Here is a 57,671-nt window from a genome sequence, read left to right on the forward strand (position 1 = left end):
GCATATGATGGAAATATCATTAAAGCTCTTATTTTTGAAACTTAACAAGCAATTATCTATAATTATTTAACAATACCGAATGTTCTACGAATTGTACAAAAATATGTCTTCCACCAAAGACAGAAGTGATGTACTGATATTTATCCATGGGTATCTGTATGATTTTAATGATGAATTAAAGGCTATTCTTGATCTTAAGAAGATATTCATTGATAATCCAGCATCGCCTGTAGAACATATTTTGTTCGTAAGCTGGCCAGCCTCAGTAAGTATGATTCCTTTAAGTTATTTTGACGATAAAGCTTCCAGTATTAATTCCGGGACATCTCTGATGAGAATATTTTATTTCTATACCCAGTTTTTAAAAGATATTTTTTCCAACCGGGATCTTAAACCCTGCAATCAGAGAATTCATATCATGGCTCATTCTTTGGGAAACAGAGTGCTTCAAAGCATGCTTTACAGTCTTAAAAGAGAGAATATACTGCGCGTAATTGACCAGGTTTTATTGTTGAATGCAGATGTAAGCTATAAAGTATTTGAAGATTCCGAAGATTCATACAATAAATTGCCATTATTAGCCAACCGGATTTCCATTTATCTGAACAGGCAGGATCTCATTCTGGGAGCTTCTCAGTTTACGAAAAATATCCTCACCCCAAGACTTGGTAAAAATGGTCCAAGTGATATTGACCAATTCAAAGATATTGTGTCTATTATCGACTGTACATTTGTAAAGGATGATCTGCTTAACAGCCTAAAATATGAAGTGGGAAATCATTGGGGATACCTTTCCAGCTCGCAGGTACAAAATGATATCTTCCAGAATCTGAACGGAATAGACAGAAACCTAATCTCCAACAGATCAAAAGATAACGAAAATATTTTCACAATTATTTCTTAACAAATAATTAAAATAATCCTTAAAAAATAACTATACGTTAAAATTAATTCACTTTTATAGTATGGCATAAAGATTGCCAATTCAATCTATAGGGAATTACAATTTTTTATTATGGAACAGATTAAAAAAAGGTTTTCTTATATTTTAAACTATATAAAGAAGGCCATCTTCGTAAAAGATGTGATTTAACTGAGTCAATAACCTTAAACAAAAAACTATCCGACCCAACAACTACTTTATCCTTTAAACAGAGCCGACCTATAATTTATTATTCCTACAAGTCAAATGCAGGAATGTATTTTCGTGTTTTCCTATCTGACTTAATTTTTGATAAGTCTCATACATTTGTATCTACTATCAGTCATGCATATATTATCAAATAATTAAATCTGGATCATAGTAATAAAACTTCAGATTGCTCTATTATAGAAACAAAATAAGACCCGATTTTATTTCGGGTCTTTTCATTAATATTTAATTTTTAATCTCGTTTTCTGTTACCATAAAAGATTCTAATTTCAATAATTTAAATGCAATAAAAATCTTTTATATTTTAAATTATATATTTCTCTTATAATGGCTCAGGTTTGCTTATGATAATTTTAGTTTCTACACTAGCGATAGATGCTGCCTCACCTGCTTCAGATGTTAAATTTCCATGTGTTAAGCCATAATTACTAACTCCACTATTATTTACTCCGGAAGCAGGAAGCCCCCAGAAATAGTGATCATCCACTTTAGTATAATAATTTGTCCAGGCACTTCCCATAACTGACATAGGAACAGAATATTTTACTGTTGATTTTGTTATTTTCGTTATGATAGCAACCTTTACTTTTGAATGTGCCGGAACTGGAACTGGAATTGCATCTTCGATCGTTTTTTCTGTTGACGTCTCAGTACCATCAGTAGTTTCTCCGCCTACTGTTACTTCTGTTGATACCTCACCTTTATAAAAGCCAGTAGGAATTCCAATTGAAAGCTTTGCTCCTACCTTAAGAGATCCGCTCACCTTACGCTGCCAGGTGGTTTTATATCCTTGCTTATATGTATATTTTTTGGTAAGAGTTGTCTCCTTATCACCATTGTTTATTACCTCAGTCACATACGCTTCATCAGGCATTTGAAAATCTTCACTTACTACTTCTACTGAAGGTTTCCCTAAAAGAACATGGGCGTCACCCGTTTCCTGGTTAGAAACATCACCCACCTTAAGTTCTGAATTAAAATTAACTCCATCCGGACGTATATCCCTAAAAATGAATTTCTCTAAAATGGCTTTAGGGTTATTGACATCGTAACCTAATTGACTTAGGTGTTGAGCAGTTAATTTAAACTTTTGTTCTCCAGAAGTTGTTCCATTCTTAGAATAAACATCTGCATTTTTTGCCGAAAAAGAAGATTTAATATCTTTAACAACTGTCCAACCGGCTTTTAACAAATCTGCTTCACTAATTTTAGAACTTTGTAGCCCTGATTCAATATCCCCTGATGCTGAAATTGGTTTTGTGTCATCGATATTGTCATTTCCTGTACAAGACGAGACAAAAAATACAATGAGAAATCCCGCGCTAATTGTTTTAAGGGTATTTCTAAACTTGATTTTGTTTTTCATTTTAATATTCTTTTTAATTTGTCCAGTAAATTTAAATTGTCTCACCACAAAATGCAACTTTGTTGCAAAATTCTAATCCAATTCTAATCGAATTTTAATGTGCTTCTAATATTTTTTTAATATTAGGCACATAGGAATGAATAATTGCTGTTCTGGACATTAAAAAAGAAGAAATTAATACCAACAACAAGTGTTGTGGTAATTCAGAAAATAAAGTAAAATGGAAAAAGCTGGAAGAATGCAAAATGTGATACCACTACCTCCGTACAAGAGACTAAAGTATTATAAAGTCAGTTTAAAAGAGCTATACTCTCTGCATCAGATCGTCAGAAAACTATTTCTATTATTCCACAATGTAATATAAAATTTTCACAATTAAGTTAAATATTACAAAATAACTCCCTACATGTTGTATAATTGAAAAAAGTTTTCGACATTTACTTATCAATCAAATAAAATTAATAACATGAAAAATCTAAAAAAAATCAACAGAGGAGAATTAAAAACGATCAAAGGAGGAAGACCACCTCTTGGATGTAATAGCTGGAACCCGGTTGCTATGTGCTGCAGATCATGGGGACCAGACTACTGTGGCCAGACTACATGTCCGGATTCGCCACCACCATTATGCTAATTAACTTTTAAACATTATTTTTTGAACCAAAGCAGCTCATTTCTGAGTTCTAAATCAGATTCAAAATTATTGACAAATAAAGCTCCAGTGCCCAAACCTTGAGGCATTGGATTTTTTTTGGTAAATGTATACTGAGCAATAGCATTCAAACCGATATTACTTTCCAGCGCTGACGTAATCCACCAGTCAATATTTTGATTTTCAGCCAGGGAAATCCATTCATCCGAACCGGAAAAACCTCCTACTAATGCAGGCTTTAAAATGATATATTGAGGCTTAACTACTTCTAAAAGCTGCTTCTTTTTTGTAGAATCAATAATTCCGATCAGTTCTTCATCCAAAGCAATCGGAGTTGGTGTTTTGGCACATAATTCTGCCATATCATTCCAGTTTCCGGCTTTAATGGGTTGTTCAATAGAATGAATATTAAGATCCGCAAGCTGCTGCAACACAATAACTGCTTCATCTTTATTAAAACCTCCATTAGCATCTACACGAAGTTCCAGCTGATCTTTGGAAAATTTTTCCCTTAATTTTTGAAGAATAATATGTTCGGATTTCCAATCAACTCCGATTTTTAATTTAATACAGTGAAATCCTTTTTCCAGCTTCTCCTGAATCTGTTCTTCCATATACCCTGCATCGCCCATCCATATCAGACCGTTGATGGTAATAGCAGATTTCCCTTCGGTAAATTCACTTGGAAAATAAAGATTATCACCATATTTCAAATTCTGAACAGCTTGTTCATACCCAAACCAAATTGACGGAAATTCTTTCAGTTCTTCTTTCAAAAAAGCAACATCCTGATTGATATTTTCACAAAGCCATTTTAATTTGTTTTCATAATCAGGTCTGTCATCAAAACTGAGTCCTCTGAAAATGGCACATTCCCCTATTCCTTTTTTTCCGTTTTCTGAAATAGTAAGAATATAGGTTTCTTTATCAAGCAAAACGCCGCGAGATGTTCCACTCGGGCGTTTAAATTGTAATAAATATTGTAAATATTTTGCTTCCATTATTTTACGCTGTCGATACGCATAAATTCTTCCGCTTTTTCTACCATTTCAATACTTCCACAGAAGAAAGGAATTCTCTGGTGAAGTTCTGTAGGTTCTATTTCAAGAATTCTTCTGAATCCATCGGTTGCTTTTGCTCCTGCCTGTTCTGCAAGGAATGCCATAGGATTACATTCGTATAAGAGTCTTAATTTACCATTCGGAGCCTGTGAGTAAGAAGGATAGATATAAATCCCACCTTTCAGCATATTTCTGTGGAAGTCTGCTACCAGAGAACCGATATATCTTGAGGTGTAAGGACGGTCTCCTTCTTCCATCTGGCAATATTTAAGATAATTTTTTACTCCCTGAGGGAATTTGATATAATTTCCTTCGTTGATAGAATAGATTTTACCTGTTTTTGGGAAAGTCATATTCGGGTGGGAAAGATAATACGTCCCTAAAGATGGATCTAATGTAAATCCATTTACGCCATTTCCTGTAGTATACACAATCATGGTAGAAGAACCGTAAATTACATATCCTGCTGCAATCTGATTGATTCCTTTCTGCAAAAAGTCTTCCAACTGTACCGGAGTTCCAGGTTCAGTAACTCTTCTGTATATTGAGAAAATAGTTCCTACGGAAACATTAACATCAATATTGGAAGATCCGTCCAAAGGATCGATAAGTACTACGTATTTGCTTAAATGACCATTTTCACCGCATTTAATATCGATAAAATCATCATTTTCTTCAGAAGCAATACCACAAACAACCTCTCTTTGAGACAAAGCCGTAATAAAAATTTCATTAGCGATAACGTCTAATTTCTGCTGCTCTTCTCCCTGAACGTTTTGGTTTCCTGCAGCGCCTGTAATATCTACAATTCCGGCTTTATTTACTTCTCTGTTTACCACTTTCGAAGCCAATCTTATTGCACTTAGAAGACGAGAAAATTCACCTGTAGAATACTGAAAATCGTCCTGCTTATCTATAAGAAATTCTCCTAAAGTCTGTAATGGTTGATTTGACATATTTTTCTTTTTACGTTTTGCCCAAATTTCGGAAAATTTATCGCATTAAGAAAATTTAATTAAAAAAGAGGTTAATTACTGTATTTCAACACGATACAAGCATAACATGGCATAATACCAAGTCTTTGCTGAAAATTATGCCTCCGAATTTGTTACATCAGACTGATGAAAAATCCAGATTATTTCAATATTTGTTGATTTTAAGGAAATCTTAATTCTATCTCTTCGCTGGGCTATTTCATATCTCGTTGTAAATTTATAATTTTGACGTCCGTAAAAAACTCATGTAATTTTTTATCTAACAATTTTATTTTTAACAATTTAATGAAAATTTTCAAGTTTGGAGGAGCATCAGTAAAAGATGCTGAAAGTGTGAAAAACGTGTCTATGGTTCTAAAAAGCCAGGGATTTGCCAAATGCTTGCTGGTAATTTCAGCAACGGGCAAGACGACGAATGAGTTGGAAAAAGTTGTAGAACTTTATTTCAAAAAGGATAACTATCAAACTGAGATTGAAAAGATAAAACGAAAACACATTGAGATTGCGGAAGGACTTTTTCCTGAAAATCATGCGGTTTTTTCTGAAATCAATCTATTTTTTGATGACATTGATTCTTTTTTAAGAAGAAACAAGTCTCCCAACTACAACTTTGTTTATGATCAGGTGGTAAGCTGCGGAGAAATGATTTCTACTAAAATTTTGAGTGAATATCTGAATGAAATTCAATTTACAAATCAATGGCTAGATGCCAGAGATTATGTAAAAACAGATAATTCATACAGAGAAGGTGCTGTAGACTGGGCAAGAACGGAAGAATTCATCTCCAATCTTAATCCTGAAATCTGCTACGTAACTCAGGGATTCATAGGTTCTGACGACAATAATTTTACGGTAACATTAGGAAGAGAGGGTTCTGACTACTCTGCTGCTATTTTTGCTTACTGTTTAAATGCTGAAGCAATGACAATCTGGAAAGATGTACCGGGAGTAATGACCGGAGATCCAAGAAAATTCAACGACGTATCTCTTCTTTCCAATATTTCTTATGAAGAAGCGATTGAAATGGCGTATTACGGAGCTAGCGTTATTCACCCAAAAACATTGCAGCCGCTACAACAAAAAAATATTCCTTTTTATGTAAAATCTTTCGTGGATCCTACTAAAGAAGGAACAAAAGTAGGTGCTTCCGACAAAAACCAACAGGAAGAATCTTATATTTTAAAAGAAAATCAGGATCTTTTGAAAATCTCAACAAGAGACTTCTCTTTTATTGCAGAAGATCATATGAGCTTAATTTTCGGATTTTTATCTAAATATAAGATCAAAGTTTCACTAATGCAGAATTCTGCGATCTCCCTGGCACTGTGCCTTGAGGATAAGTTTAATCATATTGATGAGCTCAACGAAGAGCTTCAAAAAATTTTTAAAACCGAAGCGATTAAAAATGTATCTTTATTCACAGTAAGAAATGCGAAGATGGATCACATTGATAAATTTTACCATGAAAAGAATGTATTGTTAGAACAAATTTCTAAGAATACGCTTCAAATGGTAACACAATAATATTAATTGCGACTAAACACACATGAGTTTAATTTCGAAAAACGATCTGATCAAAGCTTCCGGCTTAAGTAAACTTGGGTTCCTCAAGAACCCGGTAGCATCTGCTGTCATGAGCATTGCTAAAATAAATGAAGTAAATAGACTATACGACAAACTAAAAGATAAGGAAGGCAAAGACTTTTTCGACTCATTTGTGAGAGAAAGAAACCTAAGCTATGTAGCTTTTGAAGAGGATCTGGCAAAGATTCCGAAAACGGGACCGTTTATTCTGGTTTCCAACCACCCGCTGGGTGCTATTGACGGAATTCTGATGTGCAAGGTCTTATCAGAGGTTCGTCCGGATTTCAAGGTGATGGGAAATTTCCTTTTGGAAAAAATCAAGCCTATGGAACCGTACGTAATCGCTGTAAATCCTTTTGAAAACAGAAAAGAAGCTTACAGTAGCTCTTCAGGAATGCGTGAAACACTCAAGCATTTGCAAAACGGAGGCTGTGTAGGTATTTTCCCGGCAGGAGAAGTTTCTAACAAGAACAATCCTTATGGAGAAATTTTAGATAAAGAATGGGAAAAAACGGCACTTAAGCTTATCAGAATGGCTAAAGTGCCGGTAGTTCCTATGTATTTTCATGCAAAGAACAGCCGACTTTTTTATCAGGTGGCTAAGCTTCATCCGAATTTACAGACATTGATGCTTCCCGCAGAAATGATGAATGACAGAGAAAAGCCTATCAGAATCAGAATCGGGCGTCCTATTACTGTAAAGGCAATGGATGAAATGGAGACCATTGAGGAATTGGGAGAGTTTCTGAAACGTAAGGTCTATATGATGAAATCTTACTATGAAAAGAGAAAATCTCTTGCTCAAAGCATCAATCTTCAAAACCTGTCTGTAAAATTTCCTTTACTTAAAGAAGAAAATATTGTTCAGAATATCATTGACGAGACTCCTGTGGAAGACATCATTAAAGATGTTGACAAACTGAGAGGAACTGATAAAATGCTGTTCAGCAACGGAAATTATGAAATCTACTTCACGACTTACGAAGAAATCCCTTCTATTATGAGGGAAATCGGGCGCCAGAGAGAACTTACGTTCCGTGCGGTAGGTGAAGGAAGTAATCTTCCGTTTGACCTTGATGAATATGATAAGCATTACCACCACCTGTTCCTTTGGGATAACGGTGAGAAAAAACTGGCGGGTGCCTACAGAATGGCATTAGGTAGAGAAGTAATGAAGAAATATGGCATTAAAGGTTTCTATACAAGCTCTTTATTTGAGTTTGAGCAGGACATTCATCCATTCTTCAAAAAGGTGATTGAAATGGGTCGTGCCTATATCTGCCAGGAATATCAGCAGAAACCGCTTCCACTCTTCCTTTTATGGAGGGGAATTGTGCATGTATGCCTGAGAAATCCTGATCACAAATTCCTGATGGGTGGTGTGAGTATTTCCAATAAATTCTCGGAATTCTCAAAATCACTGATGATCGAGTTTATGCGTTCCAATTATTTTGATTCCGCGGTAGCTCAATATATCACTCCAAGAAATGAATACAAGGTAAAGCTTCGCGACAGAGATAAAAATATTTTCTTTGAGGAAATGGAATCTGACCTTAACAAGCTGGACAAAATTATTGATGACCTTGAACCTGAATTGAGACTTCCTGTTCTGATCAAAAAATACATCAAGCAAAACGCTAAAGTAATCGCTTTCAACGTGGATCCAAACTTCAATGATGCGATTGACGGGTTGATGTATATCCGAATCAGTGATCTTCCGGAAAACACGATTAAACCGGTATTGGAAGAGATGAGCGAACAGATCAGAAAAGAACAGGAAAATAATCCGGCTGATAATCAGTAAGTTTTTAAGTTTATTCAAAAAAAGTACGATGAATACTTGCTTTGTATACTAAATCTTACTACTTTTGCATCACTTTAAAACAACGAAGTAAGTCAAACAAAAATATAATGGTTTCTTAGCTCAGTTGGTAGAGCAATGGATTGAAAATCCATGTGTCCCTGGTTCGATTCCTGGAGAAACCACTTTAAAACCTCTAATTCATTTTAGAGGTTTTTTTGTTTTTTATATTCTAGCTCTTTTGCCACATTTTATTCTTTCCGGAAACATTAAAAATTAATATAATTCATTTTAATGAGTATTATTGTTTAAAACACAAAAAAAATTAATCAAAACGATGGGAATTATTTTTTTATTTGACAAGTAAGACTTAATTTAGTAGGACAAACCTAATTACAAATCCTATTATGAAAATTAAATTATTAACCGATACTTTTTTGGGTATCGCCACCCTACTCGTTTTTCAATCATGTGCAGAAAATACTTTGATATCAGAGGATACTGCTGCAACACAAAAAGACGCTTCTGCTTTAAGGAAAGCATCGTCTTTCAGCGTACCAGTTGCTGGAAATTCTTTTTTAACAGTAAAACCTTCTGGTGCCAGTGAAGTTATCACTTCCTCTAACTTAGGTAACTGGACGAATTCCAATACTGTAATCAGTACTTATTTCAGAGTGAGTAATACGGGAACGCTAAACATTGGATTAAAAGCGTCTGTTCCTTCAGGCACAAGTGTTGTAAAAGTAACCATAGGCAGTACTTCCAAAAATGTTACCTTAACAGGGTCTACTTCTAAAGATTATACCGTTGGAGATTTTACTATTTCTACTCCGGGTTATGTAAAAGTTGATCTTCAGGGAGTTTCAAAAACAGGAGGATATTTTGCGGATGTTACCAATGTTACTTTCAGCGGAGCAGCTTCTACAGGAACCAATGTTTACAGTAATGATCCTTCCTACTATTATTGGGCACGCAGAGGGCCTTCCTGCCACCTTAATTATGTAATTCCAACGACCAGCAATGTGAGCTATTATTACAATGAAGTAACAGTACCTGTGGGAGAAGATAAGATTGGCTCTTATTTTATGGCCAATGGCTTCAGTGCAGGATATTTTGGAATGCAGGTCAACTCTGCTACAGAAAGAAGAATTCTATTCTCTGTATGGAGCCCATTTGAAACCGATGATCCGAATAATATTCCTCCTGATCATAAAATTATTCTGAACCGAGCCGGTACCGGAGTAACAATTGGAGAATTCGGCAACGAGGGATCTGGTGGACAAAGTTATTACAAGTATAACTGGGTCGCAGGGCAAACCTATAAATTCTTATTAAAAGGCGAACCTGACGGCACTGGAAAAACAGATTTCACAGCCTGGTTTTTATCTCCGGATGCTACAACGTGGAAACTGATAGCCAGCTGGAAACGACCTCAAACCAGCACTTATCTTAAAAGCTTCTATAGCTTTGTTGAAAATTTCAATCCTGAAAATGGATATCAGGGTAGAAAAGCGGAATTCAAAAATCAATGGGTAAGAACTTCAGATGGCAACTGGTTTGCTGTTTCAGGAGCAAAGTTCAGTGTAGATAATACTTATAATGCACAGCAAAGAATAGATGCAATGGGCGGAACAAATGGTAATGCTTTCTTTTTGCAAAACGGAGGATTCTTTAATACGGTTGTTGCTCCCGGCACACAGTTTACTGTGACAGCACCTACACAGGCTCCGAATATTAATTTTTCGACGCTTCCTTAAAATGATCACCTAAAATAATTAAGCCAGCGACTTTATAAGAGCTGGCTTTTTTAATTTGTCTTAACTTCTTCTTTGAACTGGAATCATTTAATTTTAAATCTCTAAAAAATTAAAAAAATTAATTACACCAAATCATTGATGAACAAAGCGTTGAAACCAAAAACAGGCTATATCAATAGATTTATTCAAAAAAATAAAGATAAAAACTTGCGTGGTATTATAAAATGTTATACTTTTGCATCACTTTAAAACAACGAAGTAATAAACGAAAACATAAATGGTTTCTTAGCTCAGTTGGTAGAGCAATGGATTGAAAATCCATGTGTCCCTGGTTCGATTCCTGGAGAAACCACTAGAAATGAGACAATTTCTAACAAAACCCCTCAAATTGTATGATTTGAGGGGTTTTTATTTTAATGGTTTAACAAAATATACCATTTTTTCTCAAATTAAAGGTGACCTTTTCGGTGACCTACAAATTTTGATTTTTCAGGTAACCGAATTTCTTCGAAAGTCTCATCAGCAAGGCTGTTCAATAATTGAACATCTTGATTAATGAGTCACCGGAAATTATTTTAAACCTTTAAAGTTATTATTATGAAAACCAAAATTTCAGTATTGTTTTATGCAAAAAGATCCAAAGCAAAAAACAATGATCAAGTTCCAGTTTACCTACGAATTACCGTCAATGGAAAACGTTCAGAATGCTCTACAGGTAAAAACATAGACCCTTCTAAATGGAATTCGGAAATAAGTCGTTTAAAAGGCAATTCTGAAGAGGCCCGCACTGTCAATAAGTATTTTGATGTTTTATCGTCTAAAATCCTTGAAATCGAAAGAATCCTTATTTTATCAGGAGAACCTTTTGATGCGACCGACGTGAAGAATCTTTTAATAGGAAGACAAGATATAGAACGCTATTTGATTCCTATCTTTCAAGACCACAATAACAGGATGGAGAAATTAATTGGAAAAGAATACGCAGTGGCTACTCTGAAGAATTTCAAAACTTGTTTAGCTCATTTAAAAAAGTTTCTATGGAATTCTTATAAAAAATCTGATATTAATATCAAAAAAATTGAGCCTGCTTTTCTCAATGATTTTGATTTCTTCCTTCGTACAAAAGTAAAGTGCAATAATAACTCTACGGTGAAGCATACTAAGAATTTGGCAAAAATTCTGAAAACCTGTTATCAGAATAATTGGATTGAAAAAGATTTAGTAATGTACTACAAAGGAAAATTTAATGAAGTAACCACAAACTTCCTTACAGAAGAGGAAATAAAAACGATCCGCGATAAAGACTTTATTAGTCAGGGTTTAAATTTAGTCCGAGACATTTTCATTTTTAGCTGTTATACCGGATTGGCTTATATTGATATCAATAATCTGACAAAAGCTCATATCTCTAAAGGAATAGATGGTAATTTTTGGATTAAAACCCACAGACAAAAGACAAGAACAGCATCGAATATCCCCCTACTTCCTATAGCTGAGGAAATACTTAGAAAATATAAAAGCCATCCCTTAACTGCAAATTCGGAGAAACTATTACCCATGTATACTAACCAAAAGGTCAATGAGTATCTAAAAACAATTGCTGAGAATTGTGGAATTATCAAAAAACTTACTTTTCATGTGGCACGTCATACATTTGCAACAACTGTAACTTTAGGGAATAATGTTTCAATGGAAAGTGTGAGTAAAATGTTGGGACATAAAAGCATTAAAACAACTCAACATTATGCTAAGATTTTGGATAAAAAAGTGAGTGAAGACATGAGTGCCTTAAAAAATATATTAACTGCAAATTGATAAATACTATTTAAGTTTGAACCTAAAAAAGCTGTAAAAATATAATTTACAGCTTTTTTTATAAATTTTGATTGAAATTATAACTATCAGTGAGTGATTTTGTACCCATTCCTCATCGCTTTATTGATAAGATTTTCGCTGCAGCATCGTTGTGAATAGCCTCAAACAGGATATTGCAAAAAAGTGGTAAAATCCTAATTTAAATTTTACGTAATAAAGCTAAAAATTTCTGCCAAAACCTGCAAGTAAAAAGGTCAAAATTTGAACAGTTTTTTTAGAGTTCAAACCAGGAATTTACTCCTTCTCTTGCACCTTAAATTTCTCAGTTGAAATATTTCTAAAAGAAAACGAAGAAAAAAAATTAAAAAAAAGAAAAAAAGAAAGCCTCTTTAAAATGAGCGTGGCTTTCTGTCAAGGTTTTTTGGAAAAAATTTTTGCGTATATTTTTATACGTAAAAACTTTTTCTGAAAATCCTGGGACTTGACCTTGACAGAATTTAGCTGTTGGATTGGAAAGCGAAGTATCTTTGGTTTATTTTTTAACTTTTGACCAAATAAAACATATCTCGTATTTAATAAAAAGGCTGAAATTTTAGAAAAAATTGATTACCCAATACCAAGTAATTCTTCAATAATATCTTTTTTAAATTTAGAAAATGGTCTTTTGTGATAATCTTCCTTTTTAGACTCAATTCCAAACAATAATCTAGATATTTCGCTTTCTGATATTGATAAATTAAAAGTGTCTTCGAATAAAATCTTTAGATAATTTTCACTATACTTATATCTTAAATCTAATAAATCTTTCAGTTCTCTTTTTGAACTACTATCATAAATTTCTTTCAACCTACTATACTCTAGGCTAGCTTCAGCCTTTGAATCAGTATTAATAAATTTTACAGTTGGATTTGTAATTCTTGTATCATAATCATATGAAAAAGAAAATATTAATTCTTCTTCATATGGATGAAAAATATTATCTAAAGCATTATCCCATCCACATTTTGGCGAGTTATTGTGTTTAATATGATTGCATGATTGGCAACTAGGAATTAAATTATAAAAGCTCAAAGACAATACTGGGTGACTTTCTTTTGGAAACCAATGATCTAACTGAGCTTGCGCTCTATCTTTTACTAATTGCACTGTGTAGTTTCTATTACAATAAACACACGTGTCAATATTAAGCTTTTCTAAAAATTCTTTGTTTTTAAAATTACCATATCCTGTGTCAATAAAAAAACTTTTAATGAGTTTTCTGTGATTAGAAGATAATGGTAAAGATTCATATTTCTCATGCAATTTTATAAGCTCGTTTGGTTTGCTACTAATCAGCTCTTTATAATTCTCTTTTAGGAATTTTATGAAGCTAAAATGTAAGTATTTTCTTTCTCTACCTTTTCCTCTTATAAGAAACTTGTCGGTAAGTACTTTCTCGAATATTCTATTAACTTCTTGTTTATGAAATTTTACAGCACTTTCAGATGGATTTATTGTTAGCATTATAAATTAAATTTTTTGTTCAAATAATCGATTTGTTTTCTTGCTATCTCCTTTTGTACTTCGCTTTGCTCTGAAAGTTCGTCTAGCATTTCTGCCAATTTCAATCTTAATATAGGTTCATCAATAATTTTGATAATCTGCCTGTGGTAATCAAAATCATCTTTAATTTGATTAAAAGATTTTTCACTTTTTTTAGCTCCCTTGATCCAATGAATTGTTTTATTTATTGTTTCTTCTGCAAACTCTCCCATTAATAAGCCACTTTTGATTTCATTACTGAAAAAGAAGCTATTTACTAATAAATCAGAAATGTTTGCAGCAAAAGTGCTTGCTCTATCAAAAGTATCTACAGCTCCATCTTTTAAAAAGAGTACGTTCTGTTTTGGAATATCTGATAATATAAACGGCGAATGAGTAATAAACAGAATATTGAGATTATCATATCTTTGATAAACGGAATTTATCGCTTTCAACAAGTCATTTAGGAAAGTTCTTTGAAAGTCAGGATGCGAGTATAATTCTATTTCATCAAAAATTATATTAACATTCTTATAATAAATCATTTTTTCATTTGGATCATTCTCATCTATTATTAAATCTTGAACAGATTTTAGATTTCGCAAATGATAAATTACCGAATGAATGCTATACAACTTTTGTTTCTCTCCGGAACTGAAATTATTAAAATTGTGATTTGAATATTTCTCTTCAAAAAAGTAATTTACTTTAAAGATAGAAGGAAGCGACTGGGCAATAGAGAACTTATTCATCAAATAATGTTCTTCGGGATCTACTCTAGACTTGAATGTTGTATCAATCACCTCATACAGATCATCTATCTTAATCAGTTTTTCATTAAGTTTTTCTATAAAAATTTCATCACCTTTTAAATATTGATACTTTAATAAAAATATTGCTTGGCATAGTTTGTCTGTGATGTGACTTCCATCATCTTTTAATTGTTCAAAATATATTCTTAGATTATCTGGACTAATTAATGTAAAATATAAAGGATTATCATTTTTCATAATAATGCCATGCTTCCCTTTTCTATATTTCTGATATTTTTTATAAAATGTAATCTTATACAGTTTTACAAGAATATAATCTCTTAAGTAAGGGTAAAAACTTTCATTGATAAAGTTTTTTAACTTTATTTTTTCATCATAAAATATTTCAAGTAACAATTCGAGATATTCAACTTTTTCTTCATTCCTATTATTTATCCGAAGATCTTTTTTTTCACTCTCATCCCAATGACTAAATTTGTTATAGTCAATTTCTATGGATATATGGGAAACATCTTTACCTTTTGCAATACTTCTAAGTTTTTTTTCTTGCAAAATATTCACGAGAAAACGCGATGAAGCTAAATACTTTTCAGAATTTACATCTATGTTACCATCTTCACGAAATGGATTTATAACAATAGGTAATTGATAACTGTCATTTTTGTGAAAAACACCTTTCAACCATTCACCTGTTTCACTTGTATTATAACCATAATGTGAGTAATTTATAATCATTGTGTAAAAAAAATCTTTAAAGAAAAGAAGTTCTGATTTTGAAAGATCTTTTTCACCTCCTGGTTTATGGCTTTTGATATGTATTTCGGTATTTTTTTGAAGTGAAAAAGTTTTTGGATTAGAATTGAAATCTTTATCAAAATCTAATAACGTAATTTCATTATTTTTAATTTTAAGTTTCCTAATCTTTTCCCTACTATTTTCTTGAAATAGGTTATAATAAAAATAAATTTCAACATTTATTGAATTTAAATCTTTAACAATACTTTCATTATACTTCGCAACAAGTTCCTTTTTCTTCTCTTCATCTTTACTATCATATAAGTTTTCTGGGTTAATAAAATCATCCTTAATTCCCAAAGATATTTTTACAATTGACGCCACGAGTAACTCAATTAAAGCGCTTTTGCCAGATCCATTTTTACCCACAATTGCTGACACATTTATATTTGTCTTTGCATCATCTGCGCCTTGAGAAAACAAATCTTCAGGTATATTTTCTAGGTAAGCAATCTTACTTACATCATTTTCTAAATCGATTATCTCTTGATTATTGATATCATAAAAAATATAGTCATTGTAAAACTTATACAATTGATTAGTTTTTAAATTTTTGAGGTAATTTGGATTACACTCTTTTAGCGGTCTTATCGCAATTAATTTGAAGCTCATTGTTTTAGTTTTTATAATTTAATTATCAATTGGTTATCAATTCTAAATGCTTTATAAACTCTTCGCATTTATAAAAATCGTAATAAGAATTCTTTAATATTTCAATTTGACATTTTAGAGGTAAAAATTTACCGTATTTCGAAAAATCCAGAATCTCAGGAGTATTCTCCAGAAGATTTTCTAAAATGAAATCGAAATCAATATTGGATGATTCTATACTTTTTATTTTTAAGATAAATTCTTCCTGGGAAGTTTTTATTTCAAAAGAAAAATCCAAGTCAGAGTAAATATTCTGAATTCCTAAAGTATCAAAAATAAGTTTAAGCGTTCTGTTTATTTTTGTGCCTGTAAAAGAGTAAAATGTAAGATTTCTATTGGTTGAAAGTAAAGGTCGTTCTTTGATAATATCTGAAAAATCAAAGACTGAAAATTCTTTCTGCATTTCCGTCATAACATCCTGACTTGGTTCATCAAGAAAATCATATTCTTTTTTAGAAACGAGCACTTCCAGCATTTTTTCTCTGATTTTGTCTGCGATATTGGCTCCGTTGCCCTCAAAGACTGGTTTCTTACCATCTTTTGCAGGAATTACTTCTATTTTCTTTGATTTTAAGTCAATTGCTATGATTTTCCAGATTCTTGCAGATAAGTAAATATTTTCATCTTCTCTAATCTGTAGGGTTAGTGGAATTTCTCCTACCTTATTTCCTTTATGAGATACTTTGAATAAATTTTCGGTTTGAAAAACGCTGTAAAACTCTCTGTTGTTAACAATTTTCTCTCCCTCAATTCCTAAAATCAATTCTGAACCAAGTTGTTCAAGAAGATCTTTCTCAACTAAAAATTCAATGATTTCTTCGATTTCATTTTCTGATATATTTTTGAAAGCATAGTTATGATGTAATTCACTCAGCAATTTTTCTTTTGACATTCCAGAACTGCCTTTTATGATAGAAAGCATTTGATGAAGCAAAATATCATAAGGCTTTTCATTCAAAGAAACCGGCTCAATATACTTCTCATCATATAAAAGCCAACAGGCAACTGATTGTAATAGTGTCCAACGATTAGTAGCATACAAAAACAAATTACTTGCTTTGTCATCTCTTCGTCCACTTCTTCCTACTCTCTGGATTAATGAAGCAATGCTATGTGTAGCATCAATCTGAACGACCTGGTCCACACTTCCAATATCAATTCCTAATTCCAATGTGGAAGTGCACGCAATACTAAAGTTTTCATATGTGTTATTCTTTGCAAAGAATTCTACATATTCCCGCACTTCCTTATCTACGGAAGAATGATGGGAAAAGTAATTTTGGTGTCCTCCGACTTTATCAGAAATCTTTCTCAATTTCACGGCAACTTCCTCAACTCTTCCTCTGGCATTTGGAAAAATCAATGATTTGCTATTTCTTGTCTGGATATATAAATCTTTTAATAATTCGAGAGGCATTTCTGCACCGCTGCCTTCAAAATATCTGAAGACTGCATTAATAGGTTTGGGGTTTGTATCCCGTATGATTTTTGTGCTCTCAACGTCTCCGAGGAAACTTTTCAGTTCTAAATATTGGTTAGAATCACTGACGGTTGCAGAAAGTGCTATCGTTTTGAATCTGGTTTTATTTATTTTTTGTAAACGTGATAAAATAGATTGCAATTGAACGCCTCTGTCGGAACCTAAAAAAGAGTGAACTTCATCAATTACTACATATTCTAATGAAGCAAACAAATGTTTTACGTTATAGGGTTTATTAACAAACATTGCTTCCAAAGATTCCGGTGTAATCAGAACGATTCCGTTCGGATTTTTCAGCAGTTTATCTTTCTGACTTTTGCTCGCCTCACCGTGCCATTTGGTTACACTGATGTCCAAATATTCACACAATTCTTCAACACGTCGAAACTGGTCATTAATCAAAGCAATCAATGGAGAAATGTAAAGAACTTTCACACCCTCTTCTCTAAAATCTGTTCTTGATAAAATGGGTAGAAAAGCAGCTTCCGTTTTTCCAGAAGCTGTTCTGGAAATTAACACATAATCATTCTCAGTTGATAATATTCTTTGGATTGCTGCTTCCTGAATCGGTCGCAACCTTTCCCAGCCTTTGTCTCTGACGTATTTCCTAATGGGTTCAGAAAGTAGATTGAACGCCGTCATAGTTCTTCAATACTATCCAGAATATTCAAGTCATTTGGCCGCTCGTCTTCAATTTCAATGTCACCAAACAACTGCTTTTTGTCAACATTAGGATTTTGGCGAATGATATTAAGAATATTCAAGAAATCACGGATAACTTCTCTAGGCGTCAGGAACTCTGATGCACCTGGCTTATTAAACATTTCTTCCATAAAAGCAGAAATCTCTTCATCGCATATATTGATTTCAGCTTTATAATTGAAATCAAAGATTAATTTCAATTTTTTCAAAAGAACAAATATTTCGTTATGGTCCAAAGGCGTAAGTTTGATGACAGGCTGTGCAAAGTCACGCATTTCCAATGTTTCAAATTTGTTAGTTTGCAATCTGGATTTTAAAGCCTGATAACTAAACAAACCTCTTCTTTCGTTTTCCAGAAATTCTCTTGTCCCGGCAAAGTTGATGAATAGATTAGACACCTTTCCCTGAAAACAGTCATTGTAAATCGTAAGGATTTTCTCATAGTTTTTCTCGCGCATTACGGAGGTAGAAATTTTGTAAAGGTTGATCGCTTCGTCAAGATTTATCATAAATCCGCTATATCCCATACTTACAAACAATTTGCAGAAATTTTTGAGCATATCATAAAAATTCTGGTCATTGATAATCTCACGCACACCTAAATCCTGCCTTGCTTCGGTCTTTGTTTTATATTCTCCTTTCAGCCACTTTAATGCATTCCTTCTTAAAAGTTCATCATTTTTAATATAGCCTTCGTAATATTTCACAATGACAGAACCAAAGTCAAAACCACCTACTTCTGTGATTTCGTTGATGGTTTTCATTATGGTGTTTTGAGTGAGTCCAAGATATTCTTCATTACGGATATCAACCAATGAGATATTGTTTTCCTGCGCAGTTTTTAAAATAACCTGCTCTATCCATTTTTCCAATAATGTTTGTAGAGCACCTCCTTCCGGCTTGGTCTGGATAGCGATGTTATCCATAATTGCCGAATATAATAAAACACTTTTTCCATCATTTGCATAAAGGCGGTTATCCGGAGTAAAGTCTGCATTTGCAACCACAAATTTTTGTTTTAGTGCTACTGTATTGAACAAATGAAGCATAAATGATTTACCGCTTCCAAAATCTCCAATCCAGAATTTCGCAATGCTGTGTCCGTTCTTTACATCATTCAGTGCGGTAATAAAGGCTTCTATTTCCTCTGTTCTTCCTACTGTTATATGCTGCACTCCGATTTTTGGAACAACACCTCCCACAAGAGAGTTAATTATAGAGGTAGCTTCTTTTGGTTTAATATTATCAATCATTGTTTAATAGTTTTTTGTAATAATCTGGGGATATGGTAAAATAGTCGTCGTCTTCTTCAATCAATACATCATCCAGTGTTTCATAACAGGATTCATTAATTGAATCAATCACCGAGCTCATCATTTGGTTTTTGCTTTTCAAGACTTCTTCCAATTCATTCTGTGGAATGCTGAAGCTGTTTTTTTCAAAGATTTCCAATACCTCTTTCTGAAGTTCTGAAAGACGTAAATCTGAATTAAATCTTGATATGGCGGATTCTGTATTATCATCGGTGGTTATATGAATCTGAACTTCTCCGGTTTCATTTTCTTCTATAGAATCAGATGTTTTTATTTCATCCTCCAATTCGTCCTGAAGATATTCATTCAGAAGATTGACCGTTCCGGAATGCTGTTTCTGAACTTCTTGTATTGAGTTTCTATCGATAATAATTTTTTTTCGTTTTGGCTCATATACAGAAGTTATTCTTTTCAAGGCATTTTCAAGTTGCCTGTCTTTAATAAAATCATTCAGAATCTCTTCAAAATCTCTCAATTGTTCATCAGTTTTAAAAAGACTTTTCTGAATGGTCTTATTCATCTGCTTGTTATCAAACTTTGATGATTTCAAATCGGAATCTATGTAATAAACGTAAAGCTTAAGAGAACTTGGCTTATCCTGTTTCGCCATAAACTTGGAAGCTTCATAAAAAATATTTTCTACCGAAGGATTTTTTATGTTTTCCTCGGCTAGTCTGATAATTTGATTTTCAAAGTCGGCTATATCCGTATAAGTTTGTGTTATTATTTCAAATTTAGATTTCCAACGGGTGGTATTGCTTTCGTTCAATAATTTTTCTGTTTCAGTATCAGGAGAAACAATATTCTTCTGGTCATCAATTAAGAATACATCTAATTTTGAAATCACTTTTTCATAGTACGGTGTAAAAATTTCAGGTGAACTATAATTAAACTCTGCTGTTAGTTTCCTTTTATTTGAGTAGACCTCTCTGACATTGTTTTCACTTAATTTCAGAATATGTCCATAAATTTCACCTTTTACAGAGTCAAAAGTATATTTATAATTTTGACTGCCTTTTCTATATCGGTAATATTTTCTCACAATCAAATCAGACAATTCATCCATCAGGTTAACGAATGAATTATCATTAGAAACATAATTGTTCTGAAGAAATTCCACAGCCCTTAAAAACTGTTTCAGGATTTCAGTTTTACAGAATTCAGCATTATTAAAAACATTAGTTTGAAGCCAAATTCTGTTTAGGATTTCTTCTTGCTCAGTTGAAAGATTAAGCTTTTTCTTGTATTTTTTACCAAGCTTCCAATAATCATAATCATATTGCTGATTTTTTTCTCTGAAATGTTCTGCTTCGTCATCCATATTATATTCTTCAAGCTTCTGTAGCAGAAATGACACACCATATGATTTTGTTCGCGGAAAAGTATTTCCTAACATTTCCAATTGATGCTCGATTTTTTTATAATCTTTATGAACTTCAAAATCGTTTAATAAATCAAAAAGCAGAATAAAAGCATAGTTGGTATTTCCATTGAGAGAAAGAACATTCCCCTTTAAAAATTCCGCTCTGAATTTATCATAAAAATTTCGCTGCTCGTGTGTTGCATAGTTAATCTCATCATAAGAATAGACGTATTGATGCGGCCAATAAGGAACAGAAGAATAAGATGATGACGAAGACGAAGATGGATATTCTGATGTAATCTTTATATTACCTATCAAAGTGCTCATCAAATCAGATACATCAATAATTGAATCATCCTTCATATTAGATTCTACAGAATTTATCTGGTTTTTAGGTTGGGATGGGGGGACCTCGTTTCTTTTTTCGATATACTTTTTTTGAGGTTGTACTTTTATAGGATTAGAACTTGTATTCTTAAAAGTTACTTTATTTTTAGGTTTTTTCTTTTGGTTTTTGCTTATGGTAATGATAAAAAATAAAATTACCAGAATGATAAAAAAAGTCATATTCTCCTACGTTTATATGGCGTCAAACACATCAAATTCGTGAACCAAAACAATGGTATGTCCTGACTTTCTCAAGTCCAATGCTTTTTCTACTTTTCTACCATAGCAGGCATAGCTCCAGCAAGCATTGCTGGTATCGCCAATAATCAAATAATCTGTTTTTTTTGAAATAGAATTTACAGGAATGCCTCCTTTGTCTTTAATAGCATTCTGAAGTTCAGTTCTGGTTCCTCTGCTGAGAATTCCTGTGACACAGAACGTTTTATTTTCAAAAATAATCTCAGGATCAACTGCGCATATTCCGGAAATATTTATATCTGCCGTTGCTTTATCAATTGATGCTTTTACATCATTATTACTAAGCTCAACGAATTGCTTGATAAATGCCATCAGTATTAATCTCTCGTCTTCTTCAATTTTCTTATCAGAAACGACCGAAAGGACAAGACTTCGTATTTCATCATAAGGGTAATAGGAATTCAGATGTTCATTTTCTGAAAGCCATTCGTGAAGTTTAAAAATTTCTGTATCATTGAGTTCTCCATCAGATAAGATCCCGTGAAAAATCCCCTGAAGCTGTTGCAAATCAGAAGTAATCCCATTATAGTAGATACTGTCGTGTTCATATTTTTGACAAAGCCAATAAAGGTCTTCGACAGCTTCCTTTGGCGGAATACCGTTTGACACTGTATTATCAATCAGCGACATAAATTCCCGAAAAGGATTTCTGTTCACTAAATAATGGTGTTCTCTTGCCCATAACTGCAATTCCTTCATCTCATAAGAGTCTATTTTATCATCGGAAATGATTCCTAATAAAATGCCTTTGAGAGAATTGATTGCCTTATCAGCTCTTGCTTTAACGGTCACGATTTGCTGTTCTGAGTTTTCAAAGTTGGTCATAGTTTATATTTTTGACGAGTTACTAATTTAATCAAAACTAACAAATCTTTTGGTTATATTGATCACTTTGAGTCAACTAATTCATAATCTATAAGTTCATCATAAATTGCTTTTAATTCTGAATTTAATTGAGTAAGATATTCTGTACAAATATTATTATAAAGGTCTTGACTTTCATCTTCAAGATTAAATTCAAATAGCCCCTTTTTTAATTCTTTCAATAAACTATTAAATACCATTTTGACATTGTTCGGATTGTCATCAGTAAGTATTATTTGAAGTGGAGTTTCTCCAACCTCTAGCACCAAATATGTATTGGCATCTTCTCTTTTAATTGTTGCTTTTTTAGTTTCCATATATTTTTCCTCTTTCTCCGAAGGCTTCTTTACCACCTTCTAATGTTTTCATACTTATTTCTTTCCAGTTTAGCTCAGGTTTTAAACCATAAATACACTTTAGTGAATTTGAAAATGGGTTTCCTGTTAATGTAAAATACTGCCCTTGATCGTGTAATCTGTATATAGAATTATAAGGTAAAGTTCTAACTGCAATATTAGCATCGTGCGTAGCAATGACAACCTTTTTACCAAGTAATGCTTTTTCTTTTAATAATGGGACAATTACATCATTAATATAGTCATTACCCAAACTTTTCTCTGGTTCATCAATTAAATAAATATCCTTATCCTCAACCAGTTCTTTATGAAGTAGAATCATTGAAGACTCGCCATTTGACGGATTGTATACCGCCCCATTAAGCGTAAAATGCCTACTTTTTAGTAATAGATCATTTAATGAGTTTATTGTTTCAATACTTTCAATTTCATTTAACTCTGAGACTTTTAAAAATAGCTCACTCGAATGAATATGCTTGGAAATTGAGATTATTGTGTTGACAAACTGTTTTTGAGGAGTCTTTTTAACATTTTTTACAGGAGAAAAATTACTGTCAGTAAAAGAGCCGTTTTGAATCATTAAATTGGTGTTACATCTCAGCTCTCCTTTCTCGCCTAGGCTTCCTGCATATTCTTCTAATGGATCGATTTTTTGTTTAATATTTTCAAGAATTTCTTTTGTTGCTCTTTCTATTTTAATCCTATTTCTAGAATAATCCGCAAAACCTGTTTTGATCGGCTTTGGCGGTTGCCCTGTTTTTTTGGAAATCTCCGTGAGAAAAGTAGATATGATTCCATTTAATAAGTTTATACTTTTATTTTCAAATATTTTATTTTCTGTTTGTGCCTTTAATTGAGACAGTATCTTTTCAAGTAATTCAATTAATTCTGTGATTAAAGTTTGTTCAACATATTTGTTAAGTTCTTCATTATCTATTACATCATTCCTAAACGATTTAAATTCAGTAAGAATATCAGTGATTTCAGTTAAGCTCCTTTGAGTTTGGGTTTCATCTTCTTGATTGATATTTTTGATTTTTAATTTTTGAGATATTTTATTAGTTTCTTGTACAGAAAAATGTAGAAGATATTTATTTAAGCTTGTTACCTCTTCTTCTGTCACCTCCTTTAAAAAACTGATATTGTCTTCACATTTATCAATTCCAAAATCAGAAACTTCACAATTGAAAGAATTCCCTTTTATATCAAAAACTTCGTTTAAATGACTATCATTAGACTTATATACAGAGGTTTTATGACCTTTTGCATTATAATATTTTGATAAAGATTCTAATATCTCCGTTTTTCCTGTACCTTTTGAACCAAATAGAATATTTATATCATTATAGATATCTAATCGTATCAATTCAGCAGCTGAAAATGGTACCACTTCGATATGCTCCTTAACTTTTTTATCCAAAATTGTATTTATTGTAGCCTCATCTTTTTCTAACAACAAGCAGAACTGCTCAAAACTTTCCACGGGTAGTCTTAAATCAGGTAATGTTTTTGATATTTCTACATAATCATCCCAGTTATGTACATCTGAACCATAAATAGAATTATGACCGTGGCTTATATAAATGCCAGCAGAAATTGCATTAGTGGCCTCTTTTAAAATTCTTTTAGGATTTGATACTAAACTTGTGAGTATTTGTAATTCTTCGTCACCAAGATTAGGTTTTTTTACAAAATAATGTGCAACATAGATGCAATCTAAAGAATCGAATTTTTCTACGACCTCGTGTAATGAAATTGTAAATGTATCAGGATTTTTATCTGCTAAAATTTCCTGGACATTATTGTCAAACTGAATATAATTTTTAGGATTACAAATTACAATTAAATGAGCCCTCTTTCCTTTTTCTAAAATGTCCAGTTCAATTCCAGGCCAAATTTGACAGTTTGTAGACACACCATCTCTAAATTCTTCGTACTGATTTAAATCAAAATGATTATGATTTGTGATAGCCAGAATCTTGACATCGGTATCTCTTATAATTTCGATAAATCTATCCTTTTCTATCTTACGTGTTACAGCATCGCCAGATTTTATTTTTTTTGTATGGACGTGAATGTCAATTTTCATTGCAAGAGTATTTATAGAGTGTTATAAAATTCTGTTGCAATTTATCTGGTATTTATTATATTTTTTTACGGTTTTCCGTAATTATATTAAGTTATTTATAATTTTAGAAAAATTATGAAATTACACGATTCATAAGGATTGTTTTATCAGAAAACTTACTTCCTCATTCTTGTTTTCTTCCCACTACACTTCAACTCCCCACCAAAATCCAACATAACCACCTGACTTCCCTGAAACGGATTATATGACGGCTGATAATCAATATAGCCCGAAGAATGTAGGTTCTTCAGGCATTTATGATAGATGGCTTTTGAGCGGATTTTACTAATACGCATCACTTCATCGCGGGAAATACTGACCGGATTTCGGAAACGGCTGAAATTCCAGAACTGGAATAAGGCTAAATAGAGGCTGATGTGTGATGGATTAACCGTATTATCCTGAGCCACCTTTTCATAGAAAGCTGTGAGGTGTTTGATATAATTCATAATTTAGTTTCGGTGCTTCGAAATATCATTGCTTATTTTTCAGCATTTCTTCAATGTCTTTGTAATTGTAATATAGTGTCCCACCGACACGGGTGTAAGATAAAGTTCCATTGATGCGTAGCTTCTGCAATGTTCCGGAGGAGATTTTCAGAAGTGCTTTGACCTCTGACGAACGCAGCCATAATTTCTGCTGGGAAATCTTGATCTGAAATAGGTTTTGTAGGTCTTCCAGCAATTCGGTTCTAAATTCCTGAAGGTCTTCTTTGGTGATTAGGTTTACGATCATAACTACTTCATTTTTGTTTTTGACTTAGTTTTCTTCTACAAAGTTGTAACATTAAAACAATCAAAACAATAGTGTTAGAGGGGCGTGGGCTAAATGAGAACAATCTGGATGATGCAGGAATCTTTTGGAGATTAAAAAAGAATAAATTGGAATCAACTAGATGGTTTACAAAGAAAAAAGACGAGTTCCGAAGTCTTTTCCCCTTTTTGCAAAAAAGGCAAGAGAGTCTTTGTAGGTAAAACTTGAAAAGTTTGTACGTACAAAGACACATCTTGCCTATAATAAGCATGTCATTTTTTCAGAGCTCTGAAAAGCGCCCACATAAAACCGTAAGTTATTAATAACCAGAATATTGATTTCATTTATATGGTTTTTGCTGTTGAAAGAAAAAATATTACAAAATATTGAAGTTGGGAGAATACACTAACCTGTATCCATTTCACTCAGGGTAAGAAGATAACCTGAGACATATTTACACAGGTACTGTAATAGGGTGGGTAAAATTTACTCAGGTTAGGAAAAAACATGGGTAACTTTTATGCAGGTTCAACCTAATCTGTATCATTCAAGATCATTGATTCGGTTTCGAGGACACTCGACTTTTTTCTTTATCCTTTACAATTGTAAAAGCAGAATTTGTCTTTTTTATTAATGAGTTTTGATTAGGTTAGAGCAATTGTGATTGAATTGATTCGTATAACTGAGGTTCCGACTTTTTCTTTGCTCACGCCAAGAACAGTATCAGGCACATAAAACCGAAATCCTCCAATTGGAGGATTCGGCTTGAAATCTTTTTGTCCGCAGGATTCAGGAGTGTCTGGAAAAATTGTTGAAGCTTTGCATAAAGAATTTTTTGAGATACCCAAAAAGATTTTTTTATGTGAATGATACTGCCTTACATTTGGCAATAGAAAAAGCAAAAAACCTCAGTTATGGTAATTGAATACTGGTACTTTAATTAGATGACAGGTAAAGATGTGCTACGGAACATCATCCTTTATATATTTCTGTATCCAGGGGATATTTCTTTCATTTTTCAAATGATAGTTAAACCAATCCAGAATTTTCAGGGTAAGGTCTTTCTGTGCTTCTGCCCTGCTTAAGCTGTGGCCTTCTTTATCATAAAACAGGGCAATAACAGACTTCCGGTATTTTCTTAAGGCAATAAACATTGATTTGGTTCCTTCCGGGCTTACATTGCCATCATCAGTCCCCGTCCACAACAGCATCGGTGCACTAACCTTCTGAACTGACATTATCGGATTATTTTTGATATATTTTTCGGGATTTTCCGCAAGGGTAGCCTTAAACCAGTACTGGCGCCCTTCATACCTGTAATAGTCGGGAGCATTAAAATGATAATTGTACGCATAATAAGTCCGTACCACATCAGAAACTGCTGATCCGGAGACATACGCTGCAAAACGGTTCGAATGCCCTGCAATAAAGTTGGTTTCATAACCGCCAAAAGACTGCCCCATAAGTCCAATCCTAGCCATATCCACATTCCTGATTTTCTGTAATTCGTCTAAGGCTTTATTAATGCTTTCCAGCGCTGAAATTCCTGCTCCTTTGTCCGATTGCGAGATATCAGCAAGCAGTACGGCGAAGCCTTCCTCCATCAATAATGGAATGTTCAGCCCTGTAGGATTCGAGAAGGAAGGCCGAAGGAATCTTTTGGTCATATAATCCTGTTTCTCATACACATGGATAACTACAGGATATTTTTTTAAGCGGTCATAATTCAGCGGCATATACAAGGCACCGCTTATGGTTTCTCCATCCGAGCCTTTGTAAGAAATTTTAACCAGCTCTGCCTGTTCAAATTTTTGATTGTTCTGATCTGAAACATACATAACCTTTGCGTCTTCTTTTCCTTTCTTTACCACGAGTCTAGGGCGCTTATTGTAGTTTTCTTCAATCCAGTAGTAATTTTCACCCTGATTCATTCTTTTAAATTCCGTGATCTCATCAGGGGTTGGCTTTTGGATGATATGCAGCTTCCTGTTTTTTAATGAGGCATAGCTGGTATAGCTGGTCTTCGGATTCATGATTTTTAACAGCAAGCTCTTTTTGATATCTGCGGTTCTGAAGTCTCTACCGAATCCTAGTTCCTTACTGATTCTTGTAAAATCCACCAGCTCAATTTCAGAATCATTAGTTGTGGTAAACACTTCTTTCATTTTCTGAATGGCCAGATTATATTCTAAGATCCTGTTTCCACCTACCCATAGCACCTTTTTCTCAGAAGTAAAATAAGGAACCATAGCAGCAGAAAACTTTACATCTTCCATCACCAGGGTTAGCGTATTGAACAGCTGCCAGTTGTTTTCCCTCTGCATTAGCAGGTACTGACCGGAAGGTGATATGACCATCTGTTTCCGCAGGTCCGTAATTAAGGTATATGTATCGGTTATCGCATTCCAGAGATAAAGCCTGTCAAAGCTATTTCCTCCTGCTTTATCCATTTTATCCACCTGCTCCTTATCGGTTTCATACATCAGATAGTGTGAATTGCCGATAGCAGTCTCCCCGAAATATCCGGGACGGGTTATCAGAACCTGCTTACCACTTACCGGTTCCCAGTCCACCTGAATGTATTCAGTTACCGCTTTTGCATGTTTCTTAAGGTCGAAGTCCGTCCCGTACCAGATATCAACCATTCCTTTTGAAGGCGGGATTTTCTTTCCTAATTTAAGGACAATACTATTATCAGAACGGGAAGGATTCAACATCATCTGATCATAGCCATCATACCCGCTTCCATCAAACATATATTGTTTTTTATCCTGAGAAATATAGCATAATTTGGTTTTTCCTTTCTTTCCGGCTTGAATAATGAAGCCTTTCTGTTTCATGCCGGAAGGCAAAATATTGCTCAGCTCATCATTTGTCGAGAAGATCGTTTCAAAAACTCCATCCTTTAAAATTAAGGCTTCATTCAGATCACCTGTCTTTCTCCTGGCAATAGTCTCATCACCTTCGGAATAGATATGCTGAATACCGGAAATACTCTGCCTCAGGTTCGTATCAAGATCATAAACTTCCAGCCTGTTTCCTTCTTTTTCGGTATACAGTACCATAAGAGTATTCTGCTGTTTATTGTAGATGCATTTTTTGACATGATAAAAAAAACGGGATTTTCCTGTTTCGGGATTAAGGTATTCTAGGGTATCTTTTGCCTGTATCACAAGGTGATTCCCCACAAACATGATAAAATCAATATCTTTTCTTTCTTGTCTATTGTCTTTATTCACTGTGCTTTGCAGCATCATTTTCTTTGTCCCGTCAGAAGTGAAAATATACCATGCCAGCCATTTGCCATTATCAGAAGCTTCGGGAAATTTCATTTCTTCGGTATCCTTAACCAGCTTTTCCAGATGCTCATACCGCTGGGCTGAAAGGTTTTGTGGCATGATAATAAGAAGAAATATCCATAATATCCATACGACCGCATAGGAATTTCGCTTTTGGATTGTCTTCTTCATGTAATATTTTCTTAGCACTTCCAGCTTCATATTGCCCATACATGGTTTAGTATCCATCATTTTGCGGTGTTAAGTGATTGTTTAAAAGCATTTCTTTCTGCGGCAACGGTAAATATTGATTGGTTGTTTTCCAGTTAGGCTTTACCGATTGTAAAAGATCCAGCTGTCCCCATCTCTTAAGGTCAATAAACCGGCTTCCGTGTTCTGCAAAAAATTCTTTTCTTCTTTCATTTTTTATTTCTTCCATCGCCTGAACCTGTGAAATGGCAGTACCAAGCGGTGCTAATCCTGCCCTTTGTCTTGTCTGATTGATCAAAGGAACCGCCTGGGCTGTTTTGTTCTGCATGGTTAAAGCTTCTGCCAGCATCAGGTACACATCCTCCAGCCTGTAGATGATAGAATATTCTGTTGTATTGGTAGTAGTCGCTATTTTATATTTTGTCTGCTTATAATTGGTCTGGGAACCAAATACGACCGGGGTGAAATAGTTTTGTCTTCGAAGATCGGTACTTGAAAAAGAAGCGATTAGGTCAGGGTTCAAAACAAATGAGGTGGGCGCACCCACAAAGTTATAAAGTACGGCTTCGCTTGTCGGATCAGTATTGTTCTTAGGTTTCAGCTGCCAGATAATATGCTTTCCTGCTTTCTGAAATACTTTGGAAAGGTCATTTTGAAAAACATAGTCAGTATTCTGGATGATCGTTTGACATAAAGCTTCTGTTTCCTGCCATTTTCCCAGCATCATTTTCATTTTAGCCTGTAAAACCAAGCCTGTCGCTTTGTTCACATAAATCCTTTCTGCATTTCGGTATGCTAGAGGCAAAAGGTTCACCGCTTCCGAAATATCGGCTTCCAGCCTTGACAGGAATTCAGCCTTAGGCATTCTGCTTAAAGTTGAGTTATACATATAATCTGTCGTAGCAGTATATGGAATCTCCCCGTACATCTGGTACAGGTAATAGTAGATAAGGGAGCGGATGAGCATTGCTTCTCCCTTTATCCTGCTTTTTGCTGCTAAGGAAAGGCTTTTGGATTTTTCCACGCCTTCTATGATGCTGTTGGCCATGTATACCTCTTGATAAGCCGTCGACCATACCTGGCTCACGGTAGCATTGGTCGCCAATGGCTGGTTATGGTAGATATCCAGGATGCCGTTTCCGGCACTGGTGAAAACGCAGGTAATATCATCGGTATAATTTCCCAGTAAAGCACCGGAGCCGTCTGTGGTGCCACTGATCACGGAACCGGTCCATAGTCCCGAGTACAGTCCAGCGAGCGCGGCATCTGCGGTTTTCTCATCTTCAAATACCTGCTCTGTGGCCAGCTGGTTGTTCGGAAAATCTGTTTCTATAAATTTCTCACACGATACTGCACTTAAAGCAACATAAAGCATCAAAAGAAGCGCTATGATAGGGTTTATAATATTTTTCATTGTTGTTAGTTGTTAGGAGTTATTACATATAAATCTTCAATCACTAATGATCTCAAATCTTTGTCTTTAATTTTAATCACTAACCATCATCAATCTTAATCGTTAAAAAGTCACCTGGAATCCCAGTGAATAGGTTTTTAGAGGTGGCAGGTAGCCTACGAGATAAAACTCGGGGTCCATTCCAAAGTAATTGGTGATGGTCAGAAGGTTTTGTCCCTGCACATAGATCATGGCTTCTTTGATGCCCAACTTTTGCATGGGAATGCGGTAGTTCAGCTGTACATTCTTAAGCCTGATATAGGAAGCATCACTTATTGCCGCTGTTGAGTTCTGAAAGAACCCGTGCAGGGAAAGCTTCTGGGGGTTGTATCCTGCTGAATATTCCATATAGCTGCCTCCCGGGTTAGATGGTGACCAGGCATCCAGTACTTCTACGGGCTGATTGCTCAGGGCTCCGGGCAGAAGCATCTGACGGTTGTAATTCCAGTTTCTCTGTTTTACAAACTGCCACAGGAAAGATGCTGACCAGTTTCCCCACCTGAAATGATTCGACCATCCGCCAAAAAACCGGACACCCAGCTTTTCTACTGCCTTATTATCGTCAGGGGAGGTAATCTTTCCGTCACCATTAAAATCCTTAAACTTATAGAGTCCGGTTGCAGGGTCTATGCCTTCATACTGGTAGACTTTTGCAATAGTCGTCGGATATCCGATCACGTACTGATTGGAATAGGTAGAGCCTTCCAGGTTCGGAAATTCTACCAACGTATTTTTCGGGATGCTCAGGTTAAAAGAGGTTTCGTATTTGAATTTTCCTTTTCTCAAAACCTGCAACGAGGTATCGAATTCCCAGCCTGTATTCCTGATCTTTGCAGGAAGATTGGACTGAACAGAAGGAAAGCCCGTGGTGGCTGGAAGCGGAATTCCCACCAGCTGATTGGAAGAGGTATTTTCATAATAGGCCCCTGAAAAATTAAAACGTCCGTTCCAGAGTCCTAATTCCAGTGCCAATTCTTTTTTCAACGTTTTTTCCCAGCTGAAATCGGGGTTATACAAACGGGCCGGGTTTAAACCGGTCTGCCCGTTATAAATACCCGATGAAATGATATAGGTATTGAGGTACTGATAATCTCCTATCTTGTCATTTCCCGTTCTTCCGATGCTTCCCCGAAGCTTACCCAGGCTCAGCCATTTTACATCTTTCAGAAATGGCTCTTCTGAGAAAAGCCACGCCACGCCTACGGCTTCGAAGTTTCCGAAACGGTTATTAGCTCCAAAACGGCTGGAACCGTCCCGCCTACCGGTAAGGTTCACAATATATCTTTTTTTCAGCTGATAATTAAAGCGGGCAAAAACTGCCGTATAATTATACTGGCTGCGGACCTGGTCAGAGATGGTTTTTACGCTGGCGGCCCCGATATTATCAATCAAAGCGTTGCTCTCAAAGCCTTTTCCCTGGATTGCTCCCTGCTCTGATTGTGTTTTTTGCAGAGTTGCTCCCAGCAAGAATTCGAACTGGTGATTTCCGGTTTTGTAAGCGCCCACCAGTTGGGGTTCGAGGATATAGGAAAAGTTCACCTGGTTATTCCGGGAAGAGGTGGAATTCATGCTGGTCTGTCCGAAAGAAGGATTATTAATCGTATGGGGCTTTATTGAACGTTCTTCGAAATTCTGATAGCTGATTCCGGCATTCATCTTTACAGAAAGAAAAGGAAATAGCTTATAAGACACATTCAGGCCGTTATTAAAAAAGGCGGTCTTATTAAAATACTCGCTCAGAAGTGAAGCCACCGGATTATTGAACGTTCCGTTTTCCCAGTTGATGCTCCCCTCTGCGGTATAGAGTGCCGGAGCATTAGGGCTCAGCATAATACTCTTTAGCGTAAGGTCGTCATTCTGCACATTGTTCTGCTGAAAAGAGAAGGTATTTACCAGGTTAAATTCCAGTCTCCTGTCGGGGGTAAGGTAGCTGAAATTGGCATTGATGGTATTGGTTTTATACCTGAAATCAGCTGGCAGTACAGTGGTCTGCTCATTATGGCCATAGCTGATCTGGTAAGAAAAGTTTTCAGAGCCTCCGCTTAAAGAAAGCTGAACGGCGTAGGCATCTGCTATGTTTCCGATCTGTTCTTTCTGCCAGTCAGTGTACCTCCTCTGATCCCAGGTACCGTTGATGTCATACATGGTAGTGGGATAGGTTACATTATCATTCTGGAATGCCTGGCGGCGCATACCAATGTACTGCTCCGTGTTCATCATTTCCATAGGCCGTGTAATTCTGCTTAAGGAATACGAGGTATTAAGCTTAAGTTCCGATCTTCCTTTCTTTCCTCTTTTAGTGGTTACAATGATCACTCCGTTGGCACCTCTTGATCCGTAAATGGCTGTGGCATCTGCATCTTTTAATATCTCAAAACTCTCGATATCATTCGGGTTGATCGCATTCAGTGGATTGATGGATGACCAGGGAAGAATTTTATTGGAATACAGCGAGGGGGTCTCCGAAGCTTGGGGAACACCGTCTATAATATATAAAGGCTCATTGCCCTCACGGCGGATACTGTTCTTCCCTCTGATCTGAATATCGAATCCACCTCCGGGAGTGCCGGTATTCTGGGTAATGCTTACCCCTGACATTCGCCCCTGCGCAGCGGACAATACATTGGTGACAGGCTGATTTTCAATATCCTTAGCGGATACTTTGGCAATGCTTCCGGTACGTTCTTTATCTTTGACCTTATAATACCCTGCATTCAGCACCACTTCTTTAATATGGCTCACTTTTTCTGATGCAGTCTTATTTGAAGGGATTAAGGTATCGGTCTTTTTCCTAAGTAAAGAAGCTTCAGGGGTATTCTTTCGGGAGATCGTATCTGAACTGCTCCGCAGCTGCGCCTGAAAAGAGGTGCCTGCTACCGTCAACATAAGGGTACAAGAGATGCCCCCTATGCTGGTATAGGATTTTTTCATAAATTTGAAAAGTTTTAATTCGTTAAACGACAGCTCTTTCTCTACGGTCTGCAAACTTTAAAGGAAAGGGCTTTTTTATTTCTTACAATACAAATAGTACAGCCTTATGTATCGTTGTAATAAGTGAAGGCGAGTTTCATGTTTGTTCTTTATATTTTCTTTGTGTTTTGTAATTTTTGCCGTTTTTTAATTTGTTGTACGTGGAAACCTTATATCAAGTTTCCAGCCTAGTTAAGTAACTGCAAGACATCAGAAAACATGAAATATGAATGAAATTTGTATCCAAACAAAGCCGTAAAGCCGCAATAGGTTGTACACCTTATTGTAACAATCTTGAATGAGAACTCATCTAACTACAAATCAAACAGCTCAACCTTCTGATTGGGCAGGCCAGTCCACAATTTGTTTTTTGTATTAAATCCCCTTCGTTCTGAAAAATAATTTGGAAAATCAAAAGAAAGCGAGTACTTTTAAGGTGTGAGTTTAAAGCGTATTCTGGCTTTCCTTTACAATTAAAGGAATTTCGGAATGTGGCGGTTATTAGTTATCCTATCCCCTGCCTGTTACTTTATTGCAGACAGTTTTGGTAAAAAGCGGTAAGTGTTTTTATCTGCAATGCTGCCGGACTACTCCGGAGGGCAAATAAGCAGAATGATTGAAAATGTCGTCCTCATAAATATAGTTTTATATATGGAACGATGCTTTAATCTATGAGAAGAATTCCTGCAAAAAAGCAAGGAGCGGTCTCACACTTTAGAGTCAAGGGTGACCAAACCCAACTTTAAATCCTAAGATTATAAAGCTCCAATCTAAAGTTAACGTGAGAACCGCTCGCATGCCGACACAAAAGTAGTGAACTTTTTAGACATGGAGCGATATCACGGTTCTCTCGATTGGAAATTTGGTCATTTTGACTCGAGAAAACATCGTCAATTAATGCCTAAGTGGCTTAATTATCAAATCGCTAAAGCAAATATAAAAAAAATAATTCAAATACCAACATGTGGGTATAATAAAGTTTAAAAAAAATGAAAAAAATAGTAGAATATACAGTTATCTATTTTGATTATATATTCATTCAACACGTGAAAAAGATCAGAGAGCAACAAGGGTTAACCCAAGAACAACTAAGTTTAAAGATGGGACTTTCTAAAAGCTTTGTAGGAAGCGTTGAAAATTTAAAAGAAAGACATAAGTATTCTACTCGACATATAACTTTACTAGCAAAGGCTTTAGAATATAAAAATATTTCAAAATTAATGAATATTCCCACCCCTGAATTTGACAGGGTTAAACTGACAATCCAAGTAACTTTAAATAAAAGTGGCACTAAAACTATTAGCTCCGAATTAATAAAGATAGAACCTATTTAATTGTAATATTAATCTGATTATAAGCATTGTGAGTAAGAAAAACAAAAAATAAATTCTCTTTTATTATTCTTATTGAAGAATCAATTTAGTGGAAATAAAATTGCATGAAAGTTACTTAAAATAAAAATATATAAAAACTGTAGGAATAGCATTACTAAATATATGAATCATAAGACAGTATAGAAAACCATATCTTATTCTTATGAATCCGGCAGTTAAACCAAAAATAAATTGAGGTAAGGTCAATAAAGGTAAAACCAAAAGAGAGTGAAAACTTATTTTGAAATTAGAAATATGCAATAAGGCAAAAAGCGAAGTTAAAATATAGAAAATTGCTTTAAAATTTTTTTTATGAAAATCTGCTAAAATAGTTTCATAATTTTTTACTTTAAAATAGAATATGATTCCAATTAAGATTGAGATGAGTATTGAAGCTATAATTCTTATAAAGTAAAAGTTTTCTGTAGTAAATGCAGTTTGCTCCTTCAATATATTGTTTACTACAGAAAAAGCTATACCACCAACTGATAAAGATATATTAAGTCTTGAATAAATCAAAGATAATCTAAATACTATTTCTTCTAATAAAGGCAATAATAGACATGATAAAAAAATAAAATAAAAACTAAAATCAATTTCATTATCTGTTCTCTTAGGAATATTAATGAAATAGTGTATAATAATCGATATACAAACTCCCAATATCAAGCTGAAAAAATATATAATTAGAACTTGATAAATTTTTTTGTATATAGGAACTGAAGTGTTGTAATATAGAGAAGGTCTATATAAAAACTTAAAAAAATCGTTTCTTACAAAATTGAACATTTTATTAAAAAAATCGATACTAATAAATTTAAAAATAAAAAAATAAGAGAGCCAACCTTAGTTCTCTTACTTCTTAGTTATTAACTTATAATACTGAGGTTATCGAATCATTGATATTTTTAGAAACTGTAATTATATCCCACCGTACAGGTCATTTCATTTAGGTTAGGATTTTCAACCGCCTGGTCTGTATTTCTGAACATCTGGATGAAATTCAGGTCAAAGCTATGTTTCTTCCACGGCATATAATTAGCCCCCAATCTGAAATTCATGACATTGATGTTTGCGGTAGAGCTGCCGGAATGGTTATAGGATGCTCCAATACTTGTCTTTAGCTTATCTTCCTTAAGAAAAGCCTTTGTAAATGTTACAGCCGGCCCCCAGATGTTTGATTTTTGGGAAGCGGCATACATGTGGGTGAAATTAAAAGACGTTGCTATATTCATCTTCTTTTCCGGGAATCCGAGCGTATAATTGACATTGGCGTTATGAAATCTTGATAAGCCTCCCCTTCTCACAATACCGTTTTCCCTGTTGACCATTTCATTCAAAGAATAATTGACATTAATATTCTGTACTTTTTCCTTACTGCTGGAAATAATATAGTTGATATTTACATTCGTATTCTGTGAAATCTGCTTATAATCTATCGAATCCTTTGGCTGCTGAATGAGTATGGGATTATTATTAATGTTATTGAACTGGTTAAGCTGCTTGTTGGTGAACATTGTAAAGTTAGAGTAGCTCGCCGTAATCATCAATTTGTCTGATGCTTTAAAATTGGCGTTCACCGCTCCTACCCAACGGCTCGTCTGCTTAAATTTCTGATTATCCAGATTATCACGCTGTCTTCCTATATTGGCTGAAAGAGCTAATCTGTCTTTTAACAAGGTAAAAGAAGAATTAAGCGTGATACTTTCCAGATCATTATTGAAATAATAAGCACCGAGCGTTTTGTACCCCGGATCTATTCTTTCATATTTTATTCCTAACATTCCCTTTTTAAGCTTCAAATTGACTCCGCCATTATAGGCAGAATAGCTCTCCATAGACGAATTAGGTGAAAGAAACCTGGCTGCCAATCCTTTTTTTTCTGCACCGCTTGAAGTTGCCCTCAGATCATTAACCAAAGCGGTATTGGCATATTCTCCAAAGACTTCAAGGTTTTTATCGATCATAAAGCTTCCTGTCATGGATAGTACCAGATTCTCCTGTGGCAACACTCCCTTTGCATCTGGAGCTGCTGACAGTGAACCCACATCGTCCTTTGCATAAAATCCGATCAGCCCCACTTTATATCTTTCTTTCTCCCATCTCAAATGAGCACCATATCCCATTCTCCTGTAAGCGGGAATGGTATTGGGATTACCGTCATCTTCAATAGCTTTGTTAAGCCTTCCTGTCATGAGTGCTACTTTAAGAGGCATATTAGGGTTCAGCTCCAAGCCGGCACCGGTAAATAACAATCCATTAAATGTATAAGGCGAAAACGTCATATTAGCATCCCCGATATAAGCCTTTATCCACTTGTATTTTGGTGCAATACTTATTCTATTGAATTTAAAAGGTACCTGGTACCCTAATTGACTTCCCTGATTGGTTAAACTATACGATATGGGCATTGACCATTTATACAACCCTAAATTTAAATTTCCATTCAGAAAATAGGTAAACGGGGCTCTTCCATTATAAACATTGGAACTGTAAAAAACAGAATTAGCAGAAACTCCTCCACTTATTTTAAAAGGATTCTTTTTGAGCTCCTCCATTGTCCTTTTCCCCAGATTTTCCAAATCTACCTCCTGTGCTTTATACATGGTACCGGCAGAAACAAATAGAGCCAGCATGAAGCTTCTTTTATAGATTTTCTTCATAATTAAGGCTGCTTTTGAACTTTAATATCCACCAAAATGTAAGAGCTTAAACCATTAGCCACAAAGCTCTTAACCTTAACAGCTCCTTTTCTGCCATCTGCGGTTTGGAACAGGATAACCCTTGGAACCACAGAATTACTGAAAGGTGATTTTCCAGCATTGGTTTCTGTAACCGTAATAGTATTAAAATCATTTCCGGCATCCAGAGCATCAAACCCTGATGAAGAAAGCTGTGTTCCTACTAGTTCCTGTGAGTTGATCACTTTAGTATGAGTAGCATTAGGAATAGCTAAAAATCCATTATTCTGAGCCTCATCCGGTGAAACAAATTGGTTATATATAAAGGATGAATTCAATCCAAAAAAAGCAAAATCTATTTTTGAACCATTGGCTGCATTTACTTCATTCTGCTTAAGCACAGTTCCCAATTCGGATGAAAAGAAAGAACCTACTGTTGAGCTGGCACTGCTTATTCCCAACTGAATATTTGAAAATGATAACAGATTGGCATCCGGTAAAACGGTTACCTGTTTCTGTAAAATCTTAGTTTCTTTATCGTTGATTGCTTTTAAAATAATCGTATATGTTCCTGCCGCCGGTAAATTAATGTCCGGGCTAACCGCTGTTGAAGTTGCAGGATTAGCGCCTACAATGGTCCATTCATAGGTAAAAGCATTGGTGGAAAGGTTATTGAGATGCAGCAATACTGGAGCTTGATAATCATTATCAATAGGATCAACAGTCCAGTTAAAATCTATGGTCATTGCCGGCTTTATGGTAACTATTTTCTGGGTTGAATAAGTTTCCAGTCCATTGGAAATTGTTAATTTAATAATATGGTCGCCCGGAGTTGTAAATACCACATCCGGGTTTTTGGCATTGGAAGTTGCAGGACTTCCTCCCTCAAACTCCCAAAGGTATTGTGTAGCGCCTAAAGATTTGTCTATCATATGTAAGGTTACCGGAGAAATATCACTGCCCTGCACCTGCCATTCGAAATCTACATTCATCGCAGCATCAGCTTTTACCTCAATTTCTTTCTCGTCTACATTTCCATCTTTATTGGATGCCTTTAGTTTTATTTTATAGACTCCGGGACTGGCATAAGTGATGGGTAAAGGGCTTTTTTCTGTAGAACTTGTTACTGAAGCTCCTTCAAATGACCATTGGTACGTCTCCGCCCCTGTCGATTTATTGGTAATTTCCACTTTTACAGGCACGGAATAATCATCGTTTATCACTTTTATACTAAAATCAGCCTTTACCAGAATACTTTCTTCCACTGCGCACGCATTAAATGCAAATGCGAGTACAGCAAAAAGAAGGAAGTATATTGTCTTTAGATTCTTATAAAATTTCATTTGTTAATTTTTAGTTTGACATGGTTATTATTGTACAAGCATTTTCTTTACCAATGCCTCATTACCTGTTTCGAGTATAATCAGGTAAGATCCGCCCGGAAGCGATGTATTGAATGGTACTGTAAAATACGTTGATGGAGTCAACTTTGTGGCAGGATACACTTCATGGGAAATCATATCAATAATTCTGATATTAATGATAGCCGCTTTTTCCAGACCCACCAATACTTTAAACACTCCGTTATTAGGGTTCGGAAGAATGGTAAACTCCCTAACATTGGAAGCTTTTTCGGGATTAAGGTTTACTCCTGAAGTATTTTCTTCCACTATCACTTTTTTATAGAATGTCTTTTCGCATGCTCCCTGAGTTCCTTTAAGTCCAATTTCATAAGCTCCAAGCTTAGAGAATTTCAGTTCTAAGAAATCCTTTGTTTTATTAATAACCTGGATATCCGGTGTATCAGGAATAACCCATTCTACAGTCTGTGGCTGTGTTGGTGATGTATTGACCAATACTACTGTTGCTTCTCTGTACGCATGGGTGGTAAGCATAAATTGTGGATTCAAAACTTCTGAAGAGTTTTTAATTATAACGCTGTCAGTAGCTGTACAACCTTTTGAATCTGTAATGAGTACAGTATACGTTCCCGCATTAGATAAAGTAATTGACGGATTTGTAGAAATTATATTTCCGTTTTGATCTTTCCATTGATAGGTTGCTGCCGGATCACTAATTGCCACATTATAAGTTTGGCTGTCTCCTAAGCACAATGTAATGTCCTTTCCTAAATCTACAATAAGCTGCGTGGGATCTGTCAGCGTATAATTTCTGAAGATACTGCATCCATTAGCATCTGTAACAGTAACAGTATATGTTCCCGCAGGGATATTAGTATTATTTTCACCTGTTACGCCATTGGACCAGGTTATCGTATAAGGCGCAGTTCCTCCTGAGATACTCACTTTAATTTCACCATTATTGGCACCAAAACAGATCGGGCTTTGTACTGATAGATCATTAATAAGCAGCTGATTGGGTCCTTGGATCTGAACACTTCCGCTTACTTTACAATTTTTCGTATCATTAACCAAAACAAAATAGTTTCCTGCCGAAAGGCCTGTTACCGTAGGTGTCGTATCATTGGTATTCCATTGGTAGGTGTATCCGCCTGTTCCTCCTGTGGCGGTCACGGAAACCTGACCACTGCTTTGGTTGTAGCAGGCAATTGTATTGGCAGAAAGAGTTATCGCAAGTTCTGCCGGAAATACTAAAGTATATTGTGTATCTGCCATATTGTTATTGGCATCTTTCACCAATACTTTATAGGTCCCTGTGGTAAGATTTCCTAATGTTGACTGTGTGGCTCCCGGTATGTTTTGGAAAAGCCCGCCATTTAAAATCTGCCATTGATAAGTATAAGTTCCTACACCACCTGTTACAATAGCTTTAAGGATACCGTCTTCTGCCTCATCCGGAACTCCATTGTTATCCAAATCCGGTTTATACTGGTAATTATTGGCTATATTACAGGATATCTGTTTGTCAACCTGGATGTTAACGGTAAGAGGATCTGGCTGGCTTACAATGAATTCCTGGGAGATAATTCCACAATTACCTAACTGGCTTGATGCATTGGCATAATTTTTATCTTTTACCGTTAAGTAGTAATTCCCGGCCGGAAGCCCATCTATCTTAATGGTATAAGGATTATTTACCAAATCAGTCGTAATTCCTGTACTGATAACCGGCCCAGTTGGGCTGTCTTTTCTCCATTCGAAATTGTAAGACCCGTCTGTATTAGGTGTTCCGCCGATCACTCTCACAGAGATGTAGCCATTGCTTAATCCATACCCTGTTGGCTGTGAAATATCAACTTCAGCAGGTGGAATTGCAATAGCTGCGCTAGGTTGGGTAATAGTAACTGTAATTTCTTTTTCAGCGCCATTTTCCTTGGCTACACAAAGATTGGAATCTCTTACTTTGATTTTATAAATTCCTGCTGCAAGGTTCTGTATCTGGGTAGTATTTCCACTGCTGAAATTCGTCCAATCCAAAAAGGGTTGTCCGTCTTTGGTTACTTTATACTGAAACTGGTTTTGTCCTCCTGCTGCGGTTAAATTAATAACCCCATCACTTCCCTGAAAACAGTACACATTGGTTTGTGAAGTCATGGAAAAAGTAACCGGAGTGGGTTTTGTTATCTCAAAATTAATCGTGTGACTTGGGCTGTCGGTATAGGTTGCATTTCCATTATAAGTTCCTAACAAATCCAATTTATAGGTCCCGGGTGGTAAATTTTGTAAGGTGTATGAAGTGCTGGCCTGCAAATCACCAGTAATATCCTGATTTAAAACCGCAGCACCTGTTACGGTATTGACCAATGATATCTTTAAAGTTTCACCAGTTACAAGCGTTCTGTCGAAGTTTAAAGTTACCGTACCATCTGTAGTATCAAAGCATTTGGTAGGAGTAACCGTACTTGAAAGAATATGAGGAGCAGATTTTATCATGGTTAAAACGACAGGCGAAGAAACAGACTGATAAACTCCGTTGGACAAACAAGAGGCAACTCTAAAGTAAATGTTCTGGCCAATATATTGTGAATAATTATTTCCAAAAAGGTCTTTGGCAGAAACGCTTAGCTTGTTGAGATTTGATAATGAAGGCGATATATCAACCCAGTTTACATTATCCAAGCTATACTGATAATGGTATAAATTTGCCGCAAATCCCTGTCTGGCATATAAATTAATTTTATCCTCAGAAGGCAAAACCGTATTTGTAGCTCCTGCATCGGTTAATGATACTAATGTATGAATAGGAGTTACCTTCATCTTATACGATATCCATGTCATTCTCGGTGAATGGGTATCAACATTATAGTTATTCTCATTACATATATTGATGGCATCATACTGATCGTAGTTGGCATCTGTACCGGTCCTGAAATTCACAAATCCCTCAGTATGGGCAGTAACAGGGAGCTTTGATGAAGTTTGCGGAGGGCTTAATGTCCAGTTATTCTCATTATCCCCATTATTAGCAATGGGTCTGAAATACAGATCTTCAGTAGAATTATCATTATAAATAACCGTAATGGTAACATGAGAGCTTGTATTGTTTTTCACTCCGGCATTAACACTGTAGTTAAGACCATATAGTTCAATCTTATATTCAGCCTGTCCTCCTTGCCCCCAAAGAAAGATATTGGTTATTATTAATAGCAGTAATAAAAATTTTTTCATTGTTTTCGTATTGTATTTGTGTCCTAATATTCGATTGTGATTTTTTCAGTTTTAGCAACCTGATTGCTTTTTAACATCGGCTTTAATAAATAGGTATATGAATTTCCTACCTGAACCGATTTATCTTCAAGAAAATTCTGTGCTCCATTGAGTGTTCCCCACATCGTTGGCTTTTCAGTGCCTTTCTGACGGTAGACTACAATTTCTCCAACATCTTTACCATTGATCTTCCAATTAAGGTCGATTTGTTTTTTATCCCTGTTCGCAGATCCTGAAAGATTGGTCAATATTGATAAAGCCTCAATTTTGTTGCTTCTGAGTGTCATTTCCTGAGACTTATCAGATTTCAGCTTGCTTTTATCAATGGCCAACAAATAATACGTGTAGCTTTTATCTGCTTCTACCTCTTTATCAGTGTACGTATAGTCCGGTTTTATATCTTTAGTCTCATAAATCATTTTCCAGCTTTTGTCAGCATCATCTTTCGCCTTACGGAATAATTGGTGAACCTCAACATCATCACTATGGCTTCTCATCCAGTTAATGGTAATTTTACCATCATCTTCCAGCTTATATTCTGTAAAAACCGGAGTTTGGGGTTTCACTTTATCGGGCTTTTCCAATTCAAGAATAATTGATGGATTAGATTGATTTTTTCTTCTGTCTGTTGCCGTGACATAATAATATACTTTCGAATTAAGATTCTCTAAAACAACCTGATCTTCAAAATGATTTTTAGTGATCGCCCGAGGAGTTAAACGTACCAATTCGTCTCCTTTTTGAATTCCTCTGAAAATATGGTAGCCTTCCAGATCTTTTTCAGTATTGGCTTTCCATTTCAAATGGGCTACTCCCAGTGAATCTATTTTCCCTTCAAACTGTAGTGGTGTTTCCGGCGGTGTTGTATCATTAGGCTGTGCAAGAACCGAGAAAGATTCTCTTTTATCACCAGCTTTACCAATAGCCTGTATTTTATAATAATTGGAGGGTGCTAAACTTTTTGTAATGATGCTCCTGCTACTAACCGGAATCTTGTTTTTGATCACTTTATAGGTGTTCTGTAGATCAGTTTCGGAGTGCAATAATTCGAAAGAAGCAATATTTTTTTCGTCTTCCTGAGGGAATTCCCATTCAAGTTTGATGTCTTCATTTTCATCAATAATGAAATCTGAGATTCTTGGTGTTGCTTCAAGGCTTTTCTTTCCATCTCCTGAAACCACATCGGAATAAGGACCATAATCTCCGAAGATTGTTTTCCCGCGGATACGGTAGCTGAATTTAGAATTATTTTGAGCTAAAGAATCCACAAAGATCATTCCCTGCACCTGTCTTCCATCGTTGTCATTCATATTCATCACAGGAAGATCCCCTAAGGATTTGAAGCTGGCTCCATCCTGAGATTTTTCAACATAATAAGCTGTATACGTATCTCTTAATTGTAAATATTCCCATGAAAGGGTAACGGTTTTATCTTTAAATATTCCGATAAAATCAAGAGGTTTAGGAAGATCATGAGTTGATGAAACGGCCGCTAAGGCATCTCCTTTCTGTACTAACAAGGCTCCTTCGGAAGTATTGATGCTTACGGTATAAAGATATCTTTCATTAGACTTTACATTGGTATCTGTATAAGCCCAACCTGCAAGTTTTGCCACTTCAAAATCCAGGTCAGCAGCCATTAAAGCATAAGCAAACCGCTGCTCGACTTCCTGAGATTTGTTGACTACACCTTCCAGCTTTCCTTGTTTCTCTCCCATTTCCACCTCGAAACTATCTCCGAAAAGGGATTGCGCAACAATGGCTGCATTATCATTTTTCTCAACCACCTTCTTCCATTCGTTTTCGGAAGCGGGTTTGAAGATCCCTAAGTCTTTTTCTTCTGCTTTTGGAAGAACTTTACCGTCACGGGAAAGGGTGAATCTTTTTAAAGAAAATCCAATTTTATTGGCTTTCTGCCAGGCTATAGGTTCATCTACTGCCCATCGCAAAGAAATACGGTCTTTCTTACCGTCTACTTTTAGACGGATATGAGGAATGATTGTTTTGTCTTTATCCTTCTGCTGTCCCCATAAAAAAGGAAACGAAAACAGCAATAGCAGTAATAAATATTTATTCAAAATATGTTGTTTTTTTAATTTCATACGTGTTGCGTAATGGCTAATTTAAAATGTAACTCACAAATTCATCCACTCTCTCATAAGGAATACCAGTATGAGGTGACTTAATTTTCAAAGTATTCCAAGGTCTCCATTCATCAAAAAGGATTGTATTCGTTATCTTATGATGTTCTAAAATCCCATCTATAAAATAATCTTTTAATGGCATTTCCAATACTCTTTCAACACCATCTTTGGTAAGGACAATTTTATATTCCAATTCACTTTTATCATTAATATGAAAAGTAAATACTCCACTATCCCAAGAGCTCAAATATTCTAATTCATCATCATTGTCATATTGAGTCGGCAGTAAATTATTATCTTTTTCAAACTCAAATATCATAGACATCATTCTTTCATTTGCCCACTGGAAAAATACTTCAGCACCTTTTAATAGATCTTGTCTATCTTGTTCTGCGTCCCACCAGTATTTTTCAGAATAAGTTCCCTCACTGCTTAAAATAAATTTATATCTATTGAATTTATTTCCAGTGTCTTTTGATTTACTATAACTTTCCCTCAACCTATCAAAGAGTATTCTAATTTCTTTAAAGTCAATCCAAAAATCTTCTTCATTATTGTTTTCATCAGTGAAAAATAATGACTCATATCCCATTGATCCCGGAGTAATTCTTATAACTACCTCAGCTTGCTTCCATTTATAATTATTTAAATGCGAGTCTAAAATTTCAATAATATTCTTCATTAACTTTATTCCAATATATAACTCACAAATTCATCCACTTTATCATAAGGAATACTATTATGAGGTGATTTAATTATCAAAGTATTCCAAGGCTTCCATTCATCTGAAAGTTCTGTATTAGTTATTTGGTGGTGTTCTAAAATTCCTTCTATAAAATAATCTTTCAAAGACATTTCCAGAACTCTTTCAACTCCATCTTTGGTAAGCACAATTTCATATTCCAATTCATTTTTATCATTAATATGAAAAGTAAATACCCCGCTATCCCAAGAACTCAGATATTCTAATTCATCATCGGCATCATATTGAGTGGGTAATAAGTTATTTTCTTTTTCAAATTCAAAGATCATTGACATCATTCTGTCGTTTGCCCATTGAAAAACTACTTCTGCTCCTTTAAGTAAATCTTGTTTATCTTTTTCTGAATCCCACCATTTATTTTCTATAGTCTTACCGTCTGAAAATATTTCAATCTGATATTTATTAAATCTTTTAGATACATCATTTAAACTTTGATTATACTGATTGTTTATCAAATTGAGTAGATTATCTATTAATTTAAATTTTATCCAAAAAGAATTAGTGGTTCCATACTCATCTATATATTCTATTTTATCATAACCAATTGCTCCTCCATTAATATTGAAAATAATATTAACCTTTTTCCATTGCACATCTTTAAGTTGATTAAAAATCACTTCCATAATATTACCTACTCTAAAATATAACTCACAAACTCATCCTTTTTATCTGAAGGAATATCATTATGTGGCGATTTCAAAACCATCGTATTCCATGGTTTCCATATATTAGAAAGTTCTGTGTTCGTGGAATGATAATGTTTCAAAATTCCTTTAATAAAATAGTCCTTTAATGGCATTTCCAATACTCTTTCAACACCATCTTTGGTAAGGACAATTTTATATTCCAATTCACTTTTATCATTAATATGAAAAGTAAATACTCCACTATCCCAAGAACTCAAATATTCTAATTCATCATCATTGTCATATTGAGTCGGCAGTAAATTATTATCTTTTTCAAAATCAAATATCATAGACATCATTCTTTCATTTGCCCATTGAAAAAATACATTAGCATAATCAAATAAATCTTGATGTTCTTTACCTATGTCCCACCAATATTTATCGGAAAAAGTACCATCAATATTAATCTCTATTCTTACATGATTAAATTTTTGTTCAGAATCCTTAAGTTCTTCATATCTTTCAGCCATTTCTCTCACAACACTTCTTATAGGTTTATTGGAAACTAATGACTCTACGTACCTATTATCTTTCTCATATTGAACAATAAAATTGTAACTACCCTGTAATGTGAATATGTAGTCGACAATTAATTTGTCATATTCAAATTCCTTGTAGTAATTTTTTATTTCTGAGACTAAATGATTAATATCCATTTTACTATTATTAAGGGTTAGTAATTCCTTCTTTACTCAAACTATTATTATGTTAACCGTCGACGTACACATCTACGTCAATTGCATTTGGCCTTTTTGAATTTCCAGTAAAATAAAGCAGCTAGCTTTTGCAGATTCTAAACCTTTACAAGAAAGTAAAACAATTTCTTTTAATCTTCATTAGTTATATTCTTATAATACATTTGGGCTATTTCTAATTTACTTTCATAATAAAGGATATTTATTTTTTCAACAAAATACTCTTCCAATTCACCATTTAGGCAATCATAAATGATATATTTTATTCGATCATACAATAAATTTTTAATTTTTCTAGAATTTCGAAACGTATCTATATATTTTTTTTGTAAATATAGATGTGCTATTAACCTTGTAATTTGAATGTTAGTTTTTTTTGTTTTTTTCAGATTTAGAAGTACTAAGTTTATAGCTTCTACTAAATCTAATATACTTTCTTCATAATTAAAAAGACCCAATCTAAAACCTTCTGTCTTTTTACTTGATTTCGATCTATAAAGTCTCTGCAATTGCTTCTCTTTACTACTTATATTATTCCAAGTTTCATCCGTATCTGCTTCATCAAAATTATATTCACTATCTAGCCATACAAATTCTTGTTTTAAGTCTTTATATGGGCCTAAGTAATTTGAATAATTTTCCTTAATATTTCTCCAATCCATATATATTACAATTCTTTAATTTTATAAATTTTCACATCTGAAGATGTTGGATGATTTTTAATCTCTACTAATTTATATTTACTATTTGTTCTTAATAAAACTTCAAATTCAGAACTATTGATTGATTTTAAATCAGTTCCTAATTTCGCTTCGATCTCCCACATTACACTACCATTATTACCTCGCATAAAATCACTTGCAATGTAAACTTCTGTAGAAGTAGAAGTAAACCTTCCGCCAAAATCAAAATCCTCTCCTACACTTAAGGTTTTAGCAAAATCAGATTCCGCCTTTCCTGCTCCTCTATAAACGGTACCATTGTATTTTGGCAACTTAGATTGTGCAGATTCCATTAGCTTTTTCATTTCATTATATTCAGCAGTCATAGGTATTTCCCCAGCCAATGCTTTATTAAAATCACTATAATAATTATCTTGTATAAATAATTTTAAAGAAGCTTCTTCTGCTGTTGTTACACCATCACCAAATTTTCTAATATGTGATCCGTTTTCTAAAGGCTCATATATTTGTTTAAATTTAGGATTTTTTAAAAGGTCATCAAGACTACTAATGATATTGTCAATGTTATTAATCTTATTTAATCCATCTTCACTTCCTACAACCGCAGTTACCTTTTCTCCATCAACTTCAATTTCCACCAAATGATTTCCATTTTCATCAACAGGAAGTTTATCCAGTCCTCCTTCATTATTTATTGCCTGCTCAATCTTTTGTTTAATTCCTTGAGCTTCCTGCTCAGTAAGATTGGTTAGCTTATTTTTTAAAGAAATTTTTATATTCTGAATTGGGAAACCACATCCAAATCCGCTTGGCGTAACTTTGATATCAATTCTTTTTATAAAATCAACACCTTCTTTCAGAACATATTTTACGGCTTTGCCGGATGCACTTGCAACAGGTTTTATTACTTTTCCTGCAATTTGGATAGTCTTTCCTAGTAATTGTCCCATCACATCCAGCTTTTCCATTGTCTGGACAATAGCAGTTGCTCCTTTTATTTCGCCAGCCCCTATAAAGCAAGATGCTACCACAAAAGTTACTTCACCTGCTCCATAGGATATCATACAAGGATTGGAAGTGTACTTATTCCACTGTTCCCCTACCATTCCCTTTACATCCTTCCATTGTATTTTGGAGATCGTAGTTGCAAAATTGGTTCTGGCATCATTCTCATTCGTAATCATCTTGATTAAGAATGAACCTCCTTCCGGAATTGCAGCAGCCGTTCCAACTAATCCGTTCCAGACTCCGCAAGTGAATGCAAAATCAACACGGCTTGGTGTATATTTGTCTCCCATTGGAGATCCAATTAATCCGCTTAGTTCATCATCAATAACTTTTAGACTGACATAAGAGTAGATCTTTGCAGGAAAAGGATTGTAATCTGTATTATCAGGATTGTAATACTTTTCAGGAATTTTTGCTTTAGTAAGTAACTCCGATAGACCGTCTAGGATTGCAGTTAAAGGATTGAATTTCATCAACCAGAAATCATCTATCCACGCTGAATTCTGTTTCAGAAGTAGTTCTATATCTTTGGCAGATTTTCCTGCATATTCCGGAAGACCGCTTCCAACGTTGATCTTGATATCGTATTTCTTCGTCTGACTGTTTACATTCAGCCAGATGACCATTTCCTTAGCTTCAGGCTGATTGTATCTTGCCTGTACTTTTTGAATAACCGATGCAGCAGTATTCTCGTCAGTAATAAAGATTTTACCTTTAATTCCTGTAGAATTTTTATTAGAAACAATACTTCCTAACATTGCTTGTATTTCCTCGGCAGTAAATCTTCCTGTATAATCTACAACATCTTTGGATTCATCTGTTGTGGTTCCATTACCTGTAGATGGTCGTTTATATAAATCGTCAATAGATTTCAATCCACTACCAGATCCTGTTCCTGTACCTGAACAAGTAATAAATCCAGAGTAGATAGGTTTTGTCTTATCATCAATTTTATCATATTGCTGGATATAATCTGCTAATGCCTGAGTCTTATCAGTCTTCGACAATATATTTGCTGTTACTTCCGCAAATGTAGTTTTGATAAATTTCGATTTTCCGCAAACAGCATCATGATCGTAAATTAACCAGACTGTATTTTCATTTTTTGGAGTAACCGTAGATGAATAGGCCCCCTTCTGTACATCACCATTTGGATAATATGCTTTTTGAGATTCTACCCACTGATACTGAATATCATTTTCAATAAAGCCCGGTAAGAATCCTTCTCCTACTTTTACAACATTTCCATGAACAGCAGTCGAAGTATTTGCTTTAATTAATTTGAAGTCCGGTGTCAAACCAAAACCTCCTGCAATCTCCCCACTACTTTGTCCCTGGAACGCATACAGCTTAAACGCAGGATCATTCATCTGCTTCCAGTCCAGATGAGATAGCTCTTCACCTGTGCTGTAATCCATTAACAGATCTGTAGCTCCTTTTGTCGTCTGGTAAGCTTTCCAAGGGTGTTCCAATTTAAACACACCATGACCTAATTCATGGGCACCTGTTTTCTGTGGAGCATTGTTATACACATATCCAAACTGACCGTTCAGACGCATATACCCATTCTGACCGGTAGAAGAATTTTTGTCGGTAACGAATAGTACATATCTTGCATCAGTACCTTTGTACAATGCATTGATCTGTTGCTGCTGAGGACTATAGGTACTCATCAGATCAGCATCTTCGCTACTGATCGTATTACCGCTTACAATACTACTGATATCTAAGACAGGTTCCTCTTTTACGGTAAAGCTGACCCCGATCTTATTATAAACCTGATTGATCTTATTGCCCTGCGCCTGTAGCTTAGATTGAGAATTGGCATCTAATGGCACTAAGCTTACATTAACAGTTTTAGGACTCAGATGTACCAATCGGAAATTGCTGATTACCTTTTGTTTTCCTGTACTTTCTTTCGGCATCAGTACAGCAATTACCTCTTCTTCGGCATAATCAAACGTTCCCGGAAGCTTTAGCTGGTAATTTCTTTCCGTGTCTGTTTTGTTTAGTTCTATAGCCTCAATTGCCTTACCTAAGCTCAACGTTTTAAAGATAATTTTGGCATCTTTAAGCGCTGGATCAGTAATGCTTACTTTGGCATCAAACAGTTCAGTTTGCTTGTTTACCGTAGCTTTATAAGGTACATATACCGTATTGTTTTCTGTATCTTTTACTGAAGGATATTTAGATTTTGGAAGTTTTGTTTTATCTGCGGTATCATACGCGAATTTTCCATTAGCATCTTCTTTCCACTCGATTTTAATACCTTTTGCAGTGTATTGGTTTACAGCAGCACTGCTTCCGCTTCCGGTAACGCCTTCTGTATTTGATGAAGTAGACGCTCCGCCTTCTGCCTCTTTACCAACTTTAGTTACATTCCCATTTTCATCAACTGTCCAGATATTCCCGTCCTTGTCTTTGATCTGATAGTCTTTTCCACCCGGAAAATCTTGCTGACTCGGGCTCCCTCCAGTACCAAAATCACCATAAACGGTAATTTTTCCGGGAGGTGGTGTCGCCGTATAGGTGACGTTCGTAATAACATAATCTAAGATAACGTCTTTTACTCCTGCATCTCCAAATGTTTCTCCTAAACCTCCTGAAGCATAATGTACAGCAGTTTCATTTGGATCGTAAGTGGTTTCAATAACCCCTTCGATCAGTTTTTTATCGGTATTAAGTTTAATATTGGTAAAACTTACTTTTATTTTAGTATCTGCTAAATAAGGAACTTCAATATAACCGACTCCTGTATATACTCCACTTCCCTGTGCTGATAATACGGTAACAGGGAAATCTCCTGCCATAAAGACTTCATTATTTCCTAATTGAGTATTTAATGGAGTTTTATTGGCGATATCAATGGCAGGCATAATCCCGCACTGGTAATTATTATCTACATCATTAGCATCGGTGGTGAAATATTGTATTCCACTATATGAATAGGCATTTCCTCCGGAATTGCCGTTTTCAAATGGATTGGTGTTATTAAAAGTCTGTGTATTTCCACACACGGAACCGATACGGTATTCGTATTCAGTTTTATCTTCCAGTCCGGTAAGAATGGCAGAAGCCTGATAACTTTGCTGGCTTACCCAGTCGGTGGCCGACCCCCGTTTTCGGTACTGCACATTATACAAACCTGCCGGTTGACCGGCAATGCTCCATTTGAGTTCTACTCTTCCCCTGCCGACATTTTTAGCCATTAAAAGTGTAGGAACGGCACAGTTTTCAACATAGTCAAAGTAAAAAATCTCGGACAATCCATTGTTTTTATACACTCCGTTATCATCGGTTGGATTCGCACCCAAAACAGGATTTCCTGATTTCGCCTGTACCTGCCAGGCATATCTCTTGCCCGGTATCAGCTGGGTTTTATCAATCCCGTAATATAAGGTAGGAGCATAGGTTTCTTCCGTCCAAAGTGGTGGTGCAGAAAGAAATCCTGAAATCGGGCTTTGTCCCTGATCCCAAAGCTCTTTTAAGGTAAAAATATATTTCGTGTTGGGTGCAATCTGTCTCGGCATCCACTGGAACACAATACCAGCTCCTCCGCTGTAAGGGGAAAGCGCCTGAACTTTTTCGGCATTTTGAGGCAGCGTAAGCATGGGCGGATCATATTGAACCATGAACACCGTAGCACACGTTTTCGCTGAAAGATTATTTTTAGTAAAATAATCATAAGCCTGAAAGCAGAACTGATACACCCCATCCGACAAAGGTTTGGAATACTGAACAGCATTGATCCCCGATAGATTCTGCAGTTCAAATAAGGATCTGAGGTCTACATTGGTTAACGTAACATTATTACCGGGATAGAGCGTAAAAGGATTCATGCCCACAACAAAATCATTGGATCTCGCCAGCGGAACGGCATTTAGACCCGCCTCCAGGGAAAATTTAATTCCTGTCTGATGCTGGGGTTCCAGCAAATCTGTCATTAGAACCTGCAATTGAAGCTTGTTGTCCGTACTTGTTGCATAATCCCCTATTTTTAAACTATAGGGTGGTATTACGACAGGAATCAGTTTAACAGGATACTGCTGAGCCTTTGCTGTAGGCAATAGGCCATAAACCGTAAGCATGAATGCTGTCATGAGCTTCATACAGTAAGCAGTAAGCTTTTGCCGATTATTTTTATATGGTTTACAATAACTCTTAGTCATCTTTCGGTGTTCGTATTTGTTGTTTTTGAGTGAATAAGTAATTTTATTTACTTATTTAAATTCATAGTTAATCTGTTTTTCTGTTCCCTGCTTATTCCCCGGCAGCGTATATTTAGCTTTCACATTGTATCTGGTTTCAGGGATAATCCCATAGGTTGATTCCAGCAAGGCATTAATCACGGCTGGTCTTACGTTAGCCGGAGACCCTACATATTTAGATGCAGCTTTTGAAATCAGCTCATACCAGTCGGACTTATAATAGCTGAATAAATCATATTTGAATGGGAACGTCTGTTTTAAGAATCCGTTTCCTTTATCGCTTCCTAAATACTGCATATATGAAGTAAAGACAGGGAACGCTTTTACCGGTGGAATTCCGGCAAAATCATCTTCACTTTCAGCTCTGTTTAATGTTAGCTCATCAATCGGATAATTGTTGTAAATCAATCCTTTAAACTTATTAGCAAAGGAATCATCCATTAATGCTGTAAGGTCAATAAGAGGCTTATTATCTGTATATTTCGAGCCGGAAATTTCAGTGGCATCAAAGTATTCATCAGCATTCATGTTATTCTGAAGGGTAACCACATCAGAACTTAGCTTGATCCACAACGGATTAAAATTCAATGAAGACAGCTTGTTCTCAAATGTATTGTACTTACTTGTTCTGAAAGTAAAAGCCAGCCTTTCGATCTCTCCATCTTTGGAAAGACTTTGCGCTTTCTTCACTTCCGTCGTTACGGATACAGCAGAGTCGTCTGTATTTTCTTCTGTTTTTACCGTTTCTTCAACCGTATCATTTCCTGTTGAAGTAGTATTTCCGTTTTTATTTTTGGCAATTAACGCAAATGTGTAGTCTTTCTGTTTACCGAGATTAGGGGTATTGAAGTTGACCGTATTATCATTGGTATTATAAGAGAAATTACTTTCCGTTGGCGATTCAGCAGCAAAAGCGGTTACGGTGTTCCAGTTAGGATCATCAAATAAATAATCCTGTCCACGCTTCAGTTTTATATAACCGGTATTGGTTTCTCCGGTGTAATAATTTTCCTGTTCAGGAACCGGATAGGCATATTTGATATTGCTTAAAGGAATAACATTTGGTGCTGATCCAGTGGTAAAGATTCTTTCTTCGATCTCAATTGCTTTTTGGCTGTCTGCCATCACCACTTCATACATTCCGTTCTTTTTCTCCATAAAGCTTACCTGCGCAATTGCTTTCAGGGTTTTGTTTGGAGGAAGAATATCTTCAGAAACAAAGTTGGCTACATCCTTAGAATTAGCATATTCTATGACTCCTTTAATTTCTTTACCTTGGTCATCGATGATGGTCATCTTATCGACAACAACCTTATATGTATGATCCCCATCGTCCTCAGGAATGACAATAGGCTCATTAACCCGTACAGCAAAAGTTGCCTGCGGAATAGCAAATACGTCTACATCTGTTTCATCTTTTTTAGGAGTAAGGTCAGAAATGATTTTCATACCTCCAAGAACGGATGAGTTTTCCAGTACACATTCTTCTCCAAATTCCATCTTGAATCTAAATCTTCCTTTGATCATACCTCCAAGCAGATTATAATACCCTCCAAGATACCCTCGTACCCAGTAAGGATTAGGCCCTTTTGCCTGTAATAAAGAAGCAACTCCGGCCTTGATAATCGGAATTTTCTTTTTGATGAACCACAGTTTTATTTTAATTCCAAGCTCACCCTGTAAATACACATAAGCCTGTCCGTTGGCATACCATCCGTTGATCCCGATCTGCTCTCCGCCGCGGTTTGAACATTTAGCTTCACCATAATTTTTCAGCATAATATCTGTTCCTAAACCTGCCTGGAAACGGGCGTAAAGGAACAAAGCGGTCATATCTCCGGTATCAAACTTCAGATGAGTTCCAAATGCAAATCCTTTACCGTCTCCTAACGCATTTAGGCTGTTCATATAATCTAGGTCATTCAGCTGAAGTCCTAAAATCTCTGCAACTTCCGGAGGTGGTGGCGGACTTCCCGGAATACGGGTTCCTACCATAAAGTAACTTCCGGACTGAAGATAGAAACTTCCCAGACCAACTTTTAACCCGATCATATCAGTTGGTGTCCCAATATGCATATACCATTCATCAGGAGCAACGTGAATCACAGCCCAACCAGCTCTTCCATTGGGACCGATACCTTTAATAATTCCGTGAGCAATATCTACAAAAACATCAAGACTAGCATGAAAAACGCTATTGTTGAAATCGTAATTCATAGCCAGCTTCGCATAAATTGCACCTTCCACTTTTTCAGTTACAGGATATTGCTCGTCAACAGCTTTGGTATCAAGGAAAGAATTTACATGACTGTTATTTTTCAGATCATTCAGGAATCCAGGTTTTCCTGTCATTTCTTTGAACTTATCTTTTACTCCTGCTAAAGGATCACCGGGAACTAATTTGGAAATATCAGCCATCACAACAGCTTCTCCAATAAATCCAATATTGGCCAAACCACCATTCGGATTAGTAGAAATATTAAAACCGGCCATAATACTCACTGCTTTGTCACTGGCTACTGAACCATAAATTCCGGCTCTTAGTGCCAATCCTATTGTATTATCTGGTTTTAAAACCAATGCTTTATTGGCATATGCAGGATTTAAAGACATATCTCTATCCGGAACCATGTGATAAAATGCTCCGCCTGTAAATCCTGTAATCGTTAAAGCGGTTGCCTGGATCTTAAGGCCCTTGACGGAACCTTCAAATCCCCAATATCTAAAGGTGCTATATCCATAAGTGGCATTAACGTCAACTTCTATTCCTTTAATTCCTTTGATCTTTGCATTAAGATGTGCTGTAAAGCCATTACCGTACAAGGGGTCTTTACGCATAATCTGAAATTCACCGGAAACAATTGCTACACCGATATCGACATTCCTAAGTCCTAGTTTGGTTAAATTAAAACCATCGTATTTCCATCTTTGCTTATTATTTTCGTTAGTAATAAGACCTCTTATCATCATTCCACCCGTAGCGGAAAAACGTTCTTCCTGCAGACCAACAGTTACAGAAAAGCCTAAGCTGGCCTGTGAGCCATCAGCTATAACAACAATATCGCTGATACTTGCCGGAAAATTGGCTAATTTTTGCTCACCTTCAACACCAAAATATTGTGCTGTGATGTAAGGCGCTTTTGTTTGAAGGGTCAACCCCTGAAATTTCACCCCTTTAAAATCAGCATCTTTCTTTTCATTAGGATCATTGTCATCAGCGGAAGCGTTGGCTCCGATGGCAAGACTGCCATTAAGAATGGCTTTGGGTAAAAACTCACGGTTTTTCACCCGCATCTCTATGGTTGAACCTGCGGCAATGGTTGCCTTGGCACTCCAGATATCAAAGTTAATATCATCAAATGTCGTAACAGAAATTAAATATTCCTCTTCCGTTATCATTCCCCTGTATCCTAAATACTTTGGGATCGTATTATTCTGATTATTATTCTTCTGAATAGGAAGCTGAACTGCTCCTTCCAGGTTTGCTCCTACAATTTTAGAGGCAGCTAAATCAATTCCAATTTTATCCAGAGAATATCTCCATGCGTTTTCTTTATTGGTTACTCCTCTGTCAATGGGGAATAAATTATTGGCCGCAAAATTTCCTGATACACCATAAGAATCGATCAGAAGATTATTCGCTTCAAAAGAAACCCTGCTGTCAATATGGTCTTCTGTTTTAAATTCCTGGGGCAGTCCTATATTTAAAGTCTGAACATACAGTCCCCGCCATGATTCCGTACCTCCTATTAAATATCCGTGCGTATTATAATACTGGGGGAACATCACACTTGGATCAGTCCGTAAATCACTCAAATCCAAAACAGCATTATTTACAAAGAATGAAAAATACCCTTTATCCTGATTTTTAATTTGAGAGGTAATGGCAAATGGTGTAATACTTACTTTTACCAAAATATCATTCCAGTCTGTGGCTTTAAATGCAAAATCTCCACGAACCCGGTTAGTTTGTCCGTTACTGCCAAACTCAGGTAAAACACTTCCATTGCTGTCCAAAGGAACCAGAACATTTCTTGATATTTGGACATTTCCTTTTAAGGATAACTCTTTTATGCCGTCACAATCAATGATTACATAAGTATTATCATTGACACTTCCTCCGTTAAGCTTATTAATCCTTCCTCCTTCAAGGGTAAGCATCCACTGGTTCTGATTAAAGGGCATATTGATATCGCCAAGCAAGGATAGCTTGGCATCTCCTATAATCTTTCCATTATAAGAAAGCTTAACATCTTCCGCCCCAAAAAACAGCGTTTTTTTTCCGCCTTCTGCTCCTTGCTGTGGAGTTACTACACGGGCATATACATTAATTAAGGCATACTCAGGAGTGAATTTAGCTTTGGTAACAACGATTCCGTATTCTACGTTGGATACATTTTCTTTAAGCCCAATCGGTAATTCCGTAAGATCATTGGGATTTATGGTATTGGTAAAATGGCCATTGGCTTCAATCGTATTGAAAGCTCCAATCGCCTTACCTATCTCAGCATCGGTTTCAGGATCGTTATCCGAATTATTTATAAAATGATCGGAATAAAGTTCCGGAATAGAAAAACGGCTCTTATCCTTTATAGTATACTGAAGGGAGTCTTTATGAGCAGCAAAAACATTATTGCAGCCCATAAGCATATATACGGAAAGTATTAAAAGAAAATAAATATTCTTCATCAATTGTACTATTTTTACAAAATCATATGTTTTTTTACGCAAACAACAATGTGAAAGATTTCAAGCATTATTAACAGAAAACCATTCGTAACGATTGTTATTGTATGCACTATGATTGGCTAACAATACCAATGATGATACCATTATTAATTCTAGAAAAAACTTTTTACTTGAGTTGCTAAAAATAAATAAAACAGCAGGTTATGTTATAGGTATTTTCCCCATATTCATACCGTAATTTAACGGATACTGATCATATACCACTCCTTATGGGAACTTTGAAGTAAGTACTAATCACTATCTGCAACTATTATCACTATGGGCTACCGCCAAGTTTGCCTTGTCTTATTTAGTACATATAATTCATTATTAAATGTTTATGCAAAGATAAAAATTAATTTTACTGAAAACAGGCTTTGGAGAAATTCTTTTCCCGATAATTTGATATAAAGTATAAAATAATCGAAGGGTAAAAACGATTAAACTAGAGAATTACTTCTTTAAGGAATGACATTGTTGAAAGCAACAAAAATCTTACTTTTGATAAAGGATTAAAAAATCATCTCCACGATAATAGACTGATTGAAAGATTTTTCTATCAAATCAGAAAATTCTTAGAATATCCGGGGTGAATAAAAAAAACAGAAATGGATCAAAAGAAAATTATAGCAGCA

General features: G+C 35.3%; 33 protein-coding genes and 2 tRNA genes. 9 read left to right on the top strand and 26 right to left on the bottom strand.

Annotation, left to right across the window (positions count from 1 at the left end):
• Positions 1-103 precede the first annotated feature (103 nt).
• Complete coding sequence (locus CQ046_RS07550) at positions 104-904, top strand: alpha/beta hydrolase (RefSeq protein WP_165790484.1); 801 nt, start codon at positions 104-106, stop codon at positions 902-904.
• A 571-nt stretch (positions 905-1,475) separates the two neighbouring features.
• Here CQ046_RS07550 and CQ046_RS07555 read toward each other — a convergent pair.
• Positions 1,476-2,519 (bottom strand): ETX/MTX2 family pore-forming toxin, encoded by a 1,044-nt coding sequence (locus CQ046_RS07555; RefSeq protein WP_123906586.1) that lies wholly within the window; start codon positions 2,517-2,519, stop codon positions 1,476-1,478.
• A gap of 466 nt (positions 2,520-2,985) precedes the next feature.
• Between CQ046_RS07555 and CQ046_RS23520 the strand changes: the two genes are divergently transcribed.
• Positions 2,986-3,153 carry a bacteriocin-like protein gene (locus CQ046_RS23520; protein ID WP_164976724.1) on the top strand — a complete coding sequence of 56 codons (168 nt, stop codon included), beginning with the start codon at positions 2,986-2,988 and terminating at the stop codon, positions 3,151-3,153.
• A 14-nt stretch (positions 3,154-3,167) separates the two neighbouring features.
• On the opposite strand, the gene CQ046_RS07560 is transcribed toward CQ046_RS23520, so the two are convergent.
• The gene (locus CQ046_RS07560) at positions 3,168-4,172 is read right to left on the bottom strand and encodes an o-succinylbenzoate synthase (protein WP_105701677.1); all 1,005 of its coding nucleotides are present in this window, start codon (positions 4,170-4,172) and stop codon (positions 3,168-3,170) included.
• The gene (gene fbp / locus CQ046_RS07565) at positions 4,172-5,188 is read right to left on the bottom strand and encodes a class 1 fructose-bisphosphatase (protein WP_034695188.1); all 1,017 of its coding nucleotides are present in this window, start codon (positions 5,186-5,188) and stop codon (positions 4,172-4,174) included. The genes CQ046_RS07560 and fbp overlap by 1 nt, the downstream gene beginning before the upstream one ends.
• 324 nt (positions 5,189-5,512) lie before the next feature.
• On the opposite strand from fbp, the gene CQ046_RS07570 reads away from it, so the two are divergent.
• The 6 genes from CQ046_RS07570 (at position 5,513) to CQ046_RS07595 (ending at position 12,184) form a co-directional block, all read left to right on the top strand.
• On the top strand, positions 5,513-6,751 hold the full coding sequence (locus tag CQ046_RS07570) for an aspartate kinase (RefSeq protein WP_105701678.1): 1,239 nt from the start codon (positions 5,513-5,515) through the stop codon (positions 6,749-6,751).
• Positions 6,752-6,773: 22 nt separating this feature from the next.
• Positions 6,774-8,615 carry a lysophospholipid acyltransferase family protein gene (locus CQ046_RS07575; RefSeq protein ID WP_105701679.1) on the top strand — a complete coding sequence of 614 codons (1,842 nt, stop codon included), beginning with the start codon at positions 6,774-6,776 and terminating at the stop codon, positions 8,613-8,615.
• A gap of 109 nt (positions 8,616-8,724) precedes the next feature.
• A tRNA-Phe gene (locus CQ046_RS07580) sits at positions 8,725-8,797 on the top strand.
• Between the two features lie 222 nt (positions 8,798-9,019).
• Entirely contained in the window at positions 9,020-10,369 is a 1,350-nt protein-coding gene (locus CQ046_RS07585; RefSeq protein ID WP_105701680.1) for a DUF3472 domain-containing protein, read from the top strand.
• Between the two features lie 279 nt (positions 10,370-10,648).
• Positions 10,649-10,721: transfer RNA gene (locus CQ046_RS07590), tRNA-Phe, on the top strand.
• Between the two features lie 245 nt (positions 10,722-10,966).
• Positions 10,967-12,184, top strand: coding sequence for a site-specific integrase (locus CQ046_RS07595; RefSeq protein ID WP_105701681.1), 1,218 nt, complete (start codon positions 10,967-10,969; stop codon positions 12,182-12,184).
• A 606-nt stretch (positions 12,185-12,790) separates the two neighbouring features.
• On the opposite strand, the gene CQ046_RS07600 is transcribed toward CQ046_RS07595, so the two are convergent.
• The 13 genes from CQ046_RS07600 to CQ046_RS07665 all read right to left on the bottom strand — a co-directional run bounded on the left by CQ046_RS07600 (position 12,791) and on the right by CQ046_RS07665 (position 33,400).
• On the bottom strand, positions 12,791-13,687 hold the full coding sequence (locus CQ046_RS07600; RefSeq protein ID WP_105701682.1) for an HNH endonuclease: 897 nt from the start codon (positions 13,685-13,687) through the stop codon (positions 12,791-12,793).
• Positions 13,687-15,885, bottom strand: a complete 2,199-nt coding sequence (locus CQ046_RS07605) for an ATP-binding protein (RefSeq protein WP_105701683.1) — start codon at positions 15,883-15,885, stop codon at positions 13,687-13,689. The genes CQ046_RS07600 and CQ046_RS07605 overlap by 1 nt, the downstream gene beginning before the upstream one ends.
• Before the next feature lie 25 nt (positions 15,886-15,910).
• Positions 15,911-18,046, bottom strand: a complete 2,136-nt coding sequence (locus CQ046_RS07610; protein WP_105701684.1) for a DEAD/DEAH box helicase — start codon at positions 18,044-18,046, stop codon at positions 15,911-15,913.
• Complete coding sequence (locus CQ046_RS07615) at positions 18,043-19,359, bottom strand: ATP-binding protein (RefSeq protein ID WP_105701685.1); 1,317 nt, start codon at positions 19,357-19,359, stop codon at positions 18,043-18,045. Before CQ046_RS07615 ends, CQ046_RS07610 begins: the two co-directional genes overlap by 4 nt.
• Entirely contained in the window at positions 19,352-21,349 is a 1,998-nt protein-coding gene (locus tag CQ046_RS07620; protein ID WP_105701686.1) for a tellurite resistance TerB C-terminal domain-containing protein, read from the bottom strand. The genes CQ046_RS07615 and CQ046_RS07620 overlap by 8 nt, the downstream gene beginning before the upstream one ends.
• Positions 21,350-21,361: 12 nt before the next feature.
• Entirely contained in the window at positions 21,362-22,252 is an 891-nt protein-coding gene (locus tag CQ046_RS07625; protein WP_105701687.1) for a BRCT domain-containing protein, read from the bottom strand.
• Between the two features lie 62 nt (positions 22,253-22,314).
• Entirely contained in the window at positions 22,315-22,608 is a 294-nt protein-coding gene (locus CQ046_RS07630; RefSeq protein WP_105701688.1) for a hypothetical protein, read from the bottom strand.
• Positions 22,598-24,736, bottom strand: coding sequence for a hypothetical protein (locus CQ046_RS07635; protein WP_105701689.1), 2,139 nt, complete (start codon positions 24,734-24,736; stop codon positions 22,598-22,600). The genes CQ046_RS07630 and CQ046_RS07635 overlap by 11 nt, the downstream gene beginning before the upstream one ends.
• A gap of 155 nt (positions 24,737-24,891) precedes the next feature.
• Entirely contained in the window at positions 24,892-25,224 is a 333-nt protein-coding gene (locus tag CQ046_RS07640) for a hypothetical protein (protein ID WP_228406900.1), read from the bottom strand.
• Positions 25,225-25,249: 25 nt separating this feature from the next.
• Positions 25,250-25,510 (bottom strand): helix-turn-helix domain-containing protein, encoded by a 261-nt coding sequence (locus CQ046_RS07645; RefSeq protein ID WP_105701690.1) that lies wholly within the window; start codon positions 25,508-25,510, stop codon positions 25,250-25,252.
• A gap of 980 nt (positions 25,511-26,490) precedes the next feature.
• Complete coding sequence (locus CQ046_RS07655; protein ID WP_105701692.1) at positions 26,491-29,058, bottom strand: alpha/beta hydrolase family protein; 2,568 nt, start codon at positions 29,056-29,058, stop codon at positions 26,491-26,493.
• A complete protein-coding gene (locus CQ046_RS07660) occupies positions 29,045-30,430 on the bottom strand; it encodes a RagB/SusD family nutrient uptake outer membrane protein (RefSeq protein ID WP_228406901.1) in 1,386 nt (461 codons plus the stop codon). The genes CQ046_RS07655 and CQ046_RS07660 overlap by 14 nt, the downstream gene beginning before the upstream one ends.
• 102 nt (positions 30,431-30,532) lie before the next feature.
• Positions 30,533-33,400 carry a SusC/RagA family TonB-linked outer membrane protein gene (locus CQ046_RS07665; protein WP_105701801.1) on the bottom strand — a complete coding sequence of 956 codons (2,868 nt, stop codon included), beginning with the start codon at positions 33,398-33,400 and terminating at the stop codon, positions 30,533-30,535.
• Between the two features lie 1,028 nt (positions 33,401-34,428).
• Between CQ046_RS07665 and CQ046_RS07670 the strand changes: the two genes are divergently transcribed.
• Positions 34,429-34,773 (top strand): helix-turn-helix domain-containing protein, encoded by a 345-nt coding sequence (locus CQ046_RS07670; RefSeq protein ID WP_105701693.1) that lies wholly within the window; start codon positions 34,429-34,431, stop codon positions 34,771-34,773.
• A gap of 947 nt (positions 34,774-35,720) precedes the next feature.
• On the opposite strand, the gene CQ046_RS07680 is transcribed toward CQ046_RS07670, so the two are convergent.
• The 10 genes from CQ046_RS07680 to CQ046_RS07725 form a co-directional block, all read right to left on the bottom strand.
• A complete protein-coding gene (locus tag CQ046_RS07680; RefSeq protein WP_228406902.1) occupies positions 35,721-37,475 on the bottom strand; it encodes a hypothetical protein in 1,755 nt (584 codons plus the stop codon).
• Between the two features lie 2 nt (positions 37,476-37,477).
• Positions 37,478-38,836 carry a PKD domain-containing protein gene (locus tag CQ046_RS07685; protein WP_105701695.1) on the bottom strand — a complete coding sequence of 453 codons (1,359 nt, stop codon included), beginning with the start codon at positions 38,834-38,836 and terminating at the stop codon, positions 37,478-37,480.
• Between the two features lie 27 nt (positions 38,837-38,863).
• The gene (locus tag CQ046_RS07690; protein WP_105701696.1) at positions 38,864-42,082 is read right to left on the bottom strand and encodes a SprB repeat-containing protein; all 3,219 of its coding nucleotides are present in this window, start codon (positions 42,080-42,082) and stop codon (positions 38,864-38,866) included.
• 23 nt (positions 42,083-42,105) lie between these two features.
• Positions 42,106-44,199: a hypothetical protein gene (locus CQ046_RS07695; RefSeq protein WP_123906587.1), complete on the bottom strand. Its 2,094-nt coding sequence runs from the start codon at positions 44,197-44,199 to the stop codon at positions 42,106-42,108.
• A 40-nt stretch (positions 44,200-44,239) separates the two neighbouring features.
• On the bottom strand, positions 44,240-44,947 hold the full coding sequence (locus CQ046_RS07700) for a hypothetical protein (RefSeq protein WP_105701698.1): 708 nt from the start codon (positions 44,945-44,947) through the stop codon (positions 44,240-44,242).
• A gap of 5 nt (positions 44,948-44,952) precedes the next feature.
• Positions 44,953-45,651 carry a hypothetical protein gene (locus tag CQ046_RS07705; protein WP_105701699.1) on the bottom strand — a complete coding sequence of 233 codons (699 nt, stop codon included), beginning with the start codon at positions 45,649-45,651 and terminating at the stop codon, positions 44,953-44,955.
• 8 nt (positions 45,652-45,659) lie between these two features.
• Positions 45,660-46,370 (bottom strand): hypothetical protein, encoded by a 711-nt coding sequence (locus tag CQ046_RS07710; protein WP_105701700.1) that lies wholly within the window; start codon positions 46,368-46,370, stop codon positions 45,660-45,662.
• 170 nt (positions 46,371-46,540) lie between these two features.
• Positions 46,541-47,071: a hypothetical protein gene (locus CQ046_RS07715; RefSeq protein ID WP_105701701.1), complete on the bottom strand. Its 531-nt coding sequence runs from the start codon at positions 47,069-47,071 to the stop codon at positions 46,541-46,543.
• A gap of 5 nt (positions 47,072-47,076) precedes the next feature.
• Positions 47,077-52,209 carry a fibronectin type III domain-containing protein gene (locus CQ046_RS07720; protein ID WP_165790486.1) on the bottom strand — a complete coding sequence of 1,711 codons (5,133 nt, stop codon included), beginning with the start codon at positions 52,207-52,209 and terminating at the stop codon, positions 47,077-47,079.
• Positions 52,210-52,320: 111 nt separating this feature from the next.
• Complete coding sequence (locus tag CQ046_RS07725; RefSeq protein ID WP_228406903.1) at positions 52,321-56,997, bottom strand: hypothetical protein; 4,677 nt, start codon at positions 56,995-56,997, stop codon at positions 52,321-52,323.
• Positions 56,998-57,671 lie beyond the last annotated feature (674 nt).

Origin of the sequence: Chryseobacterium sp. MYb7, from assembly GCF_002979455.1 — a bacterium.
Lineage (GTDB): Bacteria > Bacteroidota > Bacteroidia > Flavobacteriales > Weeksellaceae > Chryseobacterium.

Bases quoted from the DNA above. Each gene is read 5' to 3' on its own strand.
- CQ046_RS07700 (WP_105701698.1), bottom strand. From the start codon at position 44,947: ATGAAGAATATTATTGAAATTTTAGACTCGCATTTAAATAATTATAAA.
- CQ046_RS07710 (WP_105701700.1), bottom strand. From the start codon at position 46,370: ATGGATATTAATCATTTAGTCTCAGAAATAAAAAATTACTACAAGGAA.
- CQ046_RS23520 (WP_164976724.1), top strand. From the start codon at position 2,986: ATGAAAAATCTAAAAAAAATCAACAGAGGAGAATTAAAAACGATCAAA.
- CQ046_RS07615 (WP_105701685.1), bottom strand. From the start codon at position 19,359: ATGATTGATAATATTAAACCAAAAGAAGCTACCTCTATAATTAACTCT.
- CQ046_RS07600 (WP_105701682.1), bottom strand. From the start codon at position 13,687: ATGCTAACAATAAATCCATCTGAAAGTGCTGTAAAATTTCATAAACAA.
- CQ046_RS07715 (WP_105701701.1), bottom strand. From the start codon at position 47,071: ATGGATTGGAGAAATATTAAGGAAAATTATTCAAATTACTTAGGCCCA.
- CQ046_RS07690 (WP_105701696.1), bottom strand. From the start codon at position 42,082: ATGAAAAAATTTTTATTACTGCTATTAATAATAACCAATATCTTTCTT.
- CQ046_RS07705 (WP_105701699.1), bottom strand. From the start codon at position 45,651: ATGGAAGTGATTTTTAATCAACTTAAAGATGTGCAATGGAAAAAGGTT.
- CQ046_RS07560 (WP_105701677.1), bottom strand. From the start codon at position 4,172: ATGGAAGCAAAATATTTACAATATTTATTACAATTTAAACGCCCGAGT.
- CQ046_RS07605 (WP_105701683.1), bottom strand. From the start codon at position 15,885: ATGAGCTTCAAATTAATTGCGATAAGACCGCTAAAAGAGTGTAATCCA.
- CQ046_RS07655 (WP_105701692.1), bottom strand. From the start codon at position 29,058: ATGATGGATACTAAACCATGTATGGGCAATATGAAGCTGGAAGTGCTA.
- CQ046_RS07670 (WP_105701693.1), top strand. From the start codon at position 34,429: ATGAAAAAAATAGTAGAATATACAGTTATCTATTTTGATTATATATTC.
- CQ046_RS07665 (WP_105701801.1), bottom strand. From the start codon at position 33,400: ATGAAAAAATCCTATACCAGCATAGGGGGCATCTCTTGTACCCTTATG.
- CQ046_RS07725 (WP_228406903.1), bottom strand. From the start codon at position 56,997: ATGAAGAATATTTATTTTCTTTTAATACTTTCCGTATATATGCTTATG.
- CQ046_RS07660 (WP_228406901.1), bottom strand. From the start codon at position 30,430: ATGAAAAATATTATAAACCCTATCATAGCGCTTCTTTTGATGCTTTAT.
- CQ046_RS07630 (WP_105701688.1), bottom strand. From the start codon at position 22,608: ATGGAAACTAAAAAAGCAACAATTAAAAGAGAAGATGCCAATACATAT.
- CQ046_RS07585 (WP_105701680.1), top strand. From the start codon at position 9,020: ATGAAAATTAAATTATTAACCGATACTTTTTTGGGTATCGCCACCCTA.
- CQ046_RS07575 (WP_105701679.1), top strand. From the start codon at position 6,774: ATGAGTTTAATTTCGAAAAACGATCTGATCAAAGCTTCCGGCTTAAGT.
- CQ046_RS07720 (WP_165790486.1), bottom strand. From the start codon at position 52,209: ATGAAGCTCATGACAGCATTCATGCTTACGGTTTATGGCCTATTGCCT.
- CQ046_RS07645 (WP_105701690.1), bottom strand. From the start codon at position 25,510: ATGATCGTAAACCTAATCACCAAAGAAGACCTTCAGGAATTTAGAACC.
- CQ046_RS07555 (WP_123906586.1), bottom strand. From the start codon at position 2,519: ATGAAAAACAAAATCAAGTTTAGAAATACCCTTAAAACAATTAGCGCG.
- CQ046_RS07550 (WP_165790484.1), top strand. From the start codon at position 104: ATGTCTTCCACCAAAGACAGAAGTGATGTACTGATATTTATCCATGGG.
- CQ046_RS07625 (WP_105701687.1), bottom strand. From the start codon at position 22,252: ATGACCAACTTTGAAAACTCAGAACAGCAAATCGTGACCGTTAAAGCA.
- CQ046_RS07685 (WP_105701695.1), bottom strand. From the start codon at position 38,836: ATGAAATTTTATAAGAATCTAAAGACAATATACTTCCTTCTTTTTGCT.
- CQ046_RS07570 (WP_105701678.1), top strand. From the start codon at position 5,513: ATGAAAATTTTCAAGTTTGGAGGAGCATCAGTAAAAGATGCTGAAAGT.
- CQ046_RS07620 (WP_105701686.1), bottom strand. From the start codon at position 21,349: ATGACTTTTTTTATCATTCTGGTAATTTTATTTTTTATCATTACCATA.
- CQ046_RS07640 (WP_228406900.1), bottom strand. From the start codon at position 25,224: ATGAATTATATCAAACACCTCACAGCTTTCTATGAAAAGGTGGCTCAG.
- CQ046_RS07610 (WP_105701684.1), bottom strand. From the start codon at position 18,046: ATGACGGCGTTCAATCTACTTTCTGAACCCATTAGGAAATACGTCAGA.
- CQ046_RS07635 (WP_105701689.1), bottom strand. From the start codon at position 24,736: ATGAAAATTGACATTCACGTCCATACAAAAAAAATAAAATCTGGCGAT.
- CQ046_RS07595 (WP_105701681.1), top strand. From the start codon at position 10,967: ATGAAAACCAAAATTTCAGTATTGTTTTATGCAAAAAGATCCAAAGCA.
- CQ046_RS07680 (WP_228406902.1), bottom strand. From the start codon at position 37,475: ATGAAGAAAATCTATAAAAGAAGCTTCATGCTGGCTCTATTTGTTTCT.
- fbp (WP_034695188.1), bottom strand. From the start codon at position 5,188: ATGTCAAATCAACCATTACAGACTTTAGGAGAATTTCTTATAGATAAG.